At 71.9% G+C, this 42786-nt stretch carries 39 protein-coding genes and 1 pseudogene; 13 read left to right on the top strand and 27 right to left on the bottom strand.

Features of this window, described 5'->3' with window-relative positions; all coding sequences use genetic code 11:
- Nucleotides 1–463, bottom strand: a pseudogene (locus tag GVN67_RS10105) (hypothetical protein); the annotation flags it as partial.
- A gap of 99 nt (nt 464–562) precedes the next feature.
- On the opposite strand from GVN67_RS10105, the gene GVN67_RS10100 reads away from it, so the two are divergent.
- Genes GVN67_RS10100 through GVN67_RS10090 form a run of 3 tightly spaced genes read left to right on the top strand, consistent with a single transcriptional unit; the run spans nt 563 to nt 3650 of the window.
- Nucleotides 563–1531, top strand: coding sequence for an ABC transporter permease (locus tag GVN67_RS10100; protein WP_159995407.1), 969 nt, complete (start codon nt 563–565; stop codon nt 1529–1531).
- 20 nt (nt 1532–1551) lie between these two features.
- Entirely contained in the window at nt 1552–2442 is an 891-nt protein-coding gene (locus GVN67_RS10095) for an ABC transporter permease (protein ID WP_368667231.1), read from the top strand.
- Between the two features lie 47 nt (nt 2443–2489).
- Complete coding sequence (locus GVN67_RS10090; protein WP_159995403.1) at nt 2490–3650, top strand: iron-containing alcohol dehydrogenase; 1161 nt, start codon at nt 2490–2492, stop codon at nt 3648–3650.
- A gap of 69 nt (nt 3651–3719) precedes the next feature.
- Here the strand turns inward: GVN67_RS10090 and GVN67_RS10085 are convergent, their stop codons facing one another.
- From GVN67_RS10085 to secD, 4 genes are all read right to left on the bottom strand, one after another.
- Nucleotides 3720–4082, bottom strand: coding sequence for a VOC family protein (locus tag GVN67_RS10085; RefSeq protein WP_159995401.1), 363 nt, complete (start codon nt 4080–4082; stop codon nt 3720–3722).
- A 63-nt stretch (nt 4083–4145) separates the two neighbouring features.
- Entirely contained in the window at nt 4146–5285 is a 1140-nt protein-coding gene (locus tag GVN67_RS10080; protein WP_159995399.1) for an EAL domain-containing protein, read from the bottom strand.
- Between the two features lie 226 nt (nt 5286–5511).
- Entirely contained in the window at nt 5512–6480 is a 969-nt protein-coding gene (gene secF, locus GVN67_RS10075) for a protein translocase subunit SecF (protein ID WP_200845209.1), read from the bottom strand.
- 15 nt (nt 6481–6495) lie between these two features.
- Complete coding sequence (gene secD / locus GVN67_RS10070) at nt 6496–8082, bottom strand: protein translocase subunit SecD (protein ID WP_159995397.1); 1587 nt, start codon at nt 8080–8082, stop codon at nt 6496–6498.
- Nucleotides 8083–8211: 129 nt separating this feature from the next.
- On the opposite strand from secD, the gene GVN67_RS10065 reads away from it, so the two are divergent.
- Nucleotides 8212–9171, top strand: a complete 960-nt coding sequence (locus GVN67_RS10065; protein ID WP_159995395.1) for a Gfo/Idh/MocA family protein — start codon at nt 8212–8214, stop codon at nt 9169–9171.
- Nucleotides 9172–9435: 264 nt separating this feature from the next.
- Here GVN67_RS10065 and GVN67_RS10060 read toward each other — a convergent pair whose 3' ends face one another.
- Nucleotides 9436–10476: a YeiH family protein gene (locus GVN67_RS10060; protein WP_159995393.1), complete on the bottom strand. Its 1041-nt coding sequence runs from the start codon at nt 10474–10476 to the stop codon at nt 9436–9438.
- A gap of 95 nt (nt 10477–10571) precedes the next feature.
- Between GVN67_RS10060 and GVN67_RS10055 the strand changes: the two genes are divergently transcribed.
- Nucleotides 10572–11453 carry a LysR family transcriptional regulator gene (locus GVN67_RS10055; RefSeq protein WP_159995391.1) on the top strand — a complete coding sequence of 294 codons (882 nt, stop codon included), beginning with the start codon at nt 10572–10574 and terminating at the stop codon, nt 11451–11453.
- Here the strand turns inward: GVN67_RS10055 and GVN67_RS10050 are convergent.
- From GVN67_RS10050 to GVN67_RS10015, 8 genes are all read right to left on the bottom strand, one after another.
- Complete coding sequence (locus GVN67_RS10050; protein ID WP_159995389.1) at nt 11450–11773, bottom strand: septum formation initiator family protein; 324 nt, start codon at nt 11771–11773, stop codon at nt 11450–11452. The two genes, GVN67_RS10055 and GVN67_RS10050, sit on opposite strands and share 4 nt — an antisense overlap.
- A gap of 231 nt (nt 11774–12004) precedes the next feature.
- Nucleotides 12005–13282 carry a phosphopyruvate hydratase gene (gene eno, locus GVN67_RS10045; protein WP_159995387.1) on the bottom strand — a complete coding sequence of 426 codons (1278 nt, stop codon included), beginning with the start codon at nt 13280–13282 and terminating at the stop codon, nt 12005–12007.
- A gap of 158 nt (nt 13283–13440) precedes the next feature.
- Nucleotides 13441–15033: a diguanylate cyclase domain-containing protein gene (locus tag GVN67_RS10040; protein ID WP_159995385.1), complete on the bottom strand. Its 1593-nt coding sequence runs from the start codon at nt 15031–15033 to the stop codon at nt 13441–13443.
- A 345-nt stretch (nt 15034–15378) separates the two neighbouring features.
- Nucleotides 15379–17007 carry a CTP synthase gene (locus GVN67_RS10035; RefSeq protein WP_159995383.1) on the bottom strand — a complete coding sequence of 543 codons (1629 nt, stop codon included), beginning with the start codon at nt 17005–17007 and terminating at the stop codon, nt 15379–15381.
- A gap of 159 nt (nt 17008–17166) precedes the next feature.
- Nucleotides 17167–17520, bottom strand: a complete 354-nt coding sequence (secG, locus tag GVN67_RS10030; protein WP_159995381.1) for a preprotein translocase subunit SecG — start codon at nt 17518–17520, stop codon at nt 17167–17169.
- A gap of 92 nt (nt 17521–17612) precedes the next feature.
- A complete protein-coding gene (locus GVN67_RS10025) occupies nt 17613–18101 on the bottom strand; it encodes a CinA family protein (protein WP_159995379.1) in 489 nt (162 codons plus the stop codon).
- On the bottom strand, nt 18098–18586 hold the full coding sequence (locus tag GVN67_RS10020; protein WP_159995377.1) for a phosphatidylglycerophosphatase A: 489 nt from the start codon (nt 18584–18586) through the stop codon (nt 18098–18100). Before GVN67_RS10020 ends, GVN67_RS10025 begins: the two co-directional genes overlap by 4 nt.
- A gap of 13 nt (nt 18587–18599) precedes the next feature.
- Nucleotides 18600–20624 (bottom strand): lytic transglycosylase domain-containing protein, encoded by a 2025-nt coding sequence (locus GVN67_RS10015; RefSeq protein ID WP_159995375.1) that lies wholly within the window; start codon nt 20622–20624, stop codon nt 18600–18602.
- Nucleotides 20625–20788: 164 nt separating this feature from the next.
- On the opposite strand from GVN67_RS10015, the gene dapA reads away from it, so the two are divergent.
- Entirely contained in the window at nt 20789–21667 is an 879-nt protein-coding gene (dapA, locus tag GVN67_RS10010) for a 4-hydroxy-tetrahydrodipicolinate synthase (RefSeq protein ID WP_159995373.1), read from the top strand.
- A 76-nt stretch (nt 21668–21743) separates the two neighbouring features.
- Nucleotides 21744–22229 carry an SsrA-binding protein SmpB gene (gene smpB, locus GVN67_RS10005; protein WP_159995371.1) on the top strand — a complete coding sequence of 162 codons (486 nt, stop codon included), beginning with the start codon at nt 21744–21746 and terminating at the stop codon, nt 22227–22229.
- Nucleotides 22230–22493: 264 nt separating this feature from the next.
- Here the strand turns inward: smpB and GVN67_RS10000 are convergent, their stop codons facing one another.
- Both GVN67_RS10000 and GVN67_RS09995 read right to left on the bottom strand, forming a co-directional pair.
- Nucleotides 22494–22886, bottom strand: coding sequence for a hypothetical protein (locus GVN67_RS10000; protein WP_159995369.1), 393 nt, complete (start codon nt 22884–22886; stop codon nt 22494–22496).
- 8 nt (nt 22887–22894) lie between these two features.
- A complete protein-coding gene (locus GVN67_RS09995) occupies nt 22895–24175 on the bottom strand; it encodes an AmpG family muropeptide MFS transporter (protein ID WP_159995367.1) in 1281 nt (426 codons plus the stop codon).
- Nucleotides 24176–24474: 299 nt separating this feature from the next.
- On the opposite strand from GVN67_RS09995, the gene GVN67_RS09990 reads away from it, so the two are divergent.
- The 4 genes from GVN67_RS09990 (at nt 24475) to GVN67_RS09975 (ending at nt 28605) form a co-directional block, all read left to right on the top strand.
- Complete coding sequence (locus GVN67_RS09990) at nt 24475–25449, top strand: 2-keto-3-deoxygluconate permease (protein ID WP_159995365.1); 975 nt, start codon at nt 24475–24477, stop codon at nt 25447–25449.
- Between the two features lie 11 nt (nt 25450–25460).
- Nucleotides 25461–26732 (top strand): four-carbon acid sugar kinase family protein, encoded by a 1272-nt coding sequence (locus GVN67_RS09985; RefSeq protein ID WP_159995363.1) that lies wholly within the window; start codon nt 25461–25463, stop codon nt 26730–26732.
- A gap of 4 nt (nt 26733–26736) precedes the next feature.
- On the top strand, nt 26737–27756 hold the full coding sequence (gene pdxA, locus GVN67_RS09980) for a 4-hydroxythreonine-4-phosphate dehydrogenase PdxA (RefSeq protein ID WP_159995361.1): 1020 nt from the start codon (nt 26737–26739) through the stop codon (nt 27754–27756).
- Nucleotides 27757–27852: 96 nt separating this feature from the next.
- On the top strand, nt 27853–28605 hold the full coding sequence (locus tag GVN67_RS09975) for a DeoR/GlpR family DNA-binding transcription regulator (protein WP_159995359.1): 753 nt from the start codon (nt 27853–27855) through the stop codon (nt 28603–28605).
- Between the two features lie 70 nt (nt 28606–28675).
- Here GVN67_RS09975 and GVN67_RS09970 read toward each other — a convergent pair whose 3' ends face one another.
- Complete coding sequence (locus GVN67_RS09970; protein ID WP_159995357.1) at nt 28676–30361, bottom strand: methyl-accepting chemotaxis protein; 1686 nt, start codon at nt 30359–30361, stop codon at nt 28676–28678.
- A 194-nt stretch (nt 30362–30555) separates the two neighbouring features.
- Between GVN67_RS09970 and GVN67_RS09965 the strand changes: the two genes are divergently transcribed.
- Nucleotides 30556–31389, top strand: a complete 834-nt coding sequence (locus GVN67_RS09965) for a TIGR02587 family membrane protein (protein ID WP_159995355.1) — start codon at nt 30556–30558, stop codon at nt 31387–31389.
- Nucleotides 31390–31394: 5 nt separating this feature from the next.
- Nucleotides 31395–31775 (top strand): TIGR02588 family protein, encoded by a 381-nt coding sequence (locus tag GVN67_RS09960; RefSeq protein WP_159995353.1) that lies wholly within the window; start codon nt 31395–31397, stop codon nt 31773–31775.
- A gap of 38 nt (nt 31776–31813) precedes the next feature.
- Here the strand turns inward: GVN67_RS09960 and GVN67_RS09955 are convergent, their stop codons facing one another.
- From GVN67_RS09955 to GVN67_RS09910, 10 genes are all read right to left on the bottom strand, one after another.
- Nucleotides 31814–32608 (bottom strand): AAA family ATPase, encoded by a 795-nt coding sequence (locus GVN67_RS09955; protein ID WP_200845208.1) that lies wholly within the window; start codon nt 32606–32608, stop codon nt 31814–31816.
- Nucleotides 32608–33618: a hypothetical protein gene (locus GVN67_RS09950; RefSeq protein ID WP_159995351.1), complete on the bottom strand. Its 1011-nt coding sequence runs from the start codon at nt 33616–33618 to the stop codon at nt 32608–32610. Before GVN67_RS09950 ends, GVN67_RS09955 begins: the two co-directional genes overlap by 1 nt.
- A gap of 17 nt (nt 33619–33635) precedes the next feature.
- Nucleotides 33636–35729, bottom strand: coding sequence for a flagellar biosynthesis protein FlhA (gene flhA / locus GVN67_RS09945; RefSeq protein WP_159995349.1), 2094 nt, complete (start codon nt 35727–35729; stop codon nt 33636–33638).
- Nucleotides 35730–35735: 6 nt separating this feature from the next.
- Nucleotides 35736–37280 carry a sigma-54 dependent transcriptional regulator gene (locus GVN67_RS09940; RefSeq protein ID WP_159995347.1) on the bottom strand — a complete coding sequence of 515 codons (1545 nt, stop codon included), beginning with the start codon at nt 37278–37280 and terminating at the stop codon, nt 35736–35738.
- A 4-nt stretch (nt 37281–37284) separates the two neighbouring features.
- Nucleotides 37285–37602, bottom strand: coding sequence for a flagellar motor switch protein FliN (fliN, locus tag GVN67_RS09935; RefSeq protein WP_235035220.1), 318 nt, complete (start codon nt 37600–37602; stop codon nt 37285–37287).
- Nucleotides 37603–37792: 190 nt separating this feature from the next.
- Entirely contained in the window at nt 37793–38584 is a 792-nt protein-coding gene (locus tag GVN67_RS09930) for a hypothetical protein (protein WP_159995343.1), read from the bottom strand.
- Nucleotides 38581–39603 carry a flagellar motor switch protein FliG gene (gene fliG, locus GVN67_RS09925; protein WP_159995341.1) on the bottom strand — a complete coding sequence of 341 codons (1023 nt, stop codon included), beginning with the start codon at nt 39601–39603 and terminating at the stop codon, nt 38581–38583. Before fliG ends, GVN67_RS09930 begins: the two co-directional genes overlap by 4 nt.
- Entirely contained in the window at nt 39600–41345 is a 1746-nt protein-coding gene (gene fliF, locus GVN67_RS09920; protein ID WP_235035219.1) for a flagellar basal-body MS-ring/collar protein FliF, read from the bottom strand. The genes fliG and fliF overlap by 4 nt, the downstream gene beginning before the upstream one ends.
- Before the next feature lie 220 nt (nt 41346–41565).
- Nucleotides 41566–42249 (bottom strand): flagellar hook assembly protein FlgD, encoded by a 684-nt coding sequence (locus GVN67_RS09915; RefSeq protein ID WP_159995339.1) that lies wholly within the window; start codon nt 42247–42249, stop codon nt 41566–41568.
- A 31-nt stretch (nt 42250–42280) separates the two neighbouring features.
- On the bottom strand, nt 42281–42786 hold a 506-nt coding region (locus GVN67_RS09910; RefSeq protein WP_200845207.1), incomplete at its 5' end, for a flagellar hook-length control protein FliK.

Below are 42786 nucleotides of genomic sequence, written 5' to 3'. Positions count from 1 at the left end.
GCCCCAGCCCGCCCCAGGGCACCATGACCAGCGCCAGCAGCGCCATCGCCGCCGCCGGCGCGCCGCCCAACCCCATCCGCCGCAGCTGGGCCAGCGCGAAGACGGCGCCCACCGCGAATCCGGTGACGCTCTCGACGAAGGCGCCGCCCAGCAGGGTGGCGGCGAAGATGCGGCGCGGCGTCGCCTCCTCGGCGCCCTGGTCGGCAGGGGCCAGCCGCGTGATGGCCGCGTGGAAGATCAGCCCGCCGGCGAGCACCCCGATCGGCTGGATCGCCAGGAAGGCCGCCCGCAGGCTTTCCATCCCGAGGAAAGCCGCCGTGCCGCTGCCCTCCGGCAGGGTCAGCGCGATGGCGGGCAGGCTGGCGGCCAGCGCGGCCAGGCAGGCCGGCACCGGCCCGGCACGGCCGGACAGCAGGAGGGCGAGCAGCAGCAGGAGCGGCGCGGATTGCAGCAGGAGGAGCATGATGCCTGCATCCTTCCTGAGCAAAGCCGTCCGCGCCAGGGGGTGCGACGCGGCCGTGCCCCCTGGCCTCGCCGCGCGATTGGCCGCAGCATCGCGGCCATGAGCCTGTTCCTCCTGAAGCGCCTCGGCGCCGCGCTGCTGGCGATGTGGGTGATGAGCCTGCTGGTCTTCACCGGTGTCTTCGCCATCGGCAATCCGATCGACGTGCTGATCAACCCCGCCGCCGACCAGCGGATCATCGCCGAGACCATCGCCCGCTACGGCTTCGACCAGCCGCTCTGGGTGCAATACCTGCGCTTCCTGAACGGGTTGCTGCATGGCGATTTCGGCCGCAGCTTCGTCTTCAACGAGCCGGCGCTGGCGCTGATCGCGCAGAAGCTGCCGGCGACGCTGGAGCTGGCGCTGACCGCCATGGTGATCGCCGTCGTGATCGGCCTGCCGCTCGGCCTCTATGCCGGGCTGCGGCCGAAGGACCTGCCGGCCCAGGGCATCATGGCCGCCTCCATCTTCGGCTTCTCGCTGCCGACCTTCTGGGTCGGGCTGATGCTGATCCTGGTGTTCAGCGTCGAGCTCGGCTGGCTGCCCTCCGGCGGCCGCGGCGAGACCCTCTCGGTCTTCGGCATCGAATGGAGCTTCCTGACCCTCAACGGCCTGTATCACCTGGTCCTGCCGGCGACGAACCTGGCGCTGTTCAAGCTGTCGCTGATCATCCGCCTGACGCGCGCCGGCATCCGCGAGACCATGCTGCAGGACTACGTCAAATTCGCCCGCGCCAAGGGCATCCGCCCGGGCCGCATCGTCGTCGTCCACGCGCTGCGCAACATCCTGATCCCGATCGTCACCGTCATCGGCCTCGAATTCGGCAGCGTCGTCGCCTTCGCCGTGGTGACCGAGACGATCTTCTCCTGGCCCGGCATGGGCCGGCTGATCATCGAGAGCATCCAGACCCTCGACCGGCCGGTGATGGTGGCCTACCTCATGCTCGTGGTGGCGATGTTCATCCTGATCAATGTCTCGGTCGACGTGCTCAACACCCTGCTCGACCCGCGCCTGCGGCACCGCGCATGAGCGCCCCTATGAGCCCCCCCGTGAGCCCACCATCCAAGCCGGTCTCCCCGGCCCGCATGTTCTGGTCCGACTTCGCCGAATCGAAGCTGGCCCTGCTCGGCCTCGCCATGGTCGTCGTCATCGTGCTCGCCGCCGTGACCGCGCCCTGGATCGCGCCGCAGAACCCCTATGACCAGGCCGGCCTGTCGCTGATGGATGCCCGCCTGCCGCCCGGCACCGAGGGTTCGGGCGGCTATGCCCATTGGCTCGGCACCGACGCCGCCGGGCGCGACGTGCTCTCCGCCATCCTCTTCGGGCTGCGCACCTCGATCTTCGTGGCCGTCGCCGCCGGCGCCTTCGCGCTGTGCCTCGGCACCGTCGCCGGCCTCTTCGCCGCCTGGCGCGGCGGCTTCGCCGAGCAGGCGGTGATGCGCCTGGTCGACCTGCAGCTGTCGCTGCCCGCCATCTTGCTGGCGCTCGTCCTGGTCGCCGCGCTGGGGCAGGGGACGCAGCAGGTGGTGATCGCCCTCGTCGCCGCGCAATACGCCTATTTCGCCCGCACCGCCCACGGCGCCGCCAGCGCCGAGCGGCACCGCGACTACATGGACGCCGCCCGCGTCCTGGCCCTGCCGCCGGCCCGCCAGATGCTGCGCCACCTGCTGCCCAATATCCTGCCGCCGCTGATCGTCGTGGCCACCGTCCAGGTCGCCAACGCCATCGCCATCGAGGCGACGCTCTCCTTCCTCGGCGTCGGCATGCCGGTGACCGAGCCGTCGCTGGGCACGCTGATCGCCAACGGCTTCCAGTTCATGCTGTCGGGGCGCTACTGGATCAGCGTCTATCCCGGCCTGGCCTTGCTGGCGCTGATCATCGGCATCAATCTGGTCGGCGACCAACTGCGCGACGTGCTCAACCCGCGGCTCCGCAAATGATGTGAGAAAGCCGCCGGCGTCGCGCCCGTTCAAGGGAGAGACGCCGCATGGCCATTTCACTGGTTGCCCCCCGCAAGATCCTGATCGGCGGCGGCACCCTGCAGCAATTGCCGACATTGCTGCGGGAGCTCGGCCTGGCGCGGCCGCTGGTGGTGACCGACCCCTGGATCGTCTCCTCCGGCATGATCGACCGGGTCCTCGCCCCGCTCGCCGAGGCCGGCATCGGCGCCCGCGTCTTCTCCGAGACCGTCGCCGACCCAACCGACACCGTCGTCGAGGCGGGCCTGGCCATGCTCAAGCGCGGCGGCTTCGACTGCCTGGTCGGCTTCGGCGGCGGCAGCCCGATGGACACGGCGAAGGCCATCGGCATCCTCGCCGCCGCCGGCCCCGGCCAGCACCTGCGCGACTTCAAGGTGCCCGCCGCGGCCGACCGTGCCGCCCTGCCGTTGGTCTGCATCCCGACCACCGGCGGCACCGGCAGCGAGGCCACCCGCTTCACCGTCATCACCGACACCCGCAACGACGAGAAGATGCTGATCGCCGGCCTCGGCGCCCTGCCCACCGCGGCGCTGGTCGATTACGAGCTGACCTTCAGCGTCCCCCCGCGCATCACCGCCGACACCGGCATCGACAGCCTGACCCATGCGCTGGAGGCCTTCGTCTCCCGCCGCGCCAACCCGCTGGCCGATCTCTACGCCACCGCCGCCATGCGCCTGATCAGCCGCAACCTGCGGAAGGCCTATACCGCGCCCCGTGACGCCACGGCCCGCGCCGGGATGATGGAAGGGGCGATGCTGGCGGGCCTGGCCTTCTCCAACAGCTCGGTGGCCCTGGTCCACGGCATGTCCCGGCCGCTGGGCGCGCATTTCCACGTGCCCCACGGCCTGTCCAACGCCATGCTGCTGCCCGCCGTCACCCGCTTCAGCCTGCAGGCCGCCCAGTCCCGCTACGCCGAGGCCGCCCGCATCATGGGCCTCTCCACCGGCGACGACGCCACCGCCGCCCAGGCCCTGCTGGCCGAGCTCGAAGCGCTGAACCGCGAGCTGGGGGTGCCGAGCCCGCGGCAATTCGGCATCGATCCCGGCGACTTCAAAAGACTGCTGCCGAAGATGGCCGAGCAGGCCCTCGCCTCGGGCAGCCCGGGCAACAACCCCAGGCAGCCGGATGCTGGCGAGATCACCAGGCTCTACGAAGAAGCTTTTGCCTGAAACGGAGAAAGGCCAGGGGGAAGGAATTCCCCCTGGACCCCCATCTTCCTTCTGTCCGCGCTGCCGCAGTCACCCACCCAGGCGAAACGCGCGGCTGGAGACCGAGATCGCGTTCAGGCCCGGATCCTTCGCATTGGCGAAGCAATAGCCATCCGCTTGATGCACCGGGCCGAAAGTCAGGCCGCGCTCGGCGGCCGACCGGCAAAAACCCTCGACGTCTTCCACATCGAAGACCAGCTTCACCAGCGATTGCCCGGGCCGCTGGCCCTTTGACGCCGGATGCAGCATCAGGATCGCCCCGCCATCCGTCGGCACCAGCTCGACGATGCGGTCGCCCTCGGCCCGCGTGACGCGAAAGCCGAAATGCGTCGCGTAGAACCGCGCCGTCTCCTCGACGTCGCGGACATAAAGCACCACCCGGCTCAACGGCACGGCATTCCCCCATGGCAGCCACCACCGCTCATGACCCGCGAAGCCGAGATGGGGAAGGGGGGCTCAGCAGCCCTGCAGGTTGCGGTGGGTCCAGTGCCGCGTGCTGGCCCAGGCCGGCAGCGCCGCCGCCGTCAGCGGCCGGCTGATCGCATAGCCCTGGGCATTGTCGACCCCCGCCGCCGCCACCGCCCGCCACAGCCGGCAGTCGCTGATGCCCTCGGCCGTCACCGTCATGCCATTGGCATGGGCGCGGCGCACCAGCATGGCGACCTCGGCCCGCGCCCGGTGGCTCTCCGGCATCGCCGCCACCAGCGAGCGGTCCAGCTTGATGCCGGCGAAAGGCAGGTCCAGCAGCGCCACCCGCTCGTCCTGCAGCCCCATATCGTCGACCAGCACCGGCAGCCCCAGCGCCCGGCAGCGATGCAGGGCCCGGCGCAGCGCGCTGCGGTCGCGCACCGGCGTCGTCTCGGTCAGCTCCAGCATCAGCGCATCGGCCGGGAAATGCGCGGCATCCCGCAGGGCGCACAGCCGCTGCGGCACGGTGCGGTCCAGCAGCAGGCTCAGCGGCAGGTTCAGGCTCAGCGAGGCGCCCAGCCGGCCGATGATCGGCCCAAGCTCGGCGAAGGCCGCCTGCGCCACCGCCACCGACAGCGCGCTGACCTGGCCGCTGCGCTCGGCCAGCGGCACGAAGCTGTCCGGCCCCAGCGGCACGTCGCCCTTCGGCTGCCAGCGCGCCAGCCCCTCGATCAGGATCGGCCGCTCATCGGCGATGCGCAGCACCGGCTGGTAGCGCACGCTGATCTCGCCCCGCGCCAGGCCCCGCGCCAGCACCGACGGGTCGGTCATCGGCGCCGGCCCGGGCGGCGGGCTTTCCCGCAGCGCCGCGGCCAGGTCGGAGGCGCGCGCAGGCACGCCGGGGCCGCGCGCATCTTCCTGCACGACGATCAGCCCGGTGGCGACGAAGGGGTCCTGCGCGGTGGCCAGCAGCGCCGGCCAGGCCTTGCCGGCGGCGGAGGGCTGGCAGACCAGGTGGCGCGCCGGGTCCTCGGCGGTGAACAGGTGGCGCAGCGCCTCCCGTCCGGAGCTGAGCAGCCGTGGCGGCGTGCCCGCCAGCCCATGCATGGCCTGCAGCACCGCCGGGTCGCGCGCCAGCAGCAGCGTATGCTCTGCTCGGCTGGTGACCGGGATAGCTTGCGGGGGCATGCGGATTCCTTCCGGCATAGCGCCGTCCAGACTTACTTAGCCCGCCCTCAGCCAAATGCCAAGATTTGTCTTAATATTAGGACATGCTCTCGGAAAACGCACGAAACGCAACCGCAGATGGTCCTGGAAACGTTTCCGGCCGGCCCTTCGCAGGGCCGGCCGGATTGCTTTCTCGCCAGACTCGTGCCGCCGCCATCGCGGCGGACCGGTGCTCCCCGCCTTGTGATCAGCCGGCGCCCTTGCCGGCGGTCACAGGCTTGGCAACGGCGGCTTCGGTGCCCCGCCGCAGTCGATTCTCGCCCAGATAGAGCAGGATCGGCGCCGCGATGAAGATCGAGGAGGAGGTCGAGGCGATGATGCCGAAGACCATGGTCCAGGCGAAGCCGGCCAGCGCGTCGCCGCCGAACAGCGCCAGCGGCAGCGCCGACAGCAGCAGCGTCATCGAGGTGCCGAGCGTCCGGTTCATGGTCTCGTTGATCGACTTGTCGATCAGCTGCTCCAGCGGCATCGTCTTGTACTTGCGGAGGTTCTCCCGCATCCGGTCATAGACCACGACCTTGTCGTTGACCGAGAAGCCGATGATGGTCAGCACCGCCGCCACCGTCGTCAGGTTAAACTCGATCCGCGTCACCGCCAGGAAGCCGATGACCTTGGTCGTCTCCAGCAGCAGGGTGACGATGGCGCCGATGGCGAACTGCCATTCGAAGCGGAACCAGATATAGGCCATCATCGCCAGCATCGAGACGCCCAGCGCGATCAGGCTGCCCAGGAACAGCTCGGCGCTGACCCGGTTGCCCACCGCCTCGGTGCGCAGCAGCCGGGTGCCCGGGGTGATCTGCTCCAGCGTGGCACGGATGCGGTTGACGGCGCTCTGCGTCGCCCCCTCGTCGCCCTGCACCGGCAGGCGCAGCAGCACGGTGGAGGCGTCGCCGAACTCCTGCACCCCGACATCGCCGAGGTCGAGGCCAGAGACGCCCGCCCGGATCGCCGCCAGGTTGGCGGCCGCGGGCGTGCGCACCTCCATGACGATGCCGCCACGGAAGTCGATGCCCTTCTCCATCCCTGGATAGAAGGCCAGCACCAGCGATAGGAGCGACAGGACGATGGAGAAGGCGATGCCCAGCCGGCGGCCGCGCATGAAGGGGATCTTGCTGTCGTCCGGGAACAGACGGAACAGCGGACGGGACAGGAACATGGATCGTATCCCCTCTCAGACCGGCAGGGTCTTGGGACGGCGGGCACGATACCAGGTGGCGACGAACAGCCGCACCAGGGTCGTCGCCGTCCACATCTGCACGATGGTGCCGATGGCCACCGTCACCGCGAAGCCGCGCACCGGGCCCGAGCCGAAGCCGTAGAGGCAGGCCATGGCGATCAGGTTGGTCAGGTTGCTGTCCAGGATGGTCCCCGACGCCTTGCTGAAGCCGAGCTCCAGCGCGTTCACCGGTGGCTTGCCCTGGCGGTACTCCTCGCGGATCCGCTCGTTGATCAGGATATTGGCGTCGAGCGCGGTGCCCAGCGTCAGCACCACGCCGGCGATGCCGGGCAGGGTGATGGTCGCCTGCAGCACCGAGAGCGCCGCCAGCATCAGCAGCAGGTTCACGAACAGCGCGATATTGGCGAACCAGCCCAGCAGCCCATAGGCCAGGCCCATGTAGAGGAAGACGAAGGAGGCGCCGACGCCGAGGCTGATCAGCCCCGCCCGGATCGCATCCGCGCCGAGCTCGGGGCCCACCGTCCGCTCCTCGACCACGGTCAGCGGCGCCGGCAGCGCGCCGGCGCGCAGCAGCACGGCCAGGTCATTGGCGGTCGCCGCGGTGAAGTTGCCGCTGATCTGGCCGCGCCCGCCGGTGATGGGCTCGTTGATCCGCGGCGCCGTGATCACCTTGTTGTCGAGGACCACGGCGAAGGGGCGGCCGGTATTCTGCCGGGTGATCTCCGAGAAGCGGCGGGTGCCGACCGAATCGAAGCTGAAATTGACCACCCACTGGCCGTTGCGCCCATCCTGCCCGGCGCGCGCGTCGGTCAGGTTGGCGCCGTCCACCTCGATCCGGCGGCGCACGGCATAGCGCTCGCCGGGCGATTCGCCGGAGAGGAACTCGACCCCCGGCGGCGGCACCGCGGCCGAGGTATTGGCCGTCTCGTCCACCAGGCGGAAGGTCATCCGCGCGGTGCGGCCCAAGAGTTCCTTGATCCGGTTCGGATCCTCGAGGCCGGGCAGCTGCACCAGGATGCGGCTCGACCCCTGGCGCGCGATCTGCGCCTCGGAGACGCCGGTCTCGTCGATGCGGCGGCGGACGATCTCCACCGACTGCTCGACCGCGCCGCTGGCGCGTGCCCGCATCGCGGCCTCGGACAGCGTCGCCGTGATGCTGCCATCCGCCTGCGCCGCCATCTCGACATCCGGCGCCGTGGCGCCGGCGCCGACCGGCACCGGATTGGCCAGCTCGCGCAGCGCGGTCAGCGCCGCCTGCTGCTGGCCGGCATCGCGCAGCCGCAGCACCAGGCGGTTGGCCGCCGGCTCCGGCTGCAGCGCGACATAGCCGATATTGGCCTGGCGCAGCCGGGTCCGGGCGCCATCGGCCAGGCCTTCCAGCCGCTCCCGCGCCACCGCGCTCAGATCCACCTCCAGCAGCAGGTAGGACCCGCCGCGCAGGTCCAGCCCGAGCGAGACCTGCCGCGACGGCAGCCAGGACGGAATGGCCGTGCGCGGGAACAGGTTGGGCAAGGACAGCAGCACGCCAAGCAGGATGACGCCAAGAATGGCGGCGACCTTCCACCGCGCGAAATACAGCATGGCCGAAGAGGCCCCCCAATCTAGAGGGAGCGGAAAATGCTGGGTCGCGCCCCCCGATGCAACCCACCATGCATCACCGGAGACTCTCTGCTACATGCGCGGCACCATTCCACGGGACAGGACAGGGGCATGCGGCTGAAGCTTGGCATTCTCGGGGCAGGGCATTTCGGCCGGTTCCACAGCCTGAAAGCGGCCCGCGCGGACCGTGTGGACTTCCTCGGCCTGGCCGATCCCGACCCCGCCCGGGCGGCGCTGGTCGCCGGCGAGGCCGGCTGCCAGGCCTGGGACAGCGCCGAGAGCCTGATGCAGGCGGCCGACGCGGTGATCATCGCCGCCCCCACCGCCTTCCACCACGGCCTGGCCGCCCAGGCGCTGGCCGCCGGCTGCCATGTCTTCGTGGAAAAACCGATCGCCGCCAGCCGCGACCAGGCCGACGCCCTGGTGGCCCAGGCCGCGGCCGCCGGGCGCGTGCTGCAGGTCGGCCATGTCGAGCGCTTTGGCGCCGGCATGATGACCCTGCAGGGCAGCGCCGGCGTCGGCCGGCCGCTCTACATGGAGGCGGTGCGCATCGCCCCCTTCCGCCCGCGCAGCCTGGACGTGACGGTCATCCTGGACCTGATGATCCACGACCTGGACCTGATCCTGTCGCTGGCCCAGTCCGAGCTGGTCGCCGTCGAGGCGGTCGGCACCGCCGTGGTCTCCCAGACCATCGACATCGCCAACGCCCGGCTGCGCTTCGCCAACGGCGCCCAGGCGACCATCACGGCAAGCCGCGCCAGCCTGAAGATGGAGCGCCGCCTGCGCGTCTTCGGCAGCGAGGGCTATGCCAGCCTCGACTTCCTGGCGCGCGAGCTGAAGCTGGTCCGCAAGGGCCAGGGCGAAGGGCTTGAGCAGATCCCCGGCCACGGCATCGAGACCTTGTCCTGGACCGACCGCGACAACCTGGAAGCCGAGCAGGCGAGCTTCGTCGCGGCCTGCCTGGACGGGGCGAAGGTGGTGGTCGACGGGCACGCCGGGCGGGCCGCTTTGGATGCGGCGCTGCGGGTCGAAGAGGCTGTCGCCGCTTCGTTGAAAGCAGCAGGTGTCTGAGAAACAAAGCAAAGGCCAGGGGAATGAATTCCCCTGGACCCCATCTTTTTTCTATCGGATTGCCATGTCCACGTGGCGACGGGGCATGAAATGGCCCAGCATCAGCGCGACCTTTGATCGAGTGCTGATGTATTAAAACAGCGTCCCGCCGCGACGCCCGTGCGAAGGGGCAGTTCTGGCGCAGGTCACGCCACAGCCGGTCATCAGAAAAAAGAAGGGGGTTCGGGGGAATTCATTCCCCCGACCTTGCCCCTGTCTTCGCCTTTACTGCAGAGCGATCAGCCCCAGGCTCGCAGCCCCCAGCACCAGCAGCGACACCACCACGGTTCCGGTCACGCGCGGTCCGGCCTGGGCGACGCTGCGGATATCGACGCCGAGGCCCAGGGCGGCCATGGCGAGCAGGGTCAGCAGGCTGGCCAGCGTCGCCAGGGGCGCCAGCAGGGCGTCCGGGATGGCGCCCAGGGCGCGCAGCGCGGCCAGGCCCAGGAAGCCCAGGATGAACCAGGGCACCAGGCGCGCCAGGCCGGGCTTCTGGCCGCCCTGGGCGCCGGCGCGCAGCGACAGGGCCAGCACCACGGGGCCCAGCATCAGCACGCGCACCAGCTTGACCAGGGTGCCCACCTGGACGGCCAGGCTGCCGATCGGGGCGGTGGCGGCCAGCACCTGGGGCACGGCATAGACGGTCAGGCCGGCCAGGATGCCGTATTGCACCTCGGTCAGGCCGAGGACCGGCATCAGCAAGGGCAGGGCCAGCACCACGCCGACGCCGAGGACGGCGGTGAAGGCGATGGCCGCGGCCACGTCGCGGGCCTGGGCGCCGATGACCGGGGCGACCGCGGCGATGGCCGAGTTGCCGCAGATCGAATTGCCGCAGGCGACCAGCATCGCCATTTTCTTCGGCAGGCCGAGCACGCGGCCCAGGCCGTAGCTAAGGCCGATCGAGAGGGCCACCACGGCGGCGATGCCCAGGATCAGCCAGGGCCCCGCCGCCATCATCGCGGTGACGCTGAGCGAGGCGCCGAGCAGCATCACCGCGACTTCCAGCAGCATCTTGGCGCTGAAGGCGATGCCGGTGGCGCAGGATTTGGGCGGGGTCCAGAGGCTGCGCAGCGTGGTGCCGATCAGGATCGAGAGGACCAGCGCGTCGAGCCAGGCGCGGCCGAAGGCCAGGCGCTGCGCCTCGGCCAGCAGGGTGCCGGCGCCGGCGACCGCGGCGCAGAGCGCGACACCCGGCGCATGGGCGCGGCCCCACGCCATCAGGCGCTGCGGCGGGGCGGGCAGGGGGCTGCTGGTGGCGCTGGACATGACAGGACCGTGACGGTTTCGCGGCGGACGATGCGCCCGCGCCATCCAGTGATCCAACGCGTTGTTCTTATGGTTTCAATCGATATAATCGAACGATGACGCTGGACCAGCTGCGCATCTTCCTGGCCGTCGCCGAGCGCGAGCATGTCACCCGCGCCGCCGAGGCGCTGCACCTGACGCAGTCGGCCGTCTCGGCGGCGATCCGCGCGCTGGAGGGGCGGCACGGCATCACCTTGTTCCACCGCATCGGCCGCCGCATCGAGCTGACCGGGGAGGGCCGCATCTTCCGCGCCGAGGCCGCCGCCGTGCTGGCCCGCGCCGAGGCGGCGGAGCTGGTGCTGTCGGAGCTCGGCGGGGCGCTGCGCGGGACCTTGCGCATCCAGGCCAGCCAGACGGTTGCCAGCTACTGGCTGCCGCCGCTGCTGGTGCGCTTCCAGGCCGAGTGCCCGGGCGTCGCGGTGGAGGTGGCGGCGGGCAACACCACCAGCGTGGCCCAGGCGGTGCTGGAGGGCAGCGCCGAGCTGGGCTTCGTCGAGGGCGAGGTGGAGGAGGCCGCGCTGTCCCAGACCATCCTGGCGCGCGACCAGCTGGTCATCGTGGTCGGGCCCAACCATCCCTGGGCCGATGGCGCCCCCCTGGCGCCGCGGCAGCTGACGACAAGCCCCTGGATCATGCGGGAGGAGGGGTCAGGCACCCGCGCCGCCTTCGAGCTGCTGCTGGCCGGCTGGGGCCTGGCGGCGGAGACGCTGCGGGTGACGCTGGAGCTGCCGTCCAACGAGGCGGTGCTGGCGGCGGTCGAGGCCGATGGCGGAGCGACGGTGGTGTCGGAGCGCGCGGCCGGGCCGCACCTGGCGGCCGGGCTGCTGGTGCGGGCCGGGGTGACCCTGCCACCGCGCAGCTTCAAGGCGCTGCGGCACAAGGAACGCTATGCCAGCCGCGCCAGCCGGGCGCTGCTGGCGCTCGCGCTCAAGGGCTAGAACAGCCGCTGGTTCTGGCCGTAGGGGACGACCAGCTCATCCTTGCCGACCATGTTCAGCAAAGCGCGGGCGCGCTCGTCGAGCTGGTCGCGGTCGATGCGGTCGCCGCGCAGCCCGGCCACCTTGCGGTCGATCGAATCGCGCTCGGTCTCGGCCTGGGCCAGGGCGATGCGGGCGGCGACGATCTCGCCCGCCTTGGCCTCGCGCGCCAGCGAGCCGACGCGGGGGCCGTGCACGGCATACCAGGCGAAGTGCCAGATCAGCCCGGCGAAGACCAAGGGCAGCCACAGCACCTGAATCGCTCGCTTGATGGCCCGCATCTTCACCCCTTCCGTGACCCGCGCAGGTTAAGGGACTGATAACGCGGGCAGGCAAGGGGCAATGGAAAAGCCGTCGCTTTCTTGCATCGCGTGTTGCCGGCAGGACACGGGAAACCGCCCGCCCGGGCTTAAGCTTCTGCCCGGCCAGGATTTCCGCCGCACGCCCGGTTGCGAGGAACGAAAAAGGGGGAGCCGAAGCTCCCCCTCAGGTCGCGCGGCAGGCGCGGAAGCTCAGCGCCTCAGGATCGAGCGGCCGGCATAGCGGGCCGAGGTGCCCAGCTGCTGCTCGATGCGGATCAGCTGGTTGTACTTGGCCAGCCGGTCCGAGCGGCTGAGCGAGCCGGTCTTGATCTGGCCGCAGTTGGTGGCGACCGCCAGGTCGGCGATGGTGTTGTCCTCGGTCTCGCCCGAGCGGTGCGACATGACGGCGGTGTAGCCGGCGCGATGCGCCATCTCGACCGCTTCCAGCGTCTCGGTCAGCGAGCCGATCTGGTTGACCTTGACCAGGATCGAGTTGGCGGTGGCCTTCTCGATGCCCTGGCGCAGGCGCTCCGGGTTGGTCACGAACAGGTCGTCGCCGACCAGCTGCACCTTGCCGCCCAGCTTCTCGGTCAGCAGCTTCCAGCCGGCCCAGTCATCCTCGGACATGCCGTCCTCGATCGAGACGATCGGGAACTTGCCGCAGAGGGCGGCCAGGTAGTCGACCATGCCGGCGCTGTCGAGCTTCTTGCCCTCGCCTTCCATGTCGTAGACGCCGTCCTTGAAGAACTCGGTGGCGGCGCAGTCGAGCGCCACCATCACGTCCTCGCCGAAGCGGTGGCCGGCCTTCTCGCAGGCGCGCTCGATGAAGGACAGCGCCTCCTCGGCCGAGCTCAGGTTGGGGGCGAAGCCGCCCTCGTCGCCGACATTGGTGCTGTGGCCGGCATCGTGCAGGCCCTTCTTCAGCGCCTGGAAGATCTCGGAGCCGATCCGGGTGGCTTCCGCCAGCGAGCCGGCGGCGACCGGCATCACCATGAATTCCTGGATGTCGATCGGGTTGTCGGCATGCTGGCCGCCATTGATGATGTTCATCATCGGCACCGGCAGGGTGCGGGCGAAGACGCCGCCGACATAGCGGTACAGCGGCAGGTCGAAATGCGCCGCCGCCGCCTTGGCGGTGGCCAGGCTGACGGCCAGGATGGCGTTGGCGCCGAGGCGGCTCTTGTTGGGGGTGCCGTCGAGGGCGATCATGATCTCGTCGATCTTGACCTGCTCGGTGGCATCCAGCCCGGAGAGCGCGTCGTAGATCTCGCCCTCGATATTGCCGATGGCCTTCTGCACGCCCTTGCCGCCGAAGCGGGCCTTGTCGCCGTCGCGCAGCTCGACCGCCTCATGCGCGCCGGTCGAGGCGCCCGAGGGAACGGCGGCGCGGCCGACGGCCCCGCTCTCCAGCACGACATCGACCTCGACGGTGGGGTTGCCGCGCGAATCGAGGATCTCGCGGGCGATGATGTCGGCGATCGCGGTCATTCTGGGCTCCCGTGCCTGTGGCGGTGTCCCGGCGATAGGCTGCAACGCGGCGAAGGGCAAGGGGGCCGCCACGGCCGCCACCGGGGCCCGATCGACCACCACGCGGGTTTGTCCGGATAAGCCGCCCAAGGCGACGCGGGGGCCGGCGAAAGGGGGCGTCACGCCGCCGGCATGGTCTCCAGCGGCGGCGCATGCTTGGCGTCGTACATCATCGCATCGGCATGGTGCATCAGCGTCGCCGCGTCGCGCCCGTCCTCCGGGTAATGCGCGGCGCCCATGCTGGCGCCGACCGACAGGATCTGTCCGGCATATTCCACCGGCTGGCCGATCAGCAGCCGCAGCCGCTCGCCGATGCCCCAGCCCGGCGGGCCGGCGACGCCGCCGGCCGGCAGGTCGGGCAGCAGCACGACGAATTCGTCGCCGCCGAGGCGCGCCACCGTGTCCCCCGGCCGCAGCGCGTGGCGCAGCCGGGCGGCGACGGCCTGCAGCATGGCATCCCCCGCCGCATGGCCCAGCGTGTCGTTGATCGCCTTGAAGCGGTCGAGGTCGATGAAGATCAGCGCCAGCCGGCCATCCTGGCGCTCGGCGCGGCCCAGCGCCTCGGTCAGGCGCTGGTCCAGCAGCAGCCGGTTGGGCAGGCCGGTCAGTGCGTCGTGCTGCGCCTGGTGCGCCAGCCGCTGGGCGAGCGCCGCGGTGTTGCGGTGGTGCCGGGCCAGCGCATGCAGCAGCCAGACGGCGGCCAGCGTCAGCGCGGCACCCCCCAGCAGCATCACCAGCGGCAGCGGCGCCAGATGCGGCCAGGTGCCGCGGCGGGTCAGGGTGATCTGCCAGATCCGCCCGGCGACGGCGACGCCATTCTCCTGCCGGTCGCCGGCCCGGGTCGCCGGCGCGGCGCGGTCCGGCGGCTGCGGCTGGCTGTCGAACAGCAGCTGCGGCGTCGTCCCTTCCGCCGCGGCGGTGCCGGCGGGGCCGCGATCCTCGATGCGGATGCGGTATTCCTGCAGGTGGTCGCGCAGCAGCGGGCTGATCATCTCGGCAGCGCGGAAGACGCCGTTGACCTGGCCGATGAAGGCGTCGCGCCGCTGCTCGACGGTCCAGAGCGGCGCGCCGCGGCGATAGACGGCATGGCGGATGGTGAAGCCCATGCCGCCCTGCAGCAGGCTGAGCGGCTGCGAGGCCACCGGCTCGCCGCTGTCGCGGCTGCGCTCCATGACGCGGCGGCGGCTGGGCTCGGCGGTGGTGTCGTGGCCGAAGGCGGCCTCGTTGCCGGCCATCGGCTCGTTGTAGAGATTGGGCAGGTAGAAATCCCGGCTGCCGGCGGGATGGATGGCGTAGTCGGGATAGCCATGCGGATCGAGGCTGCTATCCGCCCGCACCGCGGCCTCGAAGCCGCCCTTCTCGGCCGCCAGCACCAGCGGCGCGAACTGGATGCCGACCACGCCGGGGAACCGCTCGGGCAGCTTCATGTTCAGGGCATGGCGGTGGAAATCGGCGCGGCTGACCTGGTCGCCGACCTCGAACAGGGCGCGGAAGCCGGCGATGACGTCCAGCGCGCGCAGCGTCCGCTCCTCGACCAGGCGCTGGACATGCAGGCCGGCCTCGCGGAACCGGGCATCGGCCTCGATGGCGGTGCGGCGCGCGGCGAGATGCCACAGGGCCAGCGTGGCGCAGAGGCCGAGCAGGATCAGCAGGCGCGAAGCCCGCCGCAACAGCGTGAGGCGGGCCGCCAGGGCTTTGGGGTCGGCGGGCATGGCAGTGAGGCTTCCCGTGAGCAGCGGATGCCTCAGTTTCTGATGAAAAGGTAAAGAAAGGATTTAAGAGCGCAGGGAAAGGCCGGGGGAATGAATTCCCCCAGACCCCCATCTTCTTTCTGAGGGTGCTGCCGCCCCCAGATGGCGACGACGGACAAAACAGCCCGGCCGCAACACGGCCTTTGAGCGCAGCCTATAATATGAAAATGGCGCAAGCATTAATGCCCGCGCCCTATTTCAGTGCTGCGTTCCGCTTCTCAACAAGGCAGCGGCAGCCGGATAAAAAGAATGATGGGCTCGGACGTATACGTCCGAGGGGGGAAGAATTCATTCTTCCCCCAACCTTCAGACCAAGCGCGCCTGCTTCACCGCCGCGCCGATGAACCCGCCGAACAGCGGATGCGGCTGGAACGGCTTGGACTTCAGCTCCGGATGGTACTGCACGCCGATGAACCAGGGGTGGTCCGGGTATTCGACGATCTCCGGCAGCAGCCCGTCCGGCGACATGCCGGAGAAGCGCAGGCCCTTTTCTTCCAGCCGCTCGCGATAGGCGATGTTCACCTCGTAGCGGTGGCGGTGGCGCTCGGTGATCTCGGCCTGGCCATAGACCGCGCGCACCAGCGAGCCCTCGGCCAGCGCCGCCGGATAGGCGCCGAGCCGCATGGTGCCGCCGAGATCGCCCTCGCTGGAGCGGCGCTCGCGGTCATTGCCGCGCAGCCACTCGGTCAGCAGCCCGACCACCGGCTCCTCGCAGGGGCCGAACTCGGTCGACGAGGCGTGGTCGAGGCCGACCAGGTTCCGCGTCGCCTCGATCACCGCCATCTGCATGCCGAAGCAGATGCCCAGGAAGGGGATCTTGTGCTCGCGGGCGAAGCGGACCGCCTCGATCTTGCCTTCCGCGCCGCGCTCGCCGAAGCCGCCGGGCACCAGGATGCCGTGCACGCCTTCCAGCCGCTCGACCGCGTTGGGGGTCTCGAAGATCTGGCTGTCGACCCAGTCCAGCTTGACCTTCACGCCGTGCTGGATGCCGCCATGCACCAGCGCCTCGGCCAGCGACTTATAGGCGTCGAGCAGGGTGGTATACTTGCCGACGATGGCGATCTTGACCTCGCCCTCGGGGTTCTCCAGGCGGCGGACGATGCGCTGCCAGTTGGAGAGATCGGGCTCGCCATAGATCGACAGGCCGAAATGCCGCAGCACTTCGCGGTCCAGCCCTTCGGCATGGTACTGCAGCGGCACGGCGTAGATCGAATTGGCGTCCAGCGCCGGGATCACGCTCTCCGGCCGCACGTTGCAGAACAGCGCGATCTTGCGGCGCTCATTCTCCGGGATGGGCCGGTCGCAACGGCACAGGAGAATCTGGGGCTGGATGCCAAGTCCCAAGAGCTCCTTGACGGAGTGCTGGGTCGGCTTGGTCTTCAGCTCGCCGGCGGACGGGATATAGGGCACCAGGGTGAGGTGCATGAAGAGGCTGTTCTGCGGGCCGAGCTCGTTGTTGAGCTGCCGCAGCGCTTCCAGGAAGGGCAGGCTCTCGATATCGCCCACCGTGCCGCCGACCTCGAGCAGGACGAAGTCCAGCCCGTCGGTGTTGGCGGTGGCCGCTTCCTTGATGGCGTCGGTGATGTGCGGGATCACCTGGACGGTGCCGCCCAGATAGTCGCCGCGGCGCTCCTTGGCGATCACCTCGCCATAGATGCGGCCGGAGGTGTGGCTGTCCCCCTTGGTCGCATGCACGCCGGTGAAACGCTCGTAGTGGCCGAGATCGAGATCGGCCTCTGCCCCGTCATCGGTGACGAAGACCTCGCCGTGCTGATACGGGGACATCGTGCCCGGATCGACGTTGAGATAGGGGTCGAGCTTGCGAATGCGGACCTTGTAGCCCCGCGCCTGCAGCAGGGCGCCGAGGCTGGCCGCCGCGATGCCCTTGCCGAGAGAGGAAACCACGCCGCCGGTGATGAAAACGAACCGCGTCATGGGAGTCCTTTCTAGCAATCGGCCGGGCACGCGGGAAGCGGGCGGCACGGCAAGGCTGGTGTTCTGGGAAAGCAGGGGTCGCCGCGGCCTTCCGGCCGGGCAGCGCCCTCATAAAACGTTTCGGGCGCCGGAGGGTGGTCCGGCGCCCGATTCGGGAAGTCAGTTCGTCGGCACCGAGGCCGGCGGCGGCGTGGCCGGCGCCGCCGGGGTGGGCGTGGCAGGCGCGCCCGTCGCCGGAGAGCTGGCCGCCGGCGGCGGCTGGTCCAGGATCGAGCGCGGCGCGCCGGTGCCGCGGCCCAGCATGGCCATGGCCAGCGCCAGGCCCATGAACAGGAAGGCCAGCACCCCGGTGGTGCGGGTCAGCAGGTTGGCGGTGCCCCGCCCGCTCATGAACGAGCCCATCCCCTGGGACGAGCCGATGCCCAGGCCGCCGCCCTCGCTGCGCTGCAGCAGCACGACGCCGATGAGGGCGAGGGTCACGAAAAGATGCAGGACGAGCAGGACAGTCATCATGGCGTGGGCCTCTTAACCGTGTTCGGGCGGCAGCGCCAGCGGCAGAACGCGCCGCTTCGCCATGAATCTGGCATGGCTGCCGCGGGCCGCCGTCACAGCGCCGCCGCCATGGCCAGAGCGACGCCCACCGCCGCCGCCCGCACCGCGCCGCGGTCGCCCGGAAAGACATGCCGCTGCACCGTGACGCCGCCGCCGCGCCGTGCCGCCGCCAGATAGACCAGCCCCACCGGCTTGCCCGCGGTGGCGCCGCCAGGCCCGGCGATGCCGGTGGTGGAGACCGCCAGATCCGCCCCCGACTCGCGCAGCGCGCCGGCGGCCATGGCGCCGGCGACCTCGGCGCTGACCGCGCCATGCGCCTCCAGCATCGCGGCCGGCACGCCCAGCATCCGGGTCTTCGCCTCGTTCGAATAGGTGACGAAGCCGGCCAGCACGCTGGCGGAGGAGCCGGGGATGGCGGTCAGCGCCGCGGCGACCAGCCCGCCGGTGCAGCTCTCGGCGGTGGCGATGGTCAGGCCCTCCGCCGCCAGGCGCTGCAGCAGGCGGGTGGCGGCGTCTTCCGTGCCGGGCTCGAAGACGGTCATGGCAGCAACCCCCCGAGACGCAGCGCCAGGATCACCGCGGCGGCCATGCCGCCGGCGATCAGGTCGTCCAGCATGACGCCGGTCGGCCCATGGCGGCGATCCGCCCAGCCCACCGGGCCCGGCTTGGTGATGTCGAACAGGCGGAACAGCAGGAAGGCCAGCAGCACGCCGGCCAGGCCGCCGCCCAGCGGCAGGGCGGCCAGCGCCAGGCTCTGCCCGGCGCCTTCGTCGATCACCACCCAGCCGGGATCGGCCCTGGCGGCCGGCAGCCGCGTCAGCGCCCACCAGCCCAGCAGGCTGAGCAGCAGCGCCAGGCCGAGGCAGGCCCAGGGCCCGCCCAGCACCACCGGCAGCACCAGTGCGCTGCCCCAGGTGCCGGGCGCGGGCCGCAGGAAGCCGATGCCGCCCAGGCTGGCCAGCAGCCGCGGCAGGGCAGGGGAGGCGGCCAGCGGCGCAGGCGCCACCGCGACGGCGGGATCGGACATCAGCGGCCCCGGCTCAACGGACGGTGCCGACGGGCAGCCAGGGCTTCAGCGGATGGTCCAGCGCGCCGTCGCCGGCCAGCGCCCGGTAGATCACCGCATTCTCGATGATGCGCTGGACGTAGTTGCGGGTCTCGGTGAAGGGGATCTGCTCCATCCAGTCCAGCATGTCGACGCCGCCCGCGCCCGGCGGCAGCCGCGGGTCGCCATAGGTGACGATCCAGTCGTCGACCCGCCGCGGCCCGGCATTATAGGCGGCCGCCGCCATGGCCAGGTTGCCGAAGCGGGCGATCTGGTCGGCGAGGTAGCGCGCGCCGAGCCGCATGTTGTGCTCCGGCTGGCTGGTCAGCCAGCCGACCTGGTGCGGCACGCCCAGCTGGCGCGCGACCAGCGCCGCGGTGGTCGGCAGCAGCTGCATCAGCCCGCGCGCATTGGCGGGCGACACGGCGGAGGGATCGAAATTGCTCTCCTGCCGGGTGATGGCATAGGCGAAGGCGGGCTCGATCTCGGCCCCGGCCGGCAGGGCATAGGGGGTGGGGTAGCCCTCGGGGATCATCATCACCCCGTCGATGCCGCCGCGGCGGCTGACCCAGACGGCATGGTCCTGGCGGCCGATGGCATTGGCCAGCCGCGCGGCCAGGATCTGCTCGGCCGGCGTCGCCGCCACCTCCTCCAGCCGCAGCAGGAAGGCGCGGGCGCGGTTGGTGTCGCCCAGGTCGGCCAGCGTCAGCACCGCGCGGGCCAGCTCGCGGTCGAGATAGGCATTGGCCGCCTCGGGCGTCGGCTGCGGCGGGCGATAGCCGGCGATGCGGGCGGCCAGCTGCGGCGCGCTCTCGCCCAGCGCCATGGCGCCGAGCTGGCCATAGAAGGCGGTGGGGAAGCCGGCGGCGGCGGTGAAATGGGCCCGCGCCTCCTCGGCGCGGCCCTGGCCGGCGGCGGCGCGGCCGCGCCAGTAATGCGCCCGGGCATTGGTGATGACGCTGCTGCTGCCCTGGCCGAGCGCGGCGAAATGCTGGGCGGCGCGGGCGCCATCGGCCATGCGGCGCAGCGCGATGAAGCCGGCCAGGAACTCGGCCTCGTGGAAGGCCTCGCCCTCGGTCTGGCCGTGCCGCGCCGCGATGCGATAGGCGCCGCTGACATCGCCGAGCCGCAGCAGCTTGCGCGACAGCACCTGCCGCTCGCTCCAGACGGCGCGCGCCGCCTCGGAGGACAGGTCCTTCTGCAGCGGCTCGGCGCGTTCCCAGACGCCGGCCGCCTCGCGGTCGCGCTCCTGCTGGCGGTAGAAGCGGGCGAGCTCCAGCGACAGGCCGAGATCGTCCTTCGCCCGCGGCAGCGCCTGGGCCTCGGCCCCCGCCTGGCCGCCGGCCAGCGCCAGGCGCAGCTCGGCCGGCAGCCGCGCCTCGGGCGGCAGCAGCGGCAGCAGCCGGGCGGCGGCCGCGCCCTGGCGCAGCCAGGCCAGGCGGTTGAACCGCGCCAGGTGGTCGGCCGGCGTCAGCACGCCCTGGAAGGCGGCGACGAAGGTCGGCTCGGACACCGCGTCGGCGCTGCCGTCGCGCCAGCCGGCGCGGATCACCCGGCGGGCGCCCTCGGCATCGCCGCGCCGCTGCAGCGCCTCGGCCAGCTGCCGGGTGGCGGGCAGCGTCCGCGGCGGGGTGCGGGCGAAGAGCGCCAGGACCAGCGCGTCGTTCGCCATCACCGGCAGCACCTCCTCGCCGCGCGCGGTCAGGGTGGATTGCAGCGGCCAGTCGGGATTGGCGGCCATGAAGGCGGCCACCTCCTCGGCGCTGGCCTGGCCGCGCACCTGCAGCCGGATCCAGGTGACCAGCTTGGCGGCCAGCGGGTCGGCGCCCTGGCGGGCGATGCCCTCGGCCTCCGACCAGCGGCCGGCCTGCACGGCGACCATGGCGGCGCGGCCGGCGGCGCGCGACGGCTCGGCCGCCCAGGGCTGGGCGCTGGCGGCGAGCGGCGCGGAGAGCAGGGCCAGGGCCGGCAGCAGGGCCAGGGACCAGCGGCGGAGCGAAGGCAGGGCGGCGGCGTGCATGGGGGCGGACCCTATCCGATCGGCGCGGCTTCTCCCAGCCTTCAGAGGGGCCGCCGGCGGGCCGTCATGCGGCGATCGGCGCGGCTCCCTTGTGCCGGGGCGGCGGCGGCCGTAGCTTCGCGGCGTCAAACGCCTGCCATCCCCGGGAAGGAAAGTCTGGTCCCATGTTCAAGGGTTCCCTCGTCGCGCTGATCTCGCCCATGTCCGCGGACGGCGCGCTGGACCCCAAAGCCTTCCAGGAGCTGGTCGCCTGGCAGGTGGCCGAGGGCACCAGCGGCCTGATCCCGGTCGGCACCACGGGCGAGAGCCCGACCCTGTCGCATGACGAGCACCGCCGCGTGGTCGAGCTCTGCGTCGAGGCGGCCGGCGGGCGCGTCCCCGTCATCGCCGGCACCGGGTCGAACAGCACGGCGGAAGCCATCGCGCTGACCCGCCACGCCAAGGCGGCCGGCGCCGACGCCGCCCTGGTGGTCACGCCCTACTACAACAAGCCGACCCAGGAAGGCCTGTACCTGCATTTCACGGCGATCGCCGATGCGGTCGACCTGCCGATCGTCATCTACAACATCCCGCCGCGCAGCGTGATCGACATGTCGGTGGAGACCATGGCCCGCCTGGCCAGGCACCCGAACATCGTCGGCGTGAAGGATGCGACCGCCAACCTGGCCCGCCCGCTGCACACCCGCCTGACCGCCGGCGCCGATTTCTGCCAGCTGTCCGGCGAGGACCACACGGCGCTGGCCTTCCGCGCCGCCGGCGGGGTGGGCTGCATCAGCGTCTCGGCCAATGTGGCCCCGCGGCTCTGCGCCGAGATGCATGCCGCCTGGGAAGCCGGCAACATCGCCGAGGCCATGGCGATCCAGGACCGGCTGACCCCGCTGCACGACGCCATGTTCTGCGAGACCTCGCCGGGCCCGGTGAAATACGCGGCCAGCCTGCTGGGCAAGTCGACGCCCTTCTGCCGCCTGCCGATGGCGCCGGTGGCCGAGAGCACCAAGGAGCGGGTGAAGGCGGCGATGCTGAGCGCCGGGCTGCTGAACTGAGGCGACCGCCTCCCCATATCGCCACGACCGAACATGAAGGGGCCGGCGCCGCGGCGCCCCCCATGCTGAGAGACACATGGCCGAGCCCCGCAAGAAATCGCTGATCGCCCACGGCACCGCCGCGCAGAACCGCAAGGCGCGCTTCGACTACAAGATCGGCGACACCTACGAGGCGGGGATGGTGCTGCTGGGGCCGGAGGTGAAGTCGCTGCGCGCCGGCCGCGCCGCCATCGCCGAGGCCTGGGCCGGCGAGCGCGACGGCGAGATCTGGCTGTTCAACTGCTATATCCCGGAATGGCAGGCCGGCAGCTTCGTCTCGCAGTTCGAGCCCCGCCGCCCGCGCAAGCTGCTGCTGAAGAAGAAGCAGGTCGAGGTGCTGACCGGCTCGATCGCCCGCGACGGCGTCACCCTGGTGCCGCTGGAAATCCTGTTCAACGAACGCGGCATCGCCAAGGTCGTGCTGGGCCTGGGCGAGGGCAAGAACAAGGCCGACAAACGCCACGCCATTGCAGCCCGGGACTGGCAGCGGGATAAGGCAAGGTTGATGCGGGACCGGGGCTGAAGATCAGAGGCAGGTCGGGGGAATGAATTCCCCCGAACCCCCTTCTTTTTTCCGTTCCGTTGGCCGTTGAGGCCGCAGCCGCCTCACCACAAGCGGCACCAGGGCGTCCCGGCGGGACGCCTTTTTCATAAAATCAGCGCCAGCTCACAGGTCGCGCTATGGCCGGGCCGTTTCACGTCCCGTCCCCACGTGGACACGGCAGTCACCCCAGAAAGAAGATGGGGGTCTGGGGGAATTCATTCCCCCAGCCTTTGCCCTATGTCTTTACTGCGAAAGGCTTTTCCGCAGATCCGCCAGCACTTCGCGCAGCGCGCCATGGGCCTGGGCCACGTCGCGGCGCAGCAGGAAAGCGCGGGTTTTCGACTGGGTTTCGTTGTCGCCTTCGGTCAGTTCCGTGGCCCCGGCCAGGAAGTCCTGCATGGCTTCCGGGGACGGCGTGGCGCCTTTCGCCCCGGCCTCGTCGATGCGCAGGATCAGGTCCGAATAGCTGCGCAGCCAGGCGAAGGCGGGGTCGTGCATCACCGCCTGCAGCAGGGCGTAGGGGTTGTTGGCCGCCGGGTGGCCGATGGCCTGGGCGTTGAGCAGCGTGCGATGCAGCTCCGCCAGGCGGGCGGTCAGCATCTTGTGGGCGGGCTGGGCGCGCGGGACTTGGATCATGGGCCGTCTCACTCGATGGGGGCTGGCACCGCTTCCGGCATGGCGGGCGCCGGCGGCAGGCGGATCAGCAGGTAGATCATGATGGCCATGGCCGGCAGCGCGGCCGCGGTGGTCAGCAGGAAGAAGTCGGGCCAGCCCAGCCATTCGGCCAGCCAGCCGGAGCTGCCGCCGATGGTGCGCAGCGGCACCGCGGCCAGCGACGAGAGCAGCGCGTATTGGGTGGCGGTGAAGGCCCGGCTGGTGAGGCTGGACAGGTAGGTGACGAAGGCGGCGTCGGCCAGGCCGTCCGTGAAATTCTCGATGCCGACCTGGGCCCAGAGCATGGGCATGTCGTGCCCGGCATGGGCCAGCGCCACATACATCAGGTTGGACAGCATCTGGGTCATGCCGGTCAGCACCAGGGCGCGGGCGGTGCCGATGCGCACCACCAGCCAGCCGCCGGCCAGCGCGCCGAGCAGCGTGGCGAACAGGCCGAAGACGCTGCCGACGGCGGCGACCTCGGTGCGGCTGAAGCCGAGCTCGCGGTAGAAGGGGGCGACCATCACGCCGGCCATGGCCTCGCCCAGCTTGAAGAGCGCGATGAACAGCAGGATGGCCAGCCAGTGCTTGCGGCGGACGAAGTCGGCGAAGGGGTCGACGATGGCGGCGCGCAGCCGGGCCGACCAGGCCATGGCGGCGCGCGGCGCGGCGGCGGGCTCGGGGCCCAGCCAGACGGCCAGGAAGCCGACGCCGATCAGCGCCGCGCAATAGGTGAAGGCCAGCGGCCAGCCGGCGAATTCGGCGACGGTCAGCGCGCCGGCATTGGCCGCCAGCATCGCGCCGCGATAGCCCCAGACGTAGTAGGCCAGGCCCAGGCCCTGCTGGCGTTCCTCCAGGAACTCGATGCGGTAGGCGTCGACGACGATGTCCTGGCTGGCGGAGAGGAAGGCGACCAGGACGGCCACCATGACGGTCAGCGCCGGGTCGACCGCCGGGTTGGTGAAGCCCAGCGCCAGGATGGCGAGGGCGAGGACCGGCTGGATGCTGGCCAGCCAGCCCCGCCGGCGGCCCCAGCGGCGGAAGAAGGGTGGCGGCGCGTGGTCGATCAGCGGCGACCACAGGAATTTCAGCGAATAGGACAGGCCGATCAGCGCGGTGAAGCCGATCGCCGCCAGCGAGATGCCGGATTCCGACATCCATTGCCGCAGCACGAAGGCGGTCAGCGGCAGCGGCACGCCGGCGGAGAAGCCGAGGGCCAGCATGATCAGGAAGCGGCGGTCGTTGGCGATCGCGGGGAGGAGGCGGGGCATGGGCCGCCAACTTGCCATGCCGGCCGCGGCTTTAGAACCGGGCCGGCCTGGGGTGGGCGAAAATCAACCCGGCGGGCAAGCCTGCGCGAGTCGCGCAGAAATCCCAGGGTGCCTAGCGTCCACGATGCGGAAAATGCGCGAAGATAGCGCCTGATGCGGCTGTATGCAGGCCTAAAATCGCGCGATCCACGCAGGATGCGGTTGACTTCCCCCGCCAGGAGGCCGAAGCAACGCCGCAATTCTGCGCATTTCGCGCACAACGAAAGGCCCGGGCCTGGCCCGGGTCCGTGAGGACGTTGATGCAGATTCCGATCAAGCGTGGCATCGAGGCGGTGCCCGGCGGCATGATGGTGGTGCCGCTGGCGCTCGGCGCCCTCATCGCCACCTTCTTCCCCGACACGCCGAAATTCTTCGGCTCCTTCACCGGGGCGCTGTTCAACGGCTCGCTGACCATCCTGGCGGTCTTCTATGTCTGCATGGGCGCCAGCATCGACTTCAAGGCGACCCCCTATATCCTGAAGAAGGGCGGCACCCTGTTCGGCGTGAAGGTCGGCATGGCCATGGTGCTGGGCGTGATCTTCGGCCAGATCCTGGGCGAGGCCCCGGTCGGCGCCGGCGTCTTCGCCGGGCTGTCGACGCTGGCCATCGTCGCCGCCATGAACGACACCAATGGCGGCCTCTACATGGCGCTGATGGGCCAGTATGGCGAGCCGCGCGACGTCGGCGCCTATACCGTCATGACGCTGGAATCCGGCCCCTTCCTGACCATGATCACGCTGGGCGTGGCGGGCCTCTCGGCCTTCCCCTGGCCGACGCTGGTGGGCTCGATCCTGCCGCTGCTGGTCGGCATGCTGCTGGGCAACCTGGACCGCGACATGCGCGCCTTCCTCAGCCGCGCCATCCCGGTGATGATCCCGTTCTTCGCCTTCGCCCTCGGCAGCGGGCTGGACCTGGCGAAGGTGTGGCAGGCCGGCCTGCTGGGTCTCGGCCTCGGCGTCGCCGTCGTCGTGGTCACCGGCATCCCGCTGTTCTTCGCGGATCGCGCCATCGGCGGCACCGGCGTCGCCGGCGTGGCCGCGGCGTCCACCGCCGGCAATGCCGCCGCGGTGCCGGCCATCGTGGCGGCGGCCAACCCGGTCTATGCGGATGCCGCGGCCCACGCCACCATCCTGGTCGCGGCCGCCGTCATCGTCACCACCGTGCTGGTGCCGCTGCTGACCGCCTGGACCGCCCGCCGCTTCGGCAACCGCCACGACAACGCCCCCCAGGCGTAAGGACAAGAAGAATGGCCGCCCTGCCGCCGCGCTGGCTGATCCTGGCCGATGACCTGACCGGCGCCGCCGATTGCGCCATCGCCTTCGCCCGCCGCGGCCTCGCCGCCTCGGTGGGGTGGCATGGGGCGGCGGAAGGGCAGGGGGGCGCCACGCCCCCCGCCATCCTGGCGATCGATGCCGACAGCCGCCGCCTCGACCCCGGGGCGGCGGCGTCGCGCCATGTGGCGCTGCTCGCCGCGCATCACGGCGCCGGCGTCGGGCTGATCAAGAAGATCGATTCGACCCTCCGCGGCCAGCCGGCGGCCGAGCTCGCCGCCACCTGCGCCGCGCTGCGCCAGGCCGGGCAGCCGCGCCTGGCCATCGTCGCCCCCGCCTTCCCGGCCACCGGCCGCACCACCGAGGCCGGCAGCATCCGCCTGCAGGGCACGGCGCTGGAGACCACGCCGCTCTGGGCGCGCGACCACAGCTACGACACCGCCCATCTGCCCGGCGTGCTGCAGGGCGTGGGCCTGACCGCCCGCCATTTTTCTCTGACGGTCATCCGCAGCGGGCCCGCGGCGCTCGCCACAGCCCTGCAGCAGGCCATCGCCGAGGGGCTGGACGCGGTCGTCTGCGACGCGGTGGAGGCTGCCGACCTGGACCGCCTGGCCGCCGCCAGCCTGCCGCTGGCCGAGGAAGTCTTCTGGGTCGGCTCCGGCGGCATCGCCGCGGCGCTGGCCGCCACCCTGCCGCCCGCGGCCGAAGCCGCGGCACCCCCGGTGCTGCCGCCAGCCCAGGGCGGCGTGCTGGTCGTCGTCGGCAGCGTCGCCGAGGCCTCCCGCGCCGCGGCCGCCAGGCTGGTGGCGTCCGGCACCGCCACCCGCTTCGGCGTGCCGCCCGCTTTGCTGCGCGCCGGCGACCGCCATCCGGGCTGGGGCGCGCTCGCCGCCGGCATCGCCGACAGCCTGGCGCAGAAGCGCGACACCCTGGTCGAGATCGACGCCGACCCCGCCGCCGATCTCAGCCAGGGCGCCATCCTGGCCGAGCGGCTGGCAGCCCTCCTGGCGCCCGCCGCCCCGGGCATCGCCGGCCTCTTCGCCACCGGCGGCGAGACCGCCTGCGCGCTGCTGACCCATCTCGGCGTGCATGGCATCCGCCTCCTGGAGGAGGTCGAGCCCGGCGTGCCGCTCGGCATCACCGAGGGCGCGCGCGCCATTCCGGTGATGACCAAGGCCGGCGCCTTCGGCCATGAGGGCACCATCCTGAACAGCCTGTCCCGCCTGCACGCCCTGCTCGGAGCCTGATCCCATGACCAACGCCCCTGCCGTCGACACCCGCCCCATCGTCGCCATCACCATGGGCGACGCCTCGGGCATCGGCCCCGAGATCATCATGAAGGCCCTGGCCCGGCCGGACGTCTATGCGATCTGCCGCCCGCTGGTGGTCGGCGACGCCAACCGCCTGCGCGAGGCCGATGCGCTGACCAAGACCAACCTGCAGGTCGCGGCGCTGCAGGAGCCCTCGGGCGCCCAGTACCAGATCGGCACCGTCGACTGCATCGACCTGGGCCTGATCCCGGCCGGCCATCCCTTCGGCCAGCTCTCGACCCTCTCGGGCGAGGGCGCCTATCGCTACATCGAGCGCGCCACCCGCCTGGTCGAGGCCGGCGCGGCCGACGCCATCTGCACCGCCCCGCTGTCGAAGGAGGCGCTGCACGCCGCCGGCCACAAGTATCCCGGCCATACCGAGCTGCTGGCGCATCTGACCGGCACGCCCGAGGTGTCGATGATGCTGGTGGCGCCGAAGCTGCGCGTCATCCACGTGACCACGCATATCGGCCTGATGGACGCGATCCGGAAGATCGAGCCGGCGCTGGTCGAGCGCGTCATCGCCCGCGGCCACGCCACCCTGGTCAAGGCCGGCATCGCCGAGCCCCGCATCGGCGTCTGCGGCATCAACCCGCATGCCGGCGAGAACGGCCTCTTCGGCCAGGGCGAGGAGGAAGAGAAGATCATCCCCGCCGTGCTGGCCTGCCAGGCCAAGGGTTGGTCCGTCACCGGGCCGCTGCCGGCCGACACGCTGTTCTTCCGCGCCGCCCGCGGCGACTTCGACCTGGTGGTCGCCATGTACCACGACCAGGGGCACGGGCCGGTGAAGGTGATGGGGCTGGAGGCCGGGGTGAACATCACCATCGGCCTGCCCGTCATCCGCACCTCGGTCGACCACGGCACCGCCTTCGATATCGCCGGCAAAGGCATCGCCGACGAAGGCAGCCTGATCGAGGCGCTGCGGCAGGCGGTGGATCTCGCGCCGAAGCGCAGCAAGTAAGACAGCAAGCAGCGGGGGGAGGTATCCCCCCGCGCCCCCTTCTATTTCTGCAAAACGGCTCTTGCGGGACCGGTGCACACCGGTCCAGATCGGCGCATGCGACACCGGAAGAGCCGCCACGACGATATCCTGGGCGCCATGGCCGAAGGCGTCGTGGACGTCGACAGCCTGGCGGCACGCTTCGGGGTCTCGGCCTCGACCATCCGCCGCGACCTGCAGGACCTCTCGGCCCGCCGCGCCATCGCCCGCACCTATGGCGGGGCGATGCTGGCCCATGCCGTGCCCGAGGAAAGCCTGGGCGCCCGCAGCCAGCAGCACCGCGACGCCAAGGCCGCCATCGCCGCCGCCGCCCTGGCCCTGGTCGAGGAAGGCGACACGCTGATCCTCGACGGCGGCTCGACGGTCGAGGCGCTGGGCCGCCGCCTGGCCGGCCGCCGGCTGCGGGTGATCACCAACAACCTGGCGCTGATCCCGGTGCTGGCCGATGCGCCGGGGATGGAGCTGGTCGTGCTGGGCGGCACGGTGCGGCCGATCAGCATGGGCACCACCGGCAGCCTGGCCGAGCAGGCGCTGCGCTGCATGACCGCCGACAAGCTGTTCACCAGCGCCGACGGCGTGATGCCCGGCTATGGCCTGTGCGAGGCCACGCTGGAGCAGGTGTCGCTGAAGTCGCTGATGATGCGCCAGGCGGCCGAGGTGTTCGTGCTGGCCGATGCCTCGAAGCTGGGGCGGGCGGAGCAGCCCTTCTGGGCGCCATTGCGCCCGGGCGTGGCGCTGGTGACCGATGCCGCGGTCGAGGCTTGTGCTGGTTTCGCGGCTGAAGGCGTCCGCGTCGTGCCGGCTGACTGACAAGAATAGAAGGGGCCCCGGGGGGGACCCGAGGCATTGCCTCGGACAGACCCCCCGGCCTTGCCGTTCTCTAGGCCGCGCGAACCTTCGACACGAAGTCGTCCACCGCGCCGGTCAGCTGCTCGGACTGGCGCGACAGGTCGCTGGCGGCGGCCAGCACCTGGCTGGCGGCAGCCCCCGTGCTGCTGGCGCCCTGGCCGACCGAGGCGATGTTCAGCGTCACCACGCCGGTCGCCTGCGCCGTCTCCTGCACGGTGCGGGCGATCTCGGCGGTGGCAGCACTTTGCTCCTCGACGGCGGCGGCGATGGCCACCGTGATGCGGCTGACCTCGTCGATGGTCGCGGTGATGGCGCCGATGGCCTGGACCGCCTGCTGCGTCGCCTGCTGGATCGCGCCGATCTGGGCGCCGATCTCCTCGGTCGCCTTGCTGGTCTGGGCGGCGAGGTTCTTCACCTCGGATGCCACGACCGCGAAGCCCTTGCCGGCCTCGCCCGCGCGCGCCGCCTCGATCGTGGCGTTCAGCGCCAGCAGGTTCGTCTGGCTGGCGATCGAGGTGATCAGGTTCACCACCTCGCCGATCTTGCCGGCGCCCTCGGCCAGGATGCGGACGGTGTTGTCGGTCTCCCGCGCCCGCTCGACCGCCTGGCCGGAGACGCTGGTGGCCTGGGTCACCTGCCGGCTGATCTCGCTGATCGAGGCCGAGAGCTCCTCCGCCGCCGAGGCCACGGTCTGCACGCCGCCGCTCGCCTCATGCGCGGCCGAGGCCACGGAATTGGCCTGGGCATTGGTCTCCTCCGCCGTGCCGGTCATGGCGCGGGCGGTGGCCTCCAGCTCGGTCGCCGCCGAGGAGACGACGCCGACCATGTCGCCGACGCGGGCCTCGAAGGCGCTGACCAGTTGCGCCAGGGTCTCGGCGCGCTTCTGCCGGGCCTGCTGCGCGGCGGCCTGCTCGGCGGCCAGGGCGTCGGCATGCTGCAGCCCGGTGCGGCATTCGTCGACGGCGCGCGACATGTCGCCGACCTCGTCGCCGCGGGCCAGGTCGGGCAGGGCGACGGCATAGTCGCGCTGGGCGATGCGGCGCAGCGCGGCCGCCAGGCCCACGATGCTGCGGGCAATGTGGCGGTCGAGGAACAGGGCGGCGCCGATGCCGGCGAGCAGCGCCAGGGCCAGCACCAGCCCGGTCAGCCAGAGCCCGCGCTGATAGGTCGCGGCGGCTTCCTCGGCGGCGGCACCGGCGCCGGCCTCGTTCAGCGCGCTGAGCTCGTCCAGCGTGGCGAAGACCTTGCGGATCGCCTGCGCGCCCACCGTGTTGAACAGGCCAATCGCCGTGGCGTCGCCGCCGGGCGCGGTCAGAGCGCGCTCGGTCGCCGCCAGATAGGCGGCGTATTCGCTGCGGGCTCGGGTCACCAGCGCCTGCTCGCCCGGGGTGGAGCTGAGGCTGGCGGTGGCGGCGAAATCGACCTCGACGTCGCGCCGGCGGCTGGCCACGTCGGTCTGCGCCGAGGCGCGCTGCTCGGCATCCGCGGTGGCGACCACGCGGGCGGCGCTGGTGCGCTCGCGCGACAGGCTGAATTGCAGATGCGTGATGGCGCGCACCGAGGGCAGCCAGTTGGACTGGATCTCCACCACCCCCGCCTGCACATGGCTGAGCTGCTGCAGCCCCAGCAGGCCAAGCAGGGTGGTGAGCAGCAGCAGCAGGCCGAAGGCGCCGAGCAGCTTGCTGCGCAGGCGAAGGCGGCCGACGAGGGTGCGCATCTCTTTTTCCGGGACTGGTTTACCATCCCGTCTTCGTTCTGAATCTTTTCTTAAATATTAACGACCCAATCCCGGTTGGCCGCAAAAGACGACGGCACATGACCGTGTCGCCATCTGTCGGCTGCAACTTCCACCGCCGCCGGTCCTTTCGCCCCCTGGGAACAGGAAACCCCTGGGAACAGGAAAGCGGCGCCATGGCAGGCCAGGCCAGCACGGCCCATCGCGGCAGCCGCGCCTATGCGGTCAGCCTGGCGCGCGGCGTGGCCGGCGCGCTGATCTTCGCCTTCCCGCTGGTGATGACGATGGAGATGTGGTCGATCGGCTTCTCGGTGACGCCGCCGCGGCTGCTGCTGTTCCTGGTGCTCGGCCTCGGCGTGCTGGCGGGGCTCGCCTATTACAGCGGCTTCGAGCCGGCCACCGACTGGCTGGACGCGCTGCTCGACGCGCTGGTGGCCTTCGCCATCGGGCTGGTCGGCAGCGGGCTGCTGCTCTGGCTGTTCGGCATCGTCACCGCGGATCTCGGCTGGCATGCCGCGCTCGGGATGGTGGCGCTGCAGGCGGTGCCGGCGGGGATGGGGGCGGTGGCCGCGCGGCGGCAATTCGGCGCCCGTCCCGGCGAGGCGCGGGAGGACCGCGCCGGCTATCCGGCGCAGCTGTTCCTGATGCTGGCCGGCGCGCTGTTCCTGGCCTTCAACGTGGCGCCGACCGAGGAGGTGCTGCTGATCGCGCTGCGCATGCGCCCCGTCCCGCTGATCGGGCTGATGGCGCTGTCGCTGCTGCTGCTGCACCTGCTGGTCTATACCATCGGCTTCGCCGGGCAGGAGCGGCGGCCGGAAGGCGCCGGGCTCTGGCGCACCTTCTGCGCCTACACGCTGGCGGGCTACGGCCTGGCGCTGGCGGTCAGCTTCTACGCGCTGTGGACCTTCGGCCGCGCCGACCTGGAGAGCCTGCCGATGATGGCCATGGCAACGGTGGTGCTGGGCTTTCCGGCAGCACTCGGCGCCGCCATCGCCCGGCTTGTGGTGTGACGGCCATGGGCAGCAAGCCGGCGCTGGAATGGATCATGGCGGCGATCGGAGCGGGGCTGACGCTGGCCACCCTGGCCGTCGTCGCCAGCGACATTTCCGCCAGCCGTGGCGACCCGGTGCCGCGGCTGCGCATCGCCGCCGAGGCCCCGCGGCCGGATGGCCAGGGCGCCTTCCTGGTGCGCTTCACGGTGACCAACGCGGCGCCGGCGACGGCGGCGCAGGTGACGGTGGAGGGCGTGCTGGCAGAGGGCGACCGCGTGCTGGAGACCAGCCAGGTCACGCTCGACTATGTGCCGCGCGGCTCCAGCGCCCGTGGCGGGCTGTGGTTCCGCCAGGATCCCGGCGGGCGGCTCCGGCTGCGGGTGACCGGCTATGCCGAGCCCTGAAGATTAAATTGCCGTAGACCCGGAATCGGGGCCCGGGATCACGGATCGACGGCGCGGGCGAGGACCGCGACATCGGCCGCCGCGGCCGAGGTCGGGTGCCGGCTGAGCAGCGGGGTCTGCCGGCGGATGGCGTCGCGCACCCGCTCGTCGCGCCGCACCAGCCCGGCCAGCGGCACGTCGCGCTGCAGGAAGGTGCTGCAGGCGCGCTGCAGGGTCGCCGCGGTGCGGCGGCCGGAGGCGACGTCGATCGCCTGGTTCACCACGATCCGCGCATCGCCGCCCGGCCGGTCGGTGCCATGCAGCTTCAGCGTGGCATAGGCGTCGGTCAGGCTGGTCGGCTCGTCGGTGGCGACCACCAGCAGCGTGTCGGCCGCCGCCGCCAGCCGGCGCGTGGCCGGCGCCAGGCCCGCGCCGAGGTCGAGGATCACCACGTCCCAGCGCCCGGTCGCCGCGCGCAGCAGCGTCGCCACATGCTCGACCACCTCGGGGCGCAGGCTCGCCAGCATGCCGCTGCCGGAGCGCCCGGCGAGCACGTCGAAGCCGCCCTCGGGATGGTGGATCACCGCCTGGGTCAGCGCGATCCGCCCGGCCAGCACGCCCTGCAGGTCGCGCTCCGGCTGCAGGCCGAGCTGCACGTCGACATTGGCGAGGCCGAGGTCGCCATCGGCCAGCAGCACCCGGCGGCCGCGCTGGGCCAGCGTCTGCGCCAGGGTGATGGCCAGCCAGGTCTTGCCCACCCCCCCCTTGCCGGAGGCGATGGCGATCAGCCGGCCGGCGGTGGCCTGGGGCTGGAAGTTGAGCGGCGGGTCCGGGCGGAAGGCGAGGTCGGGCATCAGGGGAGGACTCCAGCCGTCAGCGGGGGGACAGGCAAGGGGGTGTCGGCGGCGGGCGGGGCGTGGCTGCGCCGGCGCAGCCGCGCGGCGAGCCATTCAGGGTTCAGCGGCAGCAACTGGCCGGAGGCCTCGGGGCCGGTGCCGCCCACCGACAGCACCAGCTGCCCGGCGGCGGCGGCGGCCAGCACGCTGCCCAGGCGGCGCGTCGCGTCCAGCCGGGTGGCGACCAGGTGGGTGGCGCCCAGGGCGCGGAAGGCGCGGGCCAGCTCGGCGGCCTCGGCGCAGTCCAGCCCGGCCGGCAGGACGAGGGCCACATGCGGCCGGGTCTGCGCGATCAGCGCCGCCAGCAGCCGCGCCTGGTGCGGCTCGAAGGGGTCGGTGCCGGGGGTGTCGATCAGCACGGCGCCGCCCGGCGGCCGCAGCGCGATGGCCTGCAGCGCGGCGGAGGGGCTGGTGGCCTGGGCCAGGCTCGCGCCCAGCACCTCGGCCACGCCGGTCAGCTGGTCGGCCGCCCCCGGGCGCTGGTGGTCGGTGTTGATCAGCAACGGCGGTGATTCGCCATCCATCACGTGGCGCGCGGCGATCTTGACGGATGTCAGGGTCTTGCCGGCGCCCGGCGGCCCGGCCAGCAGCAGCGGCCGCGTGCCCAGGACGGGCAGCCCGCCGAAGCGGAAGCCGGCGGCCAGCGTCGCCTCCAGCGGGCCGGAGAGCAGCCGGTCGCGCAGCGGCGCGGGCAGGTTGTGGAAGGCCAGCGCCGCATCGTCGGAGCCGTGGCTGGGCTCCAGCGCCGAGGCGGGCGCCGGCCAGGTGGCGCGCTCCAGCACCGGCTCGGCGGTCGGCAGCACCACCGGCAGCGGCTCGTCCGGCGGGTCGACCTCCAGCGCCGCGGTCGCCTCCACCCCGCCATTGACCCGGCGGGAGGACAGCAGCACGGCATCCGGCCCGAGCTCGGCGGTCAGCAGCCGCATCGCCTCGGTCATCGTGGGGGCGCGGATGACGCGGATGCGCATGGGCTGCTACCCGGGCCTCAGACGCTGCCGAGGACGCGGATGCGCGCCCGCGGATGGATCTCGGCCTGGGCCAGCACCGGGGTGGTCGGGCGGAAGCGCTCGACGACGGCGCGGACATGGGCGCGGATGGCGCCCGAGCAGACCAGGGCCGGGGCGTCGCCGGCAGCGCCCGCGCGGTCCAGCGCGGTGCGCAGCTTCTGCGCGAAGTCGTTGACGCGGGACGGCGCCATGGCCAGCTGGCGCTCCTCCGAGGGGCCGATCAGCGCCTCGGCGAAGGCGGCCTCCCATTCGGCGCCCAGCGTCAGCAGCGGCACGTCGCCCTGGTGGCCGCGCGCCGATTCGGTCAGCTGGCGGGCCAGCCGCGCGCGCACCACGGCGACGATGCTGGCGAGGCCGCGGGCGCCGCCGCCGGCGGTCGCCTCCTGGATGCCCTCCAGGATGGTCGGCAGGTCGCGGATCGAGACGCGCTCGGCCAGCAGCGCCTGCAGCACGCGCTGCACGGTGCCGATGCTGGCCTGGCCGGGCACCAGGTCGGCGACCAGGCGCTTGTTCTCCTCCGGCAGCCCGTCCAGCAGGCGGCGGGTCTCGCTGTGGCTCAGCAGGTCGGCCATGTTCTCGCGCACCACCTCGGTCAGGTGGGTGACCAGGACGCTGGCGGCATCGACGACCGTGCAGCCGCGGGCCAGGGCCTGGTCGCGCAGCGTCTCCTCGATCCACAGCGCCGGCAGGCCGAAGGCCGGCTCCTGGCAGCGCTCGCCGGGCAGCGGCGGCAGCTTGCCGCTGGGGTCGATGGCCAGCAGCATCGGCGGCTTCACCTCGCCGCGCGCCGCCTCGACCTCCTTGACCCGGACCACATAGGTCGACGCCATCAGCTGCATGTTGTCCTGCACCCGGACGCTGGGCAGCACGAAGCCCATCTCCTGCGCGATGCTCTTGCGCAGCTGGCGGATCTGCTCGGTCAGCCGCGGCGCCTCGCCGGAGGCGAGCGAGAGCAGGCCATAGCCGATCTCCAGCCGCAGCTGGTCCATGCGCAGCGCCTCGGCCACTGGCGCCTCCTCGGCCGCGGCCTTGGCGGCGGGGTCGAGCGGTGCGGCGGCGCGGGACGGCGCCAGGGCCTTGGCCTGCTCCACCTTGCGCCGGTTCCAGGCGAGGCCGCCGCAGACGCCGGCGATGGCCAGGAAGGGCAGCGCCGGCATGGACGGCATGGTGGCCATGACCAGCGCGCTGCCGGCGGCGATGGCCAGCGGCTTCGACGAGGTGCCGAGCTGGCCGGCCAGGATCTGGTCGGCGCGGCCCTCGCCGCCGCCCTTGGTCACCACGATGCCGGCGGCGACCGAGATCAGCAGCGCCGGGATCTGCGTCACCAGCCCGTCGCCGACGGTCAGGATGGCGAAGGTCTCGGCGGCGTCGCCGAAGCCCATGCCGTGCCGGCCCATGCCGATGGCCAGGCCGCCCAGCAGGTTGACGGCGGTGATGATCAGGCCGGCGATGGCGTCGCCGCGGACGAACTTGGCGGCGCCGTCCATGGCGCCGTAGAAGCCGCTCTCCTCCTCCAGCTCGCGCCGGCGGCGGCGGGCCTCGGGCTCCTCGATGATGCCGGCGGACAGGTCTGCGTCGATCGCCATCTGCTTGCCGGGCATGGCGTCGAGGCTGAAGCGCGCGGCGACCTCGGCGATGCGGCCGGAGCCCTTGGTCACCACCATGAAGTTGACGATCAGCAGGATGGCGAAGACCACCAGGCCGATCAGCACGTCGCCGCCCATCAGGAAGTTGCCGAAGGCGGCGATGACGCCGCCGGCCGAGCCCGGCCCCTCATGCCCATGCGTCAGCACGGCGCGGGTGGTGGCGACGTTCAGCGCCAGCCGCATCAGCGTGGTCAGCAGCAGGATGGTGGGAAACGAGGTGAAGTCGAGCGGCCGCTGCAGCAGCAGCGCCACCATCAGCACCAGCACCGAGGCGGTGATGGAGATCGCCAGGCCGAGGTCGAGCAGCATGGTCGGCAGCGGCACCAGCATCACCGCCAGCAGGCAGATGACGCCGAGCGCCAGGCCCACATCGGTGCCGATGCGGAACTTCTTCAGCGCGGCGGGCAGCGGCAGGGCGAGGGCCACGCTCGCTTACTCCGCCGCCGCCGCGCCGCCGGGGGCGGTGACCGCCAGGCCCGAGGCGCGGTAGTCCTGCAGCTTGTTGCGCAGCGCGCGGATCGAGATGCCCAGCACCTCGGCGGCGCGCGTCCGGTTGCCCAGGCAATGCGCCAGGGTGCCGAGGATCAGGTCGCGCTCGACATCCTCCATGCGGCGGCCGACGAGCGCTGCGATGCCCTCCTCGGCCGAGAGATTTGGCGTGGCGGCAGGGGCGGGCGCCGACGGCTGCGGCGCGATGGCGCCATAGCTGGCATAGGCCGGCGCGCTGGCGGTGCTGGCCGTGCTGGCGGCGAGCTCGCCCGGCGTCGGCAGCGGCGGCTGCGGCACGGGGGCAGGCCGTGGCGGATCGGCGAAGAAGGCGGCGGCGGCGGCGATGCCGGCGGCGGCGGCAGGGATGGCGGGCGCGGCGCCGGCCAGCTCGATGGCGTCCGCGCCGATCTCGTCGCCCTCGGCCATCAGCACGGCGCGGTGCAGGGCGTTCTCCAGCTCGCGCACATTGCCGGGCCAGGAATAGGCCAGCAGCGCGCGGCGGGCGGCGGCGTTCAACGGCCGCGCCGGCAGCCCGTTCACCTCGGCGAAGCGCGCGGCGAAGAGATCGGCGAGGGGAAGGATATCGCCCGGCCGCTCGCGCAGCGGCGGCAGCCGCAGCCGCACCACGTCGAGGCGGAAATACAGGTCCTCGCGGAAGCGCCCGGCGCGCACCTCGGCCATCAGGTCGCGGTTGGTCGCCGCCAGGATGCGCACATCGACCTTGATCGGCCGCGTGCTGCCCAGCCGGTCGATCTCGCGCTCCTGCAGCGCGCGCAGCAGCTTGGCCTGCAGCCGCGGATCCATCTCGCCGATCTCGTCGAGCAGCAGCGTGCCGCGCTCGGCCTGCTCGAATTTTCCCTTCCGCGCGGCGACGGCGCCGCTGAAGGCGCCCTTCTCATGGCCGAAGAGCTCGCTCTCCAGCAGGCTCTCCGGCAGCGCGGCGCAGTTCAGCGCGACGAAGGGACCGGCGGCCCGGCGCGAGCCGGCATGGATGCGCCGCGCCATCACCTCCTTGCCGGTGCCGCTCTCGCCGGTGATCAGCACGGACGCCTCGGCGCGCGCCACCTGGTCGGCCCGCGCCATCACCGCGGCCATGACCGGGTCGCGCAGCGCGGCGGCGGCGGCGGGCTCCTCCGGCTGCTCGCCGGCGGCGGCCTGCAGCATGGCCGCGATCAGGTCGGCATCGGGCGGCAGGGGCAGGAAGTCGCGGGCGCCGGCGCGGATCGCGCGCACGGCGGTCTCGGCCGCGGCATCGACGCCGCAGGCGATGACCGGGCAGAGGATGCGCTCGGCCAGCATGGCGCGCACCAGCCAATCGATGTCGTGATGCACCTCGCAGAGCAGCACGTCGGCGCCGTCCGCGCGCAGCCGGGCCATGGCGCTGGTGACGCCTTCGACCTGGGCGATCCGCGCGCCGCGCGCCTGGGCCATGCGCGCGGCCAGCCCCAGCTCCCCCGCCAGGGGGCCGACGATCAGCACGCGGGGCATGGGCTCAGCCCACCCGGTCGGTCTTGACGATCTCGGTCATGGTGACGCCCAGCCGGTTCTCGCCCACCATCACCACCTCGCCACGCGCCACCAGGCGGTTGTTGACGTAGATGTCGACGGCCTCGCCGAGCTTGCGGTCGAGCTCGACCACCGCGCCACGGCCCAGCTTCAGCAGCTGGCTGACCTGCATGGTGGCGCGGCCCAGCACGGCGCTGACCTGGACGGGAATATCGTAGACGGCGTTGAGATCGGCGGCGGCGCGACGCGGCACCTCGCCTTCCGGCACATCGGGCAATTCGCCCAGCGCCACATTGCCGCGCATCATCGGGTCCTGCATTTTGCCTTCCCTCTGCCTCTACCCTGGAACTCTACTGTCGCCGGCCTGTTCTGGGCCAGCACGCGGCAGTCTTCAGCATGCGCCTGTCTCGCGCACGCAATCGTCACCGGCATCTGTCACCGGCAATTCTCACCGGCAATCGTCACCGGCATGCATCCGCCGTCGGCAAGCAGCGTCAGCCGATCGGCGCCAGGCCGGCCTCGTCGGCCAACGCCGCCGGCGTCACCAGGCCGCAGGCGACCAGCGCCGCGACCACCGCCTGCCGCGCCGCGGCGCCGCGGCGCGAGGCCTCGCCCGACTGCCAGCTTAGCACGGCATCGCCCGGCACGAGTCCTGCAACCGCGACAACCTCGACCTGCTTCATCGTCGCGAAGCGCGCGGAGAGCGGCGCCACCAGGGTCTCCTCCACCTGCACCGTGACCGCGGGCTCTTCCCGCAGCACCGGCAGCAGCGCGTCGACGAAAGCCTCGGTCTCGACAGCGCCGAAGCGCGCGCCGAGCGCGGGCATGGCGGCGCAAAGCGCTGCCAGCGCGGTCTCGGCGACGGCGCGCGCGGCATCCTCGGCGATGGCGGCACTCGCCCGCGCCGCCTCGGTGAAGCCGCTGGCGGCCATGCGCAGCGCCGCGACCGCCGTGGTGTCACGCTCCGCCTCGACCTCGGCGCGGCCCTGGGCCAGGCCCGCGGCCATGCCCTCGGCGCGGCCGGCGGCGAAGGCCTCGGCGCGGGCGGCCTCGAGCAATTCGGGCAGCGGGTCATGCGCCGGCTCCGGCGCCGCCGCCTTGATGGCGGGCGCGTCGAAGTCGTTGGCGGTGAACATATGCACCGGCGCCGAGCCCATGCCGCCGGCGATGCGGCGCGACGGCGTCGACTGCGTCGCCGCGGTCGCCGGCTTGCGGAACAGGATCGCGTGATGCGTGCCGATCAGCGGCGAGCTCTCGTCGAGCGCCATGGCGAGGTCGAGGCTCAATACACCAGCTCCTCGGGCTGGCCGCCTTCGGCCAGGCGGATCTCACCCTGCTGCGCCAGCTCCTTGGCCATGGCGACCATGGCCATCTGCGCCTCCTCGACATCGCGCAGCCGGGTCGGGCCGAGGGCGGCGATATCGTCCTTCAGCATCCGGCCGGCCCGCTCGGACATGCTCTTGAAGAACTGGTCGCGCAGGTTCTCCGAGGCACCCTTCAGCGCGATCGCCAGCTTCTCCTTCTCTACGGCGCGCAGCAGCACCTGCATGCCGGTCGGATCGAGCCGGCGCAGATCCTCGAAGGTGAACATCAGCGAGCGGATGCGCGCGGCGCTCTCCGAGGACTGCTCCTCCAGCGCCGCCATGATGCGGCCCTCGGCGCCACGGTCGAGGTTGTTCATGATCTCGGCCATCAGCTCATGCGAGTCGCGCCGCGCCGAGCGCGCCAGGTTCGACATGAACTCGGCCTTCAGCGTGCGCTCGACGCCTTCCAGCGCCTCGGCCTGCGGGCTTTCCATCCGCAGCATGCGCATCACCACTTCCATGGCGAAGCTGTCGGGCAGCAGCGCCAGCACGCGGGCCGCATGGTCGGGCCGCACCTTGGTCAGCACCACGGCGACCGTCTGCGGGTATTCGTTCTTCAGGTAGTTGGCGAGCACCGCCTCGTTCACGTTGCCCAGCTTGTCCCACATGGTGCGGCCGGCGGGACCGCGCAGCTCCTCCATGATCTGGGTGACGCGCTCGCGCGGCAGCGAGCGGAGCAGCATGCGCTCCGTCGTCTCCCAGCTGCCGATCAGCGAGCCGGCCTGGCCGATCTGCTCGGCGAATTCGTGGCACAGCGCCTCGACCGATTCCGCCGGCACCGAGCCGAGCTGCGCCATGGCCGAGGAGACGTCGCGCACCTCGTCGTCATGCATCCGGCTGAGCAGCTTGGAGGCGCGCTCCTCGCCCAGCGCCAGCATCAGCGTCGCCGCCTTCTGCGGTCCGGACAGGCCGCTGGCGCGGCGCACGGTGGTCATGCTCATGACTTTGCGGCCTCTTCAGGCGAGAGCCAGCGGCGGACCACCGCCAGCGTCTCGTCGGGATGCTTGTCGACCAGGTCGGCGAGGGTGTTCAGGCTCGAGATGCGGATCTGGCCGCTGACCATGGCGAGGTCGATCATGGTCTGGTCGGCATCCGACAGCGGCTCGGACGGGTCGCCGCCGGCCAGCGCTGCCATGCCCGGGCCCAGGCCGCTGCCCTGCAGCACGTCGTCGGGGCCCGGCAGGCTGCCGGCGACACCCGGCAGGGCGCCGGCCATGCGCGGGTTCATCCCCTGCACCAGCCGCTTGGCGACCGGGCGGCCGACCAGCAGCAGGGCAAGGAGCGCGACGATGGCATAGACGCCGCTCTCCAGCAGGCGGGCGGTCAGCGCCGGCGTCAGCGCCGGCAGGCCGAGGAAGCCGGCCGCCTGCTCTTCCGCCGCGCCAAAACCCGGGTCGGCGAAGCGGAGCGAGACCACTTCCAGCCGGTCGCCGCGCTGCTCGTTATAGCCGATGGCGCCGCGCACCAGGGCGCTGATGCGGTCGATCTCCTGCGGGGTGCGCTCGCGGAAGCGGGCGGGGCCGCCATTCTCGCCGGGCTCCCAGATGCCATCCACCAGCACGGCGACCGAGACGCGGCGGACCACCGGCTGCTCGCGCATCGTGTTGCGGGTGGTGCGGCCGATCTCGTAGTTGACCGTCTCCTCCTGCCGCGCCTCCTGGCTCTGCGGGCCGCTGGCCTGCGGCGCCGGCGGCGCGCCGGGCAGCTGGTTGGCCACCGAGACATTCTGCGGCTCGCCGTTGCGGCTGCTCTCGTTCACCGAGGACTGGCTGCGCGGCACCTGGTTCTCGGGGTCGAAGCGCTCCTCCGTCGTCTGGATCCGGTCGTGGTCCATCTCGATGGTGGCTTCGGCGCGGACGCGGCCCTGGCCGAGGATGCGCTCCAGCATCTCCTCGACCGAATGCGACATGCGCATTTCCTGGGCGCGGCGGATCTCTTCCTGGGTCTGCACCAGGCCGCTGGCGCCGACCTGGCCGCCGCGCGACAGCAGCTCGCCGCGGCCGTCGACGATGGCGATGTTCTGCGGCTTCAGGCCGGGGACGGCGGCGGCGACCATGTGCAGCACCGCCTGCACGCCCTCGCGGTCGAGCCGCTGCACGCCGCGCATCTGCAGCACGACGCTGCCCTGCGCCTCGCCGCGCTCGCGGGAGAAGGGCTCGCGCCGCGGCAGCACCAGGTGCACGCGCGCCTGGGCCACGCCGTCCAGGCTGCGGATGCTCCTGGCCAGCTCGCCCTCGAGGGCGCGCAGCCGGTTCATGTCCTGCTGGAAGGGGGTGGTGGTCAGGCCACCCTGGCGGTCGAAGATCTCGTAGCCGACGCTGCCGCCGGTGGGCAGGCCCTCGCGCGCCAGGTTGAGCCGCAGCTTCGGGATCATGTCCTCGGGGACCATGATCTCGGCGCCGTTGCGGCTCAGCCGGTAGGGGATGCGCGCCCGCTCCAGCGAGGCGACCACCTGGCCGGCATCGCGCTGGTCGAGATCGCCATAGAGGAGACCCATCGGCGCGGATGTCGTGCGCAGGGTCAGGAAGGCGATCAGCCCGAGCGTCAGCAGCCCGGTGATCCCCAGCGCCGCGAGGCGCATGGGCCCGAAGGCGCGCAGCGAGGTCACCAGGCGGCCCATGCCGCCCGCAACGCTGGCCTGCGCGGCATTCGCGCCGCTTTCCAAAGCTTCCGGTCCCGTCATGGGCCGCTGAGTCGCCGCATTCACCGCCGCCTCCGCGCGCGGTATCCTGCCGCGCGATCACTCTTTCGCGCGCGGGCGTTGATCAGATGTTAACCGGGCCTTGCAGGAAGGGTCGGGCGCCATGCGTTCGGGACGCAGCGCCCCTGCGCAGCGCCCGGCATGGTCGCGCCGCCAGGGGGTTTTGCAACCGCCCTGGCCTCGCTTGGTGCTCGCAGGATGTTTACTGCAGGCCGACCAGCTTATCCATGCTGACCGTCAGCCCGCCGATGGTCAGGGTCGGGTTGCCGTCGGTGCGGGTGACGCTGGTCACCGCGCCGGTCAGGGTCGAGGTCAGGCTGCCGGTGGAGGCGCCCTTCGAATCCGCGCCGGCCACCGTCACGGTGTACTTGCCGTCGGCGAGCGAGCGGCCGTTCGAATCCGTGCCGTCCCAGTTCCAGCTGGAGGCGTCGGAGCCCAGCGCCACGGTCGCCGTGCGCACCGTGGTGCCGCTGGCATTGGCGATGGTGACGATGGCCGTGCTGGCGCCGCCCGCGCCCGACAGCGCCGGCAGCTTGACGCTCTGCGTCTCGCCATCCTGCAGCACCATGGTCTCGCTGTTGATCTCGACATTGCGCCCGACCAGCGCGGTGGCGCTGAGCATCGAGGAGCTCTGCTGCAGCGACAGCAGCGTCTCCAGATGGGCGTTGGTCGCGATCTGCTGCTCGACCGCCGAGAACTGCGCCAGCTGCGTGGTGAACTGGGTCGAATCCGTCGGGTTGGTCGGGTCCTGGTTCTGCAACTGCGTGGTCAGCAGCACCAGGAAGCTCTGCATGTCGCCCGCCAGCTTGGTCCCGGCCGAGGCGCTCGCTTTGGTGCTGGTGGTGCTGGTGGTCGAGGCGGTGGTGACGGCGGCGGTGGTGGCCATTGGGAGAAGATCCTTGCGGCGCGGGTCGGGGTCAGACGGCGAGGTCGAGCAGGGAGGTCGACTGCAAGCGGCGTGCCGCGGCGGCGAGGGCCGCCTCCTCGGCCAATTCTGCCGGGGTCTGTCCCTGCCGGCCGCCACCCTGGCCGCTGCCCTGATTGCTCCCCTGGCCGCCGCGGCCGTCCTGGCGCTGCTGCGCCCCCTGGCCGCCGGAATCGCTCAGCCCCAGGCTGAGGCTGCGCCCGGTCTCGGGGCCCATCCCGGCCTGGGCCAGCGCCTGCTCGATGGCGCCGGCATCGCGCATCAGCAGCAGCAGCGTCTCTGCGCGCTCGGCCTTGACGCTGACCTGGGCGGGGCCGTCGCCATCCTGCTCGATGCTGATCTCGACACGGCCGAGCGCCTCGGGGGCGATGGCGACGCTGATCCGGCTGGGCCCGCCCTCGCTGCCGCGCAGCGCGACGCCGAGCACGGCGCGGCCGACCTGCTGCGCCGGCGGCGGCGGCGCGGCATGGCCATAGGCCTGCAGCGGCGCGCTGGGGG

Source organism: Roseomonas sp. 18066, from assembly GCF_902706185.1.
Lineage (GTDB): Bacteria > Pseudomonadota > Alphaproteobacteria > Acetobacterales > Acetobacteraceae > Pseudoroseomonas.
The sequence above is the reverse complement of the archived record's forward strand: the minus strand, read 5'-3'. Positions and strand labels throughout refer to the sequence as shown.

Coding starts and splice junctions, on each gene's coding strand:
- GVN67_RS10100 (WP_159995407.1), top strand. CDS start 563: ATGAGCCTGTTCCTCCTGAAGCGCCTCGGCGCCGCGCTGCTGGCGATG.
- GVN67_RS10090 (WP_159995403.1), top strand. CDS start 2,490: ATGGCCATTTCACTGGTTGCCCCCCGCAAGATCCTGATCGGCGGCGGC.
- GVN67_RS10080 (WP_159995399.1), bottom strand. CDS start 5,285: ATGCCCCCGCAAGCTATCCCGGTCACCAGCCGAGCAGAGCATACGCTG.
- secF (WP_200845209.1), bottom strand. CDS start 6,480: ATGTTCCTGTCCCGTCCGCTGTTCCGTCTGTTCCCGGACGACAGCAAG.
- secD (WP_159995397.1), bottom strand. CDS start 8,082: ATGCTGTATTTCGCGCGGTGGAAGGTCGCCGCCATTCTTGGCGTCATC.
- GVN67_RS10065 (WP_159995395.1), top strand. CDS start 8,212: ATGCGGCTGAAGCTTGGCATTCTCGGGGCAGGGCATTTCGGCCGGTTC.
- GVN67_RS10060 (WP_159995393.1), bottom strand. CDS start 10,476: ATGTCCAGCGCCACCAGCAGCCCCCTGCCCGCCCCGCCGCAGCGCCTG.
- GVN67_RS10055 (WP_159995391.1), top strand. CDS start 10,572: ATGACGCTGGACCAGCTGCGCATCTTCCTGGCCGTCGCCGAGCGCGAG.
- GVN67_RS10050 (WP_159995389.1), bottom strand. CDS start 11,773: ATGCGGGCCATCAAGCGAGCGATTCAGGTGCTGTGGCTGCCCTTGGTC.
- eno (WP_159995387.1), bottom strand. CDS start 13,282: ATGACCGCGATCGCCGACATCATCGCCCGCGAGATCCTCGATTCGCGC.
- GVN67_RS10040 (WP_159995385.1), bottom strand. CDS start 15,033: ATGCCCGCCGACCCCAAAGCCCTGGCGGCCCGCCTCACGCTGTTGCGG.
- GVN67_RS10035 (WP_159995383.1), bottom strand. CDS start 17,007: ATGACGCGGTTCGTTTTCATCACCGGCGGCGTGGTTTCCTCTCTCGGC.
- secG (WP_159995381.1), bottom strand. CDS start 17,520: ATGATGACTGTCCTGCTCGTCCTGCATCTTTTCGTGACCCTCGCCCTC.
- GVN67_RS10025 (WP_159995379.1), bottom strand. CDS start 18,101: ATGACCGTCTTCGAGCCCGGCACGGAAGACGCCGCCACCCGCCTGCTG.
- GVN67_RS10020 (WP_159995377.1), bottom strand. CDS start 18,586: ATGTCCGATCCCGCCGTCGCGGTGGCGCCTGCGCCGCTGGCCGCCTCC.
- GVN67_RS10015 (WP_159995375.1), bottom strand. CDS start 20,624: ATGCACGCCGCCGCCCTGCCTTCGCTCCGCCGCTGGTCCCTGGCCCTG.
- dapA (WP_159995373.1), top strand. CDS start 20,789: ATGTTCAAGGGTTCCCTCGTCGCGCTGATCTCGCCCATGTCCGCGGAC.
- smpB (WP_159995371.1), top strand. CDS start 21,744: ATGGCCGAGCCCCGCAAGAAATCGCTGATCGCCCACGGCACCGCCGCG.
- GVN67_RS10000 (WP_159995369.1), bottom strand. CDS start 22,886: ATGATCCAAGTCCCGCGCGCCCAGCCCGCCCACAAGATGCTGACCGCC.
- GVN67_RS09995 (WP_159995367.1), bottom strand. CDS start 24,175: ATGCCCCGCCTCCTCCCCGCGATCGCCAACGACCGCCGCTTCCTGATC.
- GVN67_RS09990 (WP_159995365.1), top strand. CDS start 24,475: ATGCAGATTCCGATCAAGCGTGGCATCGAGGCGGTGCCCGGCGGCATG.
- GVN67_RS09985 (WP_159995363.1), top strand. CDS start 25,461: ATGGCCGCCCTGCCGCCGCGCTGGCTGATCCTGGCCGATGACCTGACC.
- pdxA (WP_159995361.1), top strand. CDS start 26,737: ATGACCAACGCCCCTGCCGTCGACACCCGCCCCATCGTCGCCATCACC.
- GVN67_RS09975 (WP_159995359.1), top strand. CDS start 27,853: ATGCGACACCGGAAGAGCCGCCACGACGATATCCTGGGCGCCATGGCC.
- GVN67_RS09970 (WP_159995357.1), bottom strand. CDS start 30,361: ATGCGCACCCTCGTCGGCCGCCTTCGCCTGCGCAGCAAGCTGCTCGGC.
- GVN67_RS09965 (WP_159995355.1), top strand. CDS start 30,556: ATGGCAGGCCAGGCCAGCACGGCCCATCGCGGCAGCCGCGCCTATGCG.
- GVN67_RS09960 (WP_159995353.1), top strand. CDS start 31,395: ATGGGCAGCAAGCCGGCGCTGGAATGGATCATGGCGGCGATCGGAGCG.
- GVN67_RS09955 (WP_200845208.1), bottom strand. CDS start 32,608: ATGCCCGACCTCGCCTTCCGCCCGGACCCGCCGCTCAACTTCCAGCCC.
- GVN67_RS09950 (WP_159995351.1), bottom strand. CDS start 33,618: ATGCGCATCCGCGTCATCCGCGCCCCCACGATGACCGAGGCGATGCGG.
- GVN67_RS09940 (WP_159995347.1), bottom strand. CDS start 37,280: ATGCCCCGCGTGCTGATCGTCGGCCCCCTGGCGGGGGAGCTGGGGCTG.
- fliN (WP_235035220.1), bottom strand. CDS start 37,602: ATGCGCGGCAATGTGGCGCTGGGCGAATTGCCCGATGTGCCGGAAGGC.
- fliG (WP_159995341.1), bottom strand. CDS start 39,603: ATGAGCATGACCACCGTGCGCCGCGCCAGCGGCCTGTCCGGACCGCAG.
- fliF (WP_235035219.1), bottom strand. CDS start 41,345: ATGACGGGACCGGAAGCTTTGGAAAGCGGCGCGAATGCCGCGCAGGCC.
- GVN67_RS09915 (WP_159995339.1), bottom strand. CDS start 42,249: ATGGCCACCACCGCCGCCGTCACCACCGCCTCGACCACCAGCACCACC.